The organism is Lutimonas saemankumensis, from assembly GCF_020171465.1.
Classification (GTDB): domain Bacteria; phylum Bacteroidota; class Bacteroidia; order Flavobacteriales; family Flavobacteriaceae; genus Lutimonas; species Lutimonas saemankumensis.
In genome coordinates this window covers 288358-346028 of record NZ_JAIUZR010000003.1, presented here as the reverse complement: position 1 = coordinate 346028, position 57671 = coordinate 288358, and the positions used below count along the sequence as shown (strand labels likewise).

Annotated in this window: 66 protein-coding genes (1 of these 66 running past the window's edge); 1 reads left to right on the top strand and 65 read right to left on the bottom strand. The window is 38.0% G+C overall.

The window, feature by feature from the left end; genetic code table 11:
• From LCM02_RS02980 to LCM02_RS02805, 36 genes are all read right to left on the bottom strand, one after another.
• Positions 1-323, bottom strand: the 5' portion of a protein-coding gene (locus LCM02_RS02980) for an aldo/keto reductase (RefSeq protein ID WP_394369932.1). It extends 481 nt beyond the left edge of the window; 323 of the gene's 804 nt are visible here — the first part of the coding sequence; the start codon lies at positions 321-323; its stop codon lies off the left edge, out of view.
• Positions 324-606: 283 nt separating this feature from the next.
• Complete coding sequence (locus tag LCM02_RS02975; RefSeq protein ID WP_224926837.1) at positions 607-1443, bottom strand: CPBP family intramembrane glutamic endopeptidase; 837 nt, start codon at positions 1441-1443, stop codon at positions 607-609.
• 85 nt (positions 1444-1528) lie between these two features.
• Positions 1529-2467, bottom strand: a complete 939-nt coding sequence (locus LCM02_RS02970; protein WP_224926836.1) for a helix-turn-helix domain-containing protein — start codon at positions 2465-2467, stop codon at positions 1529-1531.
• A 104-nt stretch (positions 2468-2571) separates the two neighbouring features.
• The gene (locus LCM02_RS02965; protein WP_224926835.1) at positions 2572-4005 is read right to left on the bottom strand and encodes an amidohydrolase family protein; all 1434 of its coding nucleotides are present in this window, start codon (positions 4003-4005) and stop codon (positions 2572-2574) included.
• A 36-nt stretch (positions 4006-4041) separates the two neighbouring features.
• On the bottom strand, positions 4042-4476 hold the full coding sequence (locus LCM02_RS02960; protein ID WP_224926834.1) for a cupin domain-containing protein: 435 nt from the start codon (positions 4474-4476) through the stop codon (positions 4042-4044).
• 70 nt (positions 4477-4546) lie between these two features.
• Entirely contained in the window at positions 4547-5518 is a 972-nt protein-coding gene (locus LCM02_RS02955; RefSeq protein WP_224926833.1) for an NAD(P)-dependent alcohol dehydrogenase, read from the bottom strand.
• On the bottom strand, positions 5515-6270 hold the full coding sequence (locus LCM02_RS02950) for a DUF1835 domain-containing protein (RefSeq protein WP_224926832.1): 756 nt from the start codon (positions 6268-6270) through the stop codon (positions 5515-5517). Before LCM02_RS02950 ends, LCM02_RS02955 begins: the two co-directional genes overlap by 4 nt.
• A gap of 46 nt (positions 6271-6316) precedes the next feature.
• Positions 6317-6853: a hypothetical protein gene (locus LCM02_RS02945; protein WP_224926831.1), complete on the bottom strand. Its 537-nt coding sequence runs from the start codon at positions 6851-6853 to the stop codon at positions 6317-6319.
• An 86-nt stretch (positions 6854-6939) separates the two neighbouring features.
• Positions 6940-7392: a GNAT family N-acetyltransferase gene (locus LCM02_RS02940; RefSeq protein ID WP_224926830.1), complete on the bottom strand. Its 453-nt coding sequence runs from the start codon at positions 7390-7392 to the stop codon at positions 6940-6942.
• A complete protein-coding gene (locus LCM02_RS02935) occupies positions 7389-8390 on the bottom strand; it encodes a TolB family protein (RefSeq protein WP_224926829.1) in 1002 nt (333 codons plus the stop codon). Before LCM02_RS02935 ends, LCM02_RS02940 begins: the two co-directional genes overlap by 4 nt.
• A gap of 172 nt (positions 8391-8562) precedes the next feature.
• Positions 8563-9144: an O-methyltransferase gene (locus LCM02_RS02930; protein ID WP_224926828.1), complete on the bottom strand. Its 582-nt coding sequence runs from the start codon at positions 9142-9144 to the stop codon at positions 8563-8565.
• A gap of 21 nt (positions 9145-9165) precedes the next feature.
• Positions 9166-10653, bottom strand: coding sequence for an alpha/beta hydrolase (locus LCM02_RS02925; protein WP_224926827.1), 1488 nt, complete (start codon positions 10651-10653; stop codon positions 9166-9168).
• 160 nt (positions 10654-10813) lie between these two features.
• A complete protein-coding gene (locus LCM02_RS02920; protein WP_224926826.1) occupies positions 10814-11359 on the bottom strand; it encodes a DinB family protein in 546 nt (181 codons plus the stop codon).
• A gap of 173 nt (positions 11360-11532) precedes the next feature.
• Positions 11533-12951 (bottom strand): S41 family peptidase, encoded by a 1419-nt coding sequence (locus LCM02_RS02915; protein ID WP_224926825.1) that lies wholly within the window; start codon positions 12949-12951, stop codon positions 11533-11535.
• A 99-nt stretch (positions 12952-13050) separates the two neighbouring features.
• The gene (locus LCM02_RS02910) at positions 13051-14025 is read right to left on the bottom strand and encodes a hypothetical protein (RefSeq protein WP_224926824.1); all 975 of its coding nucleotides are present in this window, start codon (positions 14023-14025) and stop codon (positions 13051-13053) included.
• 91 nt (positions 14026-14116) lie between these two features.
• Complete coding sequence (locus LCM02_RS02905) at positions 14117-15217, bottom strand: alpha/beta hydrolase (protein WP_224926823.1); 1101 nt, start codon at positions 15215-15217, stop codon at positions 14117-14119.
• Between the two features lie 4 nt (positions 15218-15221).
• Positions 15222-17024, bottom strand: coding sequence for a tetratricopeptide repeat protein (locus tag LCM02_RS02900; protein WP_224926822.1), 1803 nt, complete (start codon positions 17022-17024; stop codon positions 15222-15224).
• Between the two features lie 56 nt (positions 17025-17080).
• On the bottom strand, positions 17081-18670 hold the full coding sequence (locus tag LCM02_RS02895; RefSeq protein WP_224926821.1) for a GMC family oxidoreductase: 1590 nt from the start codon (positions 18668-18670) through the stop codon (positions 17081-17083).
• Positions 18671-18674: 4 nt separating this feature from the next.
• Entirely contained in the window at positions 18675-19241 is a 567-nt protein-coding gene (locus LCM02_RS02890; RefSeq protein ID WP_224926820.1) for a gluconate 2-dehydrogenase subunit 3 family protein, read from the bottom strand.
• A gap of 131 nt (positions 19242-19372) precedes the next feature.
• Complete coding sequence (locus LCM02_RS02885) at positions 19373-20422, bottom strand: MBL fold metallo-hydrolase (protein ID WP_224926819.1); 1050 nt, start codon at positions 20420-20422, stop codon at positions 19373-19375.
• Between the two features lie 63 nt (positions 20423-20485).
• A complete protein-coding gene (locus LCM02_RS02880) occupies positions 20486-21415 on the bottom strand; it encodes a TolB family protein (protein WP_224926818.1) in 930 nt (309 codons plus the stop codon).
• Between the two features lie 34 nt (positions 21416-21449).
• Positions 21450-22622, bottom strand: a complete 1173-nt coding sequence (locus LCM02_RS02875; protein WP_224926817.1) for an outer membrane protein assembly factor BamB family protein — start codon at positions 22620-22622, stop codon at positions 21450-21452.
• Positions 22623-22671: 49 nt separating this feature from the next.
• Positions 22672-23346 (bottom strand): hypothetical protein, encoded by a 675-nt coding sequence (locus LCM02_RS02870; RefSeq protein ID WP_224926816.1) that lies wholly within the window; start codon positions 23344-23346, stop codon positions 22672-22674.
• A gap of 78 nt (positions 23347-23424) precedes the next feature.
• Positions 23425-23586: a hypothetical protein gene (locus LCM02_RS02865; RefSeq protein ID WP_224926815.1), complete on the bottom strand. Its 162-nt coding sequence runs from the start codon at positions 23584-23586 to the stop codon at positions 23425-23427.
• A 44-nt stretch (positions 23587-23630) separates the two neighbouring features.
• Positions 23631-23789, bottom strand: a complete 159-nt coding sequence (locus LCM02_RS02860) for a VOC family protein (RefSeq protein WP_224926814.1) — start codon at positions 23787-23789, stop codon at positions 23631-23633.
• Between the two features lie 21 nt (positions 23790-23810).
• On the bottom strand, positions 23811-25346 hold the full coding sequence (locus LCM02_RS02855; RefSeq protein WP_224926813.1) for a serine hydrolase domain-containing protein: 1536 nt from the start codon (positions 25344-25346) through the stop codon (positions 23811-23813).
• 197 nt (positions 25347-25543) lie between these two features.
• A complete protein-coding gene (locus LCM02_RS02850; RefSeq protein ID WP_224926812.1) occupies positions 25544-26029 on the bottom strand; it encodes a GyrI-like domain-containing protein in 486 nt (161 codons plus the stop codon).
• Positions 26026-26982: a proline iminopeptidase-family hydrolase gene (locus LCM02_RS02845; protein WP_224926811.1), complete on the bottom strand. Its 957-nt coding sequence runs from the start codon at positions 26980-26982 to the stop codon at positions 26026-26028. Before LCM02_RS02845 ends, LCM02_RS02850 begins: the two co-directional genes overlap by 4 nt.
• Positions 26983-27071: 89 nt before the next feature.
• A complete protein-coding gene (locus LCM02_RS02840; RefSeq protein ID WP_224926810.1) occupies positions 27072-28301 on the bottom strand; it encodes a glycoside hydrolase family 5 protein in 1230 nt (409 codons plus the stop codon).
• Positions 28302-28371: 70 nt separating this feature from the next.
• Positions 28372-28896: a menaquinone-dependent protoporphyrinogen IX dehydrogenase gene (gene hemG / locus LCM02_RS02835; protein ID WP_224926809.1), complete on the bottom strand. Its 525-nt coding sequence runs from the start codon at positions 28894-28896 to the stop codon at positions 28372-28374.
• Entirely contained in the window at positions 28881-29249 is a 369-nt protein-coding gene (locus LCM02_RS02830) for a DUF2147 domain-containing protein (RefSeq protein ID WP_224926808.1), read from the bottom strand. The genes hemG and LCM02_RS02830 overlap by 16 nt, the downstream gene beginning before the upstream one ends.
• A gap of 17 nt (positions 29250-29266) precedes the next feature.
• On the bottom strand, positions 29267-30439 hold the full coding sequence (locus tag LCM02_RS02825) for an alpha/beta hydrolase-fold protein (RefSeq protein ID WP_224926807.1): 1173 nt from the start codon (positions 30437-30439) through the stop codon (positions 29267-29269).
• A 73-nt stretch (positions 30440-30512) separates the two neighbouring features.
• The gene (locus tag LCM02_RS02820) at positions 30513-30902 is read right to left on the bottom strand and encodes a hypothetical protein (RefSeq protein ID WP_224926806.1); all 390 of its coding nucleotides are present in this window, start codon (positions 30900-30902) and stop codon (positions 30513-30515) included.
• A 152-nt stretch (positions 30903-31054) separates the two neighbouring features.
• Positions 31055-32806 (bottom strand): sulfatase family protein, encoded by a 1752-nt coding sequence (locus LCM02_RS02815; protein WP_224926805.1) that lies wholly within the window; start codon positions 32804-32806, stop codon positions 31055-31057.
• Positions 32807-32831: 25 nt separating this feature from the next.
• The gene (locus tag LCM02_RS02810) at positions 32832-34571 is read right to left on the bottom strand and encodes an amidohydrolase family protein (RefSeq protein WP_224926804.1); all 1740 of its coding nucleotides are present in this window, start codon (positions 34569-34571) and stop codon (positions 32832-32834) included.
• Positions 34572-34643: 72 nt separating this feature from the next.
• Positions 34644-35201: a hypothetical protein gene (locus LCM02_RS02805; protein ID WP_224926803.1), complete on the bottom strand. Its 558-nt coding sequence runs from the start codon at positions 35199-35201 to the stop codon at positions 34644-34646.
• Between the two features lie 211 nt (positions 35202-35412).
• Between LCM02_RS02805 and LCM02_RS02800 the strand changes: the two genes are divergently transcribed.
• Positions 35413-36105 (top strand): CPBP family intramembrane glutamic endopeptidase, encoded by a 693-nt coding sequence (locus LCM02_RS02800; protein WP_224926802.1) that lies wholly within the window; start codon positions 35413-35415, stop codon positions 36103-36105.
• A 31-nt stretch (positions 36106-36136) separates the two neighbouring features.
• Here LCM02_RS02800 and LCM02_RS02795 read toward each other — a convergent pair whose 3' ends face one another.
• The 29 genes from LCM02_RS02795 to LCM02_RS02655 form a co-directional block, all read right to left on the bottom strand.
• The gene (locus LCM02_RS02795) at positions 36137-36667 is read right to left on the bottom strand and encodes a DUF6512 family protein (RefSeq protein WP_224926801.1); all 531 of its coding nucleotides are present in this window, start codon (positions 36665-36667) and stop codon (positions 36137-36139) included.
• 48 nt (positions 36668-36715) lie between these two features.
• On the bottom strand, positions 36716-38464 hold the full coding sequence (locus LCM02_RS02790; protein WP_224926800.1) for an amidohydrolase: 1749 nt from the start codon (positions 38462-38464) through the stop codon (positions 36716-36718).
• Positions 38465-38528: 64 nt separating this feature from the next.
• On the bottom strand, positions 38529-38930 hold the full coding sequence (locus tag LCM02_RS02785; protein WP_224926799.1) for a hypothetical protein: 402 nt from the start codon (positions 38928-38930) through the stop codon (positions 38529-38531).
• 29 nt (positions 38931-38959) lie between these two features.
• Positions 38960-40105: an ABC transporter substrate-binding protein gene (locus tag LCM02_RS02780; RefSeq protein WP_224926798.1), complete on the bottom strand. Its 1146-nt coding sequence runs from the start codon at positions 40103-40105 to the stop codon at positions 38960-38962.
• 46 nt (positions 40106-40151) lie between these two features.
• Positions 40152-40673, bottom strand: a complete 522-nt coding sequence (locus LCM02_RS02775; protein ID WP_224926797.1) for a flavodoxin family protein — start codon at positions 40671-40673, stop codon at positions 40152-40154.
• A 74-nt stretch (positions 40674-40747) separates the two neighbouring features.
• A complete protein-coding gene (locus LCM02_RS02770; protein WP_224926796.1) occupies positions 40748-41065 on the bottom strand; it encodes a winged helix-turn-helix transcriptional regulator in 318 nt (105 codons plus the stop codon).
• A gap of 27 nt (positions 41066-41092) precedes the next feature.
• Positions 41093-42148, bottom strand: a complete 1056-nt coding sequence (locus tag LCM02_RS02765) for a ThuA domain-containing protein (protein WP_224926795.1) — start codon at positions 42146-42148, stop codon at positions 41093-41095.
• Complete coding sequence (locus LCM02_RS02760; protein WP_224926794.1) at positions 42145-43851, bottom strand: GMC oxidoreductase; 1707 nt, start codon at positions 43849-43851, stop codon at positions 42145-42147. The genes LCM02_RS02765 and LCM02_RS02760 overlap by 4 nt, the downstream gene beginning before the upstream one ends.
• Positions 43848-44390 carry a gluconate 2-dehydrogenase subunit 3 family protein gene (locus LCM02_RS02755; RefSeq protein ID WP_224926793.1) on the bottom strand — a complete coding sequence of 181 codons (543 nt, stop codon included), beginning with the start codon at positions 44388-44390 and terminating at the stop codon, positions 43848-43850. The genes LCM02_RS02760 and LCM02_RS02755 overlap by 4 nt, the downstream gene beginning before the upstream one ends.
• Before the next feature lie 239 nt (positions 44391-44629).
• The gene (locus LCM02_RS02750; protein ID WP_224926792.1) at positions 44630-45106 is read right to left on the bottom strand and encodes a cupin domain-containing protein; all 477 of its coding nucleotides are present in this window, start codon (positions 45104-45106) and stop codon (positions 44630-44632) included.
• Between the two features lie 115 nt (positions 45107-45221).
• Positions 45222-45569 (bottom strand): VOC family protein, encoded by a 348-nt coding sequence (locus LCM02_RS02745; RefSeq protein WP_224926791.1) that lies wholly within the window; start codon positions 45567-45569, stop codon positions 45222-45224.
• 13 nt (positions 45570-45582) lie between these two features.
• Positions 45583-45882 (bottom strand): DUF1905 domain-containing protein, encoded by a 300-nt coding sequence (locus LCM02_RS02740; protein ID WP_224926790.1) that lies wholly within the window; start codon positions 45880-45882, stop codon positions 45583-45585.
• Positions 45883-45960: 78 nt separating this feature from the next.
• A complete protein-coding gene (locus tag LCM02_RS02735; RefSeq protein WP_224926789.1) occupies positions 45961-47193 on the bottom strand; it encodes an acetamidase/formamidase family protein in 1233 nt (410 codons plus the stop codon).
• 139 nt (positions 47194-47332) lie between these two features.
• Positions 47333-47731 (bottom strand): VOC family protein, encoded by a 399-nt coding sequence (locus LCM02_RS02730; protein WP_224926788.1) that lies wholly within the window; start codon positions 47729-47731, stop codon positions 47333-47335.
• Between the two features lie 39 nt (positions 47732-47770).
• On the bottom strand, positions 47771-48667 hold the full coding sequence (locus tag LCM02_RS02725; RefSeq protein ID WP_224926787.1) for a hypothetical protein: 897 nt from the start codon (positions 48665-48667) through the stop codon (positions 47771-47773).
• Positions 48668-48681: 14 nt separating this feature from the next.
• Entirely contained in the window at positions 48682-49329 is a 648-nt protein-coding gene (locus LCM02_RS02720) for a hypothetical protein (protein WP_224926786.1), read from the bottom strand.
• Positions 49322-49612, bottom strand: a complete 291-nt coding sequence (locus LCM02_RS02715; RefSeq protein WP_224926785.1) for a YdhR family protein — start codon at positions 49610-49612, stop codon at positions 49322-49324. Before LCM02_RS02715 ends, LCM02_RS02720 begins: the two co-directional genes overlap by 8 nt.
• A 9-nt stretch (positions 49613-49621) precedes the next feature.
• A complete protein-coding gene (locus LCM02_RS02710) occupies positions 49622-50149 on the bottom strand; it encodes a nuclear transport factor 2 family protein (RefSeq protein ID WP_224926784.1) in 528 nt (175 codons plus the stop codon).
• A 102-nt stretch (positions 50150-50251) separates the two neighbouring features.
• Positions 50252-50971, bottom strand: a complete 720-nt coding sequence (locus LCM02_RS02705) for a methyltransferase family protein (RefSeq protein ID WP_224926783.1) — start codon at positions 50969-50971, stop codon at positions 50252-50254.
• 23 nt (positions 50972-50994) lie between these two features.
• The gene (locus LCM02_RS02700) at positions 50995-51501 is read right to left on the bottom strand and encodes a tol-pal system YbgF family protein (protein WP_224926782.1); all 507 of its coding nucleotides are present in this window, start codon (positions 51499-51501) and stop codon (positions 50995-50997) included.
• Positions 51464-51808, bottom strand: coding sequence for a 5-carboxymethyl-2-hydroxymuconate Delta-isomerase (locus LCM02_RS02695; protein ID WP_224926781.1), 345 nt, complete (start codon positions 51806-51808; stop codon positions 51464-51466). The genes LCM02_RS02700 and LCM02_RS02695 overlap by 38 nt, the downstream gene beginning before the upstream one ends.
• A 171-nt stretch (positions 51809-51979) precedes the next feature.
• The gene (locus tag LCM02_RS02690; protein ID WP_224926780.1) at positions 51980-52534 is read right to left on the bottom strand and encodes a GNAT family N-acetyltransferase; all 555 of its coding nucleotides are present in this window, start codon (positions 52532-52534) and stop codon (positions 51980-51982) included.
• A 94-nt stretch (positions 52535-52628) separates the two neighbouring features.
• Positions 52629-53075 carry a DUF1572 family protein gene (locus LCM02_RS02685; RefSeq protein WP_224926779.1) on the bottom strand — a complete coding sequence of 149 codons (447 nt, stop codon included), beginning with the start codon at positions 53073-53075 and terminating at the stop codon, positions 52629-52631.
• A 136-nt stretch (positions 53076-53211) separates the two neighbouring features.
• A complete protein-coding gene (locus LCM02_RS02680) occupies positions 53212-54066 on the bottom strand; it encodes a type II CAAX endopeptidase family protein (RefSeq protein ID WP_224926778.1) in 855 nt (284 codons plus the stop codon).
• Between the two features lie 92 nt (positions 54067-54158).
• Positions 54159-54683 carry a GNAT family N-acetyltransferase gene (locus tag LCM02_RS02675; RefSeq protein ID WP_224926777.1) on the bottom strand — a complete coding sequence of 175 codons (525 nt, stop codon included), beginning with the start codon at positions 54681-54683 and terminating at the stop codon, positions 54159-54161.
• Between the two features lie 36 nt (positions 54684-54719).
• Positions 54720-55112: a VOC family protein gene (locus LCM02_RS02670; RefSeq protein WP_262902479.1), complete on the bottom strand. Its 393-nt coding sequence runs from the start codon at positions 55110-55112 to the stop codon at positions 54720-54722.
• Between the two features lie 160 nt (positions 55113-55272).
• Entirely contained in the window at positions 55273-55632 is a 360-nt protein-coding gene (locus LCM02_RS02665; protein ID WP_224926775.1) for a nuclear transport factor 2 family protein, read from the bottom strand.
• A gap of 225 nt (positions 55633-55857) precedes the next feature.
• Positions 55858-56685 carry a 3'(2'),5'-bisphosphate nucleotidase CysQ family protein gene (locus LCM02_RS02660; RefSeq protein ID WP_224926774.1) on the bottom strand — a complete coding sequence of 276 codons (828 nt, stop codon included), beginning with the start codon at positions 56683-56685 and terminating at the stop codon, positions 55858-55860.
• Between the two features lie 2 nt (positions 56686-56687).
• Positions 56688-57635, bottom strand: coding sequence for a phosphotransferase (locus tag LCM02_RS02655; protein WP_224926773.1), 948 nt, complete (start codon positions 57633-57635; stop codon positions 56688-56690).
• Positions 57636-57671: the final 36 nt, after the last annotated feature.

Here is a 57671-nt window from a genome sequence, read left to right as displayed (position 1 = left end):
GGTCGATGGATCAGATAAAGGTCCAAATAATCAAGATCCAACTTTTTTAATGAAGTTTCAAAGGCTTTCTTTGTGCTTTCATAACCTGAATCATACACCCAAAGTTTGGAGGTCACAAACAACTCTTTCCTGTCTATGCCGCTTTGCTTGATACCTTTTCCGACAGCTTCCTCATTACCGTAAATATGTGCAGTGTCTAATAGCCGATAACCTACTGAAATAGCTTCGGATACGCATCGAATTCCTAAAGACCCGTTTAGGACATTTGTACCAAATCCCAAAATGGGCATTTTAACCCCATTATTTAGAGTTACATTCGGAATTAGATTATTTTCCTTTTTATTAGGCAGAGCTCCGAATAATTCCGGGCTAGTTAAGCCAAATAATGCTGTAGCTGTGGCCGCCTTTGTCGTTTCCTTTAAAAACTTACGACGATTCAATCCTTTTTTACTAATGCTCATCTTTCGATATAAAAATTATAAATTCTCACATTTCTATGTAATCAGCTAACTGATACATTTCCACACCCAAAGTCCAAAGATTAAGTGTAGATCCAATGGAGTATAATTTACGATTTTTAAATCAAAATAGTTAGGATTGAGAAAACTATGGGATATCTGTATTTACCTCATTGAATTTTCCTTTGGTCACAACAAGAACCGCAACAATAAAGTAAACCAGGCATACCATAAGATAAGGTCCTCCATATTGGATTGGAAAAGACCAGTTTGTCAATAGTTCCGGTGATATTGGAACTTCACTTTCGGGAGGGAAAAAACTAACAATACTGAGGGATGCGTTTGATACCGCATGAAAACCAACAGCAAAAATCAAACTTCCTCCGGATCGGTTATAAAGCCAGTTAAAAATGAAAGTCCAGGAAAAAATAAAGGCAAGGACATAGACAAAAGGTACATTATGAATTCCCTGATCAAGCCAATAGGTTGGCAAATGCCAGCACAAATGAACCAATGCCAGAATCACGGAGGCTTTTATCGGAGAGTAATGCTTTTGTAATCTTGGTAAGGCAAATCCTCTCCATCCTAATTCCTCGCCAAAACCTGCAATTAAAAATGATGGAATTATTGCTCCCAGCCAATAGGATACATTCAAAATTGAAGGAGATATTTCGCCAATATAAAGGTATTGCCATAAGGATCGCCCGGCGAAATGAATAGAAGCCGGAAGCAATAATAAAAGAACCCACCAATACCATTTGATCTTAAAACGCTTAAAACGCCCCAGCAACTGAAGAAGTCCTTTTTTCTTGTAATAATATCCTGTTAGAAATAACGATGTTAATGACGGTGTCCAAACACCCAGTAAAATGAGTATTACAACATCTGTCTGACGACCGATAAAAAAAAGAGTCCATGACCATGCATAGGTCAGGATAAAAAAGATAAATAACTGCTTCTTTGTGTTTTTCTGTGTTGAATTCATGAATGATAGGTTTCCAACAAACATAGACTAGATCAGCCAAAAATTTGAATCTTCCTTTTGCTATATCATGAAATAGCATAAAATTCTATTGAATATGAAGTTTTTGAAACTCTTTTGGAGTCTGCCCGGTATGTTTTTTAAATAGATAATTAAATCTGCTGTTCGATTTAAAACCTGATTCCTGAGCAATTCCAAATATGGTCTTGTTCTTGTTTCCGGAATCAGTTAATCTTTTCTTCACTTCTTCCAAACGAAATCTAAAAATATATTCTGAAAAGCTCATTTCCAGCTTTTGATTAATCACCTGGGATACGAATTTAGGGCTTATATCAAGTGAACGAGACAATTTTTGCAGGGTCAGGTCTTCCTGAAGATACAATTTATCCTCTTCCATGGCCGCTTCAATTTTAGCTAAATATTGATTCGTTTTTTCCTCCGAAATTTGTGAACCATGATACTTTTTGGGGGTGATTCCCAATTCCCCTGCACTATTCATTTCTTTATAGGCCAGATAAAAAATAGGTATTACTAATAAGGAAGTGAAACTCTGTAGTACAGCGTCCGATAAAATCTTAATTCCCATAGATTCCAGTACATGCAAGCTAAAATTTACAACTATCAAAACGGCAAACACAATAATCGAAGGTAAAATCCAGTTGTAATACCTTTTTGCATTCGAATAATTTTCATAACAATATTTCAATGACAAAAACAAATAAATACTCATTTGTGTAAAGCCTATAAAGGGGACCGCAATTGAAAACCATTTCCAGTCAAAAAGTATATTAATAAGGGCTAAAAATAAAAAAGGAAAAGTATTGAAATAAATAAAACGTCTTTCGGGTTTTTTATCATTATAAATCACATACATATATAAGGCCGGACCTATAAACCACATTAAATTGTTTGAAATGTCCTGTAACAGCGTGTCTTGCAAAAATATACCTGCCACACTGAAATAGGTGTTTAACGAAATTACAGCAAATGTAAAGCACAAAAATGCAAGCAATCTGTTCAGAATCATTAGGCCCTTTGATTTGAAAATAAAATGCAAGCAAAGAAACAAGGCCTGAACGGTTATTATTAAATTAAGTATGGCAAGAATTTTTAAAGCCATTTTATTTTAAATCATTTTTCAATCATTAGATTTTCGGCATAACGCACAGCGCTAACCAGTATATTCTTTCTGTTTGCCGCTTTTTCTTCAAATGAGTCCAGCGTTTCGCGATTCAATTTCCTCCCTTTTATAAAAACTGTTGAAGGATTTTTCAGGGCCGTTAGATCTTCCAGAGGATTGCGGTCTAACAGAAGTAAATTAGCAGCTTTTCCCTCCTCAACAGAACCCATATTATTCATAATTGTATGGGTTTCCGAGGCATTTATGGTGGCGGTTTTAAGAACTTCGTAATTAGAAAGTCCGGCTTCTTTGTAAAATGCCAGCTCCTGATGGATGGAAAAACCCGGGGTAGTAATACCTATTCCGGCATCCGTGCTGCAAACAATGCGTACTCCAGCCTCATGCAGCCTTTTCAAAATATATAAATGAAAATCGTGCTGATCCTTTATCGATTTAACAATATTGGGGTCACTCAATTTTGTATTATACCATCTGTCAAACTGAGCCTTACTATCCACTTTCCTTATTAAAGGGTTCATATAATCAAGCTGTTCTGACTCTAAAACAGCATCATTGGTGAGCATGTTATAGATATTATAATAGCCCGTTAGTGTCGGGCTAAAAGAGCCTTTATTCAAACTCTCGAAGTTATGAATTACCTCTTCTAATTTTAGGGTATCCAGCTTGTAATTTAAGGGTTGCTGAATAATATCTTCAGTGTGCTCAATAGATTTTATTTGTGGGTTAAAGTGATATACATAAGGAACTTTTTGTGAGGGATGCGCAATAACATCTATATCTGATTTCATTGATTGCTCAACAACTGCATCAAAGATATCTGGTGTCAGACCATAATAGGTTTTAATAAAATCATATCCTCTATCTTTATAGGATAACACTTTATCTCTGGCCTCATCCGGGCTCGTTAAATTTAAATTGTCATCCCCAATAAATTCAGGTCCGGTAAGTTTTGGCCCGGTAGTATAAAACAGAGGAGAAACAATTTCATCATTGGCTACATCTTGCTTAATCCTCAAATGCATTGGCATTCCCCATAAATTCCGAACCGCCGTAACCCCATTGGATAAATACAAGCCAAGTTCATATCGATCCCATATATGCACATGCATGTCAATAAGACCAGGAGTCAGAAACCTGTTACCGGCATCAATAATTTCAACCCCTTCTAGTTCGATTTGATCTCCAATCTTTTGAATCACACCATCTTTTACATGTACCATTTTATCGGTCAGTACCGTATCCTGATTCATCGGAATGATATTTACATTTGTGATAAGGTAGGAATCATTGTCAGAAAATTCAATGTTCTTTACCTTCAAATAGCCTGTCCTGTAAGTATCAATTCCAATGGCTACCAACAATAACAACAGTATCGCTCCAACGAGTATCAAGAAGAATTTAAAAATTCGTTTTATTATTTTCATCTTTATCGTATCAGTCTATAATTAAGATTGAGTGTATTATTCTGTGTAGATGTCAAAATCCGCTGAAACTGATCTCATCAATTCTTGATCCGCAAATTCCTCATCTGTCATTCCAGACAATTTCTCAAGGTAGAGATCAAACTGTCCGTTTTTAAAAATCGTCAGCATCTTTCCTCCTTTTTCACAGCTTGCTGCATGCCAAACATTAGGTGGCACAGTTATGGTATCTCCTGCGGTAGCTGTAACAGTACCATCATCAAATATTAAATCTAATTCTCCCTCGAGAATATAAAATACCTCGGTCATTTTTTTATGGTGATGTCTCCCTAAATAAAAACCAGGTTTCAATGTATCTTCAACAAAACATAATTCTCCGTTCGTATTTCTCGAAGACAACTTTACAAAACAATGGTCTTGAGAATAGTTGTAGTTCTCCCCTTTTCCTCTGCGAATAACCTCTTTTTCTTTCATCTCGTCTTATTTTATGCCGTCAAATTTATGCGAAATTAATTTAACTCCCGCACCTCATATCTTCATCAACTTATTCCTCGTCAGCAATTTTAATAATGATATTCCCGGTTTTTTCTCCTGACAGGGCATATTCGTAAGCCTGGTCTATCTCATTCAGTTTGTAAACGCGATCAATTACCGGATTGAATATTTCCTTCTTCATGAGATTCAGGATGTAGGGCATGGTTCTCTTGACGGGAAATGGAATTGGAAAAATGACCTGCTTCCCTCCCAAAATTGGTGTCATTAAGGCAAAAACAAGGTTCTGTGCAAACGGTCCTAATTCTGAAGAAATATAAACACCTCCTTTATTCAAAATTGATTTACACTTACCAAATGTACTTTTCCCAACCGCATCAAATACAAAGTCATACTTTTCCAAATCTTTTGTGAAATCTTCTTTTGAATAATCAATTATTCTGTCTGCTCCTAAAGATCTGACGAGTTCAACATTCTTCGTGTTACAGGTTGCTGTGATAAAAACATCAAACTGTTTAACAAATTGTAAAAGAGCTGAACCTATGGCTCCGGTAGCTCCGTTGATAAGAATTTTGTTTCCGGCCTTAATCTTTGTTTTGTGAATGAAAGTATATGCGTAATGCGCTCCTTCAACACTCGCAACTGCTGTTGCATAATCTATATTCGGTGGAATTTTCAAGATATTTCCATCTTCAGGAATGGTCAAATATTCAGCTTGAGAGTCATAGCCCAAATCGTTAAATCCAAATAACCTATCCTTCAATTTAAATGTTTTTACCTCCTTTCCAACTCCTACTACTTCCCCGGCAAAATCAGTTCCCAAAATTACTTTTTTAGGTCTTAGAAAGCCCAGTATAAATCTCATTAATAAGGGTTTTGCGGTAAGATTAGCACAGTCGGTTCTATTAACCGTTGTGGCAAAAACCTTAACCAATACTTCATTAGAACCGTGACTCGGACTTTCAACATCAGTAACCTGAATAATTTCGGGGGGTCCATAAGATTTTCGAAGTGCTGCTTTCATTGTGGATTTGAGTTATTTTTTATTTTGTCAAACAGTCTTTTCACATGTAAATCGCCAAATCCATAAATGCTTTTACGTTTACAAAATTCTCTGAATACAATCCCAAAATCATCTGTCTTTAATTCACTCATTATGGTTTTAAGAGATCTGATAGGCCTTCCCTCATTATTATGATCAGGCAGTCGATCCAAATGCGCCTCTACTGCCTTGTCGATAAATGGATACAAATGACCCAACTTTTTCGCATTTAAGGCTAAGTTCTTTAGATCATTGTTTTGATAATGTATCCAAAGGTCTGCCAATATATCAAGATCCGTAATTACTGATCTGTTATTGTAAATCGAAACCAGTTCAGGCTCGGACAATCCTCCGAATCCATATTGGTCATGTGTTTCCGGCCTGATTAGATAAGCTTTAATCTTCTCTTTTTTTTTCGCCAATAGATACGAAATGAACCAGAAATTAACCTGACAAAACAAATCATCTTCAAACCAAAGATTGATCTCGGAATTGTCTTCAATTGCAACAATTCGGTTGAATTCAGTTACTGTATCATTGTAATAATCTTGTGGAGTGACCTGATAATGGTTACTGAGAAAATTTGCCCTTGTACTATAGAGATCATCCAAGTCGCTGCCATCCACATTACCGTCGACCAAACATTCTCTGGCAACAATAAGTTCTCCATGAATGCTTTTGGGAAAGCGATCCTTTAACGCATCACCATTCAGAATATGGTACTGTTTTTTCATTGGTTTCTATTAATCTTTCTGAGTTGATTCATGACAAATTGGAAGTTCAATTCCTTGTTGAAAACATTCTGTTGTATCCAAACTGGTTTTTCTCAACAGGCCTTCCAGTTTCAGCGTAAAATTTGAAGCCCTTGACAACCGACTTCACATATTTTGACATCGTGGGCAAAAAATAGAGATCCCTGATAAGACCCCTGATAAGCTTCGTATATTTCTTTAAGGCAATGTCCGGATAAGAATTGATTGTTATAGATAGCTCCGATATTTGATGATTAACTACAGTGATTTTCCAGAGAACCTTAGCTACTGCATAAGGATAAGTCTTCTTTCCGATAAGTAATTCATATCCTACGCCCTCATTCCATGAAGTAAATAACCTATTTAAAACCAGCCCATTATAATATTCAATTGTATCCTCTGCTCCAACCTGAGCCCAGGTGATCACCGTATTTTTCTTACAAAAAGGATGGCAATTATTAAGATTCCCCGAGGACGAAATGACTTCCCATAGCTCCTCTGAAGAGACATTTACGTTTCCCTTATATGAAATGACGGATGCAGTTAAATGAGAATCTATTTTCATAAGAGCATATCAAGTTGTAAAAATTGCTATCAAAGATATTCATCGTGATGCACTGAAACAAGTACCCTGAGATATTCCATCCTTATTTATCCCATTTTCAACTCAAATTTAATCTTTCTCACCCCGTGATCGGTGTCCCATTGATAAACTTCCTCAAAATCAAAACTCTGATATAAATTAGTTGCCGGGCCATTCCCCAGGCCTGTTTCCACAACAAACAAATTTGAATCATACATATTCAAAACAAATTGCAGGAGTTCTCTGGCTATTCCTTGACGAAAGTAATCCGGATGCACGACCAAACTATTAATATGTGTAAAATGAGGAGTATCATTGATTTCAACAACCCCGGCTAATTCTTCCCTTTTATAATAACCAAAAAAAGATGTTTGACAATTTATATAATCCTCTAGAGGTCTTTTTAAGGGAGGGAAATCTATTGCATTTAAAAGATTAGCCTCAACGGCATATGAAGCCTGAAAAACAGCATAAATACTTTTCGCAATTTGAGTATCCTGATTGAACAAGATTTTAATCATTCTCTTGTTTTGTATTGATCTAGTTTGAGGCTCATGATATAAAAATTTAGCGATCCGTTTTCACTGGAAGATATAATCGATTTGAAATTCTCATAGCTTTCAGCAGCTTTTTCCTTTATACCGCCTTGTTTTCTTCCTGATGTAAATATCAAATACATACCATCAGGTGTTACATATGGGCTTCCATCAATTTCATTGCTATTTACACCCTCACCCATATTAACAGGATCTGACCATTTCATATTATCTTCTCTGAAACTAATGTATAAATCACTCTTACCGTAACCATCAGGTTCATCGACACGAACAAAAATAATAAAAGATTCATCCACTGATATAAAGGCATCTGCTTCCATCTTATCTGTATTTATATTGTCAGGTAAACGAACAGGTTTCTGGTATTCACCGTTTTCAAACCTTGAAAAATATATATCTGAATTTCCTGATTTATCTGAAGAAAAGTAAATGCTTCTATTCTTGGTCATGACCGGGTAAAACTCATTGCCTGAAGATGTTATTGGTGATCCGAATGGAGTTGGATCCTGCCATGATCCATTCTTAAACTCTGAAACCCAGATATTGAAATTAAATCCGTCCGGCTTACCTTCGAAGTCTTTAAAAGTAGAAAAAAGCATCAGATTACCATCCGGTGAGATCTGAACATCAGACATCGGTGTATCAGCCCACACAAAAGGCACAAATTCGGGGCTCCCAAAATTCCCTTCTTCAAATTTTTGGTATGCAATTCCTGTAATTCCCAGTTTTTGAGACGTGGCGGTATAATAAATCGTTCTACCGTCCGGACTCATACTGGTATTAAATTTATCAATATTCGTAGAGATCATCTCGGGGTAAAACTTTACAGGTTTTTCAATAATTGAATCAATTCTATAAGGATGCGTAATGCGCACAGATGGTTCCGTTTTATTTGCTCTTTTGTTATTTAAACAGGCTGTGCTCAGTATTAGGATTAATAGTGAGATGATTTTAAATTTCATATATATTGCTTAAAATTTAGTTAGATTCCTTTAGGTATTCTTGAACACTATGAAATCCATTATTTGACTAAATCCAAATTTGCAACATTTCTGAAATGCTTAAATGAATTTTAACGACATTTAACAACTTTTTAAAATAGAATGAAATTCCTCATAATCCGGAAGTTTATACTTAAAACTTTTTAGATGCAATAATTATACCCGTTGACCAATTCATTTTTGTCAGGTTAAAATCCTCTCGTTTTTCAAGATATTCAATAAGGTGCTTTACATGCTCCTGATGACCTTCGGGCCAGTTAGGCTGCGTTATCATGTCGTCAATAATGTAAAGCCCACCAATTTTAACCAACTCAAGAACTTCTTCTATCTCACTGTATTTGCCCGGCCAGGCATCTGCAAATATCAGATCGAATTTTTCGCCATTATAATTTTTTATCCATTCTGAGCCATCCTCGCAAACTATATCAACCCTTTGGTCGTTTGCGAAGAATTTCTTAACTATTTCGGTTAATTTCGAATCATTATCAACCGAGATAATTCTGGACATGTCATCCATCCCGTCAACCATCCAGGATAAGGATAAACCTATTCCGGTCCCCAATTCAAGAAGATTGCACCCGGGTTTTGAACTTACTAATGTCTTCAAAAGAGATCCTGTATAAAGGTCTGAAGGCATGGTAAAGCCAATTTCAGAGCATTTCGCCTCTATTTCTGCATGGATTTCGGGTCTGTTCAATATATTTGAATCGTTCATTTTTCGAGTAACTAAGTCTGATTATTTTTCCTCAGAAGTTTGTTTCAAATTCGAAACTGAAGATAAGGAATCTCCCATATATACCGTGATATCCAGCTCTTCATATTTCGAACTTAATTCTCCCATATCCAACTCTCTATTCTTTAAGTGTTTATCAAAAAAATAAGTAACAACCATATTCGATATCTCAAGACCATAGAGAGGGTCAATATTACCAGCCTGACTCATGGAATTTAACGGAATCATCAATGGAATATCCATAAAATTACTATGGCCCGTTTGCGAGATTATACCTTCATAAAAAACAGAAGAACTCTTATTAATATAGGCATGTTGATTTAAATTCTCGTGTTCCACAGGCCAGTCTGCGGATAAGAACAGAAATGGTTTCTGAAAGGTTGTATCAACAATCTTACCCCACTGAACCCCATCCAGATTAATGCCTGCCTTTATTCTGCTTTCCATGAGCAGGGAATGACCAGCCGCTCCACCTCCTCTGGAATGACCAAAAACACCAACTTTTGAAACATCGAGGCTTCCTTTAAAAAATCCGGAGTTGTTCCAGTTATCCAGTTTTTTGTCCACATCAATTATATCCCTGGCCCATCGCTCCACCATGCCTTTGACAAAATAGTTCCTTAAACCTTTCTGTACAATGGTATGACGATCTTCAAATGAAAGATCACTTTTAAAGGATTCTATAACGGGCTCCATAATGTGCCAGGTATCTTTCTGAATCAAATCAGCATAAGCATAATCAAAATATGCTTCAGCTCCATCAGGGAAAGAAGTACCGGTACTTTCATAGGTATGATTAAGTGCAAATACAACATATCCCTGACTGGCAATTTCAGATAGCAAGGCATAGTACCCATTGGCTTTTGAATTGTATCCATGAGAAAATATCAAAACAGGAAAGGATCCGTCCGCAATAGGAACATTTCTAAAAACATGGGTATCGACCTTATCCAGATAATTTAGAAATGAAACCGGCAGGCCATATTTTTGCGCAAAGCCATTTCTTCCCGCTTTGTCCACATATGGATCCTTTTCAGCTCCATCTTCAGTTGATGGATACCAGGCTTTTATCATTAGGTTTCTCTTATCCGATGGGTCAACTGTAATTACCTCATCGCGATCCAGTTCAAGATGGATGTCCTTTGTTCCTACGATATAGGTCCCTGTTGGTTCCGGTAACTTAAAAACGGGCAACACAGAGGGAAGCATTACAGACAAGGCCAAAAGAATAAATAGACCAACGGTTTTAAGAACAAACACCAGGGTTGAAGGTGTTGCATCCGCCCTTCTTAAGGCTGTGATTAGAGCAATCAGCCAAATGAAATAGGCAGGTATCATTTGCCAGCGTGATCCCTCAAGTAAAACATGTACCAGTAGTATGATGATCAGCAAACCGACCACATAGGGTTTGCTCAGCCTTTTGTTGACAGGACGATTGAAAACGATGTAAAAAACGGATGCTAGAAGCATTAGTATTTCCAGATATTGCATGTGTTTTGATTTTTAAGTTGTTGATAACAAATTTCAATACAACAAAACAATTGCACAAGGTCATATCCCTATCAAAACCTGTAAAATACCCCTGAAAAATTGTATCATCTGCAAACCAATGTTAATTCTGAAGATCCTTCTTAATAAATTTACCAGATTTTTAGTTTGTTTTACGGATTGCTCTCTCAGCCTGAATGATATGTCTCAAATTATGGTAGATTACAACCCTAAAAGAATCGCCCAATCTGATTCTAATCCATTTAGAAACATAAATACCTGTCTTATTAGCTGTCAGGCTTACTCCATTAGCTTGTTCCAACAACTCAAGTAAAGAATTTTGTTGATTTCGAAACTCTTCAAGTACGGATTTATCCAGTTTGCTTTTGACCGGGTTCATCGATTTAAAGGTTTTGACTTTTTTCATTTTTTCATCAGGAAGCATGCTTTTGGCAAAAAAGTTTCCAAACCATCCACTTCTGAATTGAGTCTCCCCGGATCTTTTGGATTTCTGTATGGAGTTCCTGATCTCTGCGATATAGAATGCGCCACAAATATTCAAATGTTTCAGGCACTCCAAAGCACTCCATTTATCTTTATCCTGTTTAAAATTCAACGCTTCTTCCGAAAGATCCAAAAACTTTTCGGTACGCGTTAAAATGTCCTGGGTCATCTCAACCAAATCCGCCAGAAATACTTCTGATTTCATATTTTATGAATTGTTCTAAAAAGTTCCTCTTAAACCTGTCCTAACCCTATTATTTAAAAAGAAACAAATCAATAATTGACAGTTACTCTTTGTATTCGAAATTTTATTTATACTCTAATTTAAACAGCGTATCCTAACATTATTCTTGAAAGATTTAACAATAACGATCACATTTAAATCTTTGAAACAATTAAGGTCTCAGCCTTTTCATTACGAACATCCAGCGTAAATTTCAATTTTACTTCATCCTCAACATTTATCATTAGGTTACTGCTGCCAGGTACTCTGACCAAAGAAGTCTTCTTTCCGACTGAAACGTTTTGCTTTGAGGAATTTGCCCCAAAATCAAAATCCCAGCTCATGGGAGCAATTTTAAACTCATAGTTACCCTTCTGAAAAGTAGTTACCGTTTCAAAAACTCCGTTCCCTTTATAGGTAAATTCCGGGGTGTCATTCCATTTTTTACCCCAGTCGTTCATACTTCCAAACAAATACAGTTTCTCCCCTGAAAACGGTTCTACGTCCATCTCGTCCAGCTTCGCTTCTAATTTAGGAATAACATCTTCCAGTTTTTCTTCATTAATGATAGATAGGGCAAGATCCAAAGCGACGCGTTGATCGATTTGAATATCGGGCTTAACACCCTTCCCTTCAATTCGACCGATTCGGCTCGAATAATATTCGGCAATAGGAACTGATAATTGAAAACCATTGGGCAAATCATACATTTTTTGTGACAACATTTCCCCAGCCGATGTTTCACCGATGATGGTCACTTTCTTCTCCCTTGCCAATGCATCAACGGCAAACTCAGCAGCACTGGCTGTTTCCGTGCTAATTAATACATAAACGGGGCCTTCAAAGTGAGGATTCATCGGTCCAAACTTCACGCGAGTTAAAGGCTCCTGCTGAACGTCCTTCCAAAATGTTTTAATGGACCAGCCATGCCAGGAACTTAATCCCTCACCATCAGATAACTGTGGTGCCCGTGAGTTATTCTCCCACCACTTCCGGGATACGAATACACCGGCATCAACGGAATCGCTCAGAATATGCCCGATAAGGGGAACTCCTGCAAAGGTCCCTCCTTTGTTCTTTCTAAGATCTATGATTAGAGATTGGGCATTGTTCTTATCAATATCCCTGTAAGCCTGAAAAACACGTTCTTTTGTATCCACACCGGTCATGGTTGAGACCGTAAGAATAGCATTTTTGTCGATCCAATCCAGCGAAACACTCTGTTCCCCTACTCTGATGCTGTCGATAAAATCAGCCATCTCCTCGGCACTCCTCTCTGCCATACTCAACCTAACATGAGAAAACGGCCCCTCGCTCCAAACTGCGTTGAACCCGTTTACAAACTCTTGATTAGTCTTAGCAGATTTAGCCAGAGCCAGAACTTTTTCTTCCAGTTCAAAATATTGTTCTGTCTTCAACTCCTCTGGATTGTAATGGAACATGGACATTAATTGTGATATGCTGTCCGTAACACTGATCAGGTCTCGATTAAGTGCTTCATCCTTTTTATTAGATGAGGGATTTTGACAAGAATAAACAAGGATAGTAAGTAAAAGTAGAGTCAATTGCTTCATTTTCTAATTGAATTTTTCAATTTGACTCACCTCATCTTATTTTGTTACAAAATTTTGATCAATCAGACATCAAAACCATTTGTAACATATGTTCTTCAATTAGTCATTTAACACAATAAATGTTTTCAACATGTTTTTGGTTGAAGCATTGGGAACCTCTGAAATTAAAGCATAAGTCCCTGGTTCCAGGCTTGCCGTAAAATAGCCCTTATTTCCCTGTGGCATATCATTGACACCTCCCATGAACGTAAATCCTTGAGGAGCAGGTTCAATTAATCCCTTAGGATCCGCCCAGTTCATCCAATTTTCCAATACCTTCAGGTCAGAATTGCCATCGATCCGAACAAGATTTATATCATGCCCGACAAAATTTTCATGGACAATCTGATCTTTAAAGAAAACAGAAAAAGTATGCTCTCCCGGGCTAATTGAGTCATTAAAGACGATTCCCTCAGTACTGGAAACAGTGATATCAATATCAGCACTTAACTCCTTATGACCCGAATCATTCTTGGTTACCTCAATATCCTTTGTCATGCCCATAGAGGTATGGAAAACCCCATTGCTCATTTTGACATAGCACTCAACAATATATTTCCCGGGTTTTAAATGAAGCGTGGTTTCACCTACCTGATTTGGAGAGAGTAAACCCGAACCTCCCATAAAAACAACTTCACCAAACCATTCCGGGAGCTTCTCAAATTCAGCATAACCTTCTTCCGTTTTTCCCTCCATAATTAATTTCATGGCACTGTCAAACACGGGGCCCACCACTTTTTCAGCATCTTCCGATGTTTTGCCCTCAGGATACTTGTCGATAAGAAAAAAGTGTGTTTGCGGAGATAGGTTCTTGTAGCGAAACGTATTCCAGCCCGAAGAAATGGTATCTGACATTTGAAAATCCATGTTCTCGGTAATAATTTCTACTACCGACTCCTTTTCTGATTCAACCATCTCAGGTTCAGTAGTTTTCTGATCCTTTTTACATGATTGAATTATCAAAATTCCTGGTAAAAATAGGATAATCAATTTGTTAAAATGTTTAGTTTGCATTAAGAATTTAAATTTTTTCATAATAGTAAGGTTTAGTTGATATTCATTGAATATAGGATTCACAAGTAACGACCATTTTAAAATCTTCTTGTAAATCCATAGCGTTTCTTCTTTAATTTTTTATCAATTTCATCCATTCCTTATCGGCCGCTCCACTGTTTTTAAGATGCCTATTAGAAAAAACAAGTACCAGACGACACATTCTTTTATAGGCATCTACGATCTTCTTATCCATTGGATCCGAAGCCAGTGCCGGAATAATACCGAGCTGTGATGGAAAATGCTGATGAGCAAACTCTTTGATAACCAATGAATGTTTGTTGACGGAGGGTATGGAATCATAAAATTCAGAACTTCTTTCCACCTTGTACGTTTCGGGTTGATCACCCGTCAGATGTAAATAAGGAATTTGAAAATTAGCGTAATTAAAATAAGGTGATTCCTTAAGCATATTTACACCGTAAACCCTGCCGAGGCCGGAATCAAGACTGATAAACATATCAATATTCGAATTTTTCATGCTATATATTCCCTGTGACACCCCTCCGACGCTCCAGGCTATCAAACCTGTTTTATCAATATTGACCTGGCTCATATTCTGTTTAAGATGATTGATAACCAGAGACATATCATCGATCTGCAGGTTCAATCCAACCTGATTAAATGGCCATTTTTGAGAACTTGTATTTCCGAGCGATGGGAAACTGGCCACAATATACCCGTGACTGGCAAGATACTCGCAGATAACGGAATGCAATTGACTCGAAGTATTACCCCCGGGAGCGAATAGCAGTAAAGGAAACTGTCCTGCCACAACCGGGGCCTCAATCTGAGCTATTGTCTTTAGCATTTTATATTTAGATAGCTCCACGGGAAGATTATTTACTTCGTTAAGTTTCTTTACTTCCATTGGCACCAGACTATCTATTCTCTTACTCATCGAACCCGACTCTGACCATTTACCTGCTGGATCATTGAAACCAAAATATTGTTCATATTGAATTGCTTTTTGAGATCGATCTTGTGTCGGGTACCATAGAAATAGTTGTACAGATCTGTAATCCTGTTCGAATGATCTTGAAAAATCCGTAATTCTTTCGTTTTTAAATCCTACTCCGAATTCACCCAGCTGAAAATCATTCATTATTTCTATTTGTCCAAAACATACCGAACCGAACAAGAGTATCAACAAAGCTGTTATTTTGATTTTCATTTATCTATTTTTTCTCTATTTCTATGATCTCATTTAATTCTACCAGCCCAGTTGCACCCGGAAATCTAACCTTTAACCTATTCACCGATTCGCGTCCAGACCTGGGATCAATATGACTTGCAATCACATTTTTAGGATTGATTATTTCCTTCACATTTTTTTTCGAGGATTCATTGTTCAACATCCAGATCGGAAGTAGGGCTACATCAATATTCAATTCCTTCAAATTCAGTTGATCCAATGCGTCTGCAGCCATCTCCCAATCAGCATCTCCAACGTGCAAAATTTTGTATCCGTTTATATCGACCAGATGGGCGATATTTTGAACTCCCTTATGCTTTGCCTGATACGTATGATTACAATCGATTGAATTTACGACGATCCCCAGAAACTCGTATGTCCTTACTCGATGATCGGAAGGTGTTACTTTGACCCGGGCCAGAGTTTCTTTGTTACTTCCCTTCAAAACAGCGATTTCCTTCTTTGCTTGCTCAGGCCCTATGGTTAGGGAGGAATTATTCTCACTCATGAAACGCAAGGTTAGATCAGGGTCAAAATGGTCCTGGTGATAGTGAGAAACCAAATTAAGTTCAATCGAGGTAAATCCCGGATATTTTGCATGAAGCAAGGAATCAATCATACCATTTGTGGGAAAGGCATAAGCAGGTTTGTACCTCTTGTGAAGTCCGTCAATTAAAACCGTTTTGTTGTCATGCTCTATTAAAACCCCCATATTCCCTACGTAGAGCAGCCTCAAATTTTCGTTCTCATTGAGATCTTTACCTGAAATCATTCGGATCCTTTCTGTTGACTCAACAACCCCAATGGAATAATCATTATTCTTGCTTAAGTTTTGAGCTTTGGTATAATAATTCATAGCCTTGTCTGGATTGCCCTTATCTTGATAAAGATCGCCCATTTGAATATTCGGATATACCTGATAACGAACAAACCCTATTTCTTCTGCCAATTCTGCTGACCTGGTATACATATCCAGGGCTTCATCATTTTTACCCATTTTCATATAAACGTCTCCCAGTGATGAGTACGAAGGAGGAAGAAAGGGCTTAAAACCGATCTCCAGCCGTAGGTCGAGTGAGATTCTAAACAAACGTAAAGCCTCTGAAAAATCAAGTGTCTGTCTTCTGTGAATTTGTGCTAAATGCCTTGTATTATAGGCCAATGCATACTTACTGTAACGTCTACTGTACTCAATCTCCTCCTCATAACGTGGTATTAATTCAATTATCTCCTGCTTTTTTCCCGCTTCAAGCAACTTACTATGCAGTCTCGAAATAATACCCGCCCTTATTCTTGCAATCTTCTCAAAGTCATTGATCCCATTAAAAATTAAGATCGCCTTTTCTTCATATACCGAAGCGGAATCCAATAATCCTATAGCGTTGTAATTTTGTGAAAGACTGAGAAAATACTTACCCTTAGTGTTCTGATGTAGAACCTCGTTTGAATAGGGAGACAATTCTTTTAATCTTTTCAGGTTCTCCAAATAGTTTGTTGATCTTGCATTCAACCTGTTCATAAATTCGTTCACTCTTATTTCCTGAATGGTGAGCTGCATTTTATGCAGAGGCCCATACCCTTCCATATTCTCAAAATTAGAAGCATCGACAAACCTCTCAGCTTCCTTAAATTTTCCGGCGTAAATCGAGGTTTCTGAATTTGACACTGCTTGAGAGACCAAACTGTCAATGTTGACTGAATCCGTTGTCCGGGCCAAAACAGATCCGGAAATAAAGGATGCAATTATCCCAAATAAATAGATCAATCTATGTGAATTTATTTTCATTTTTATGGCCTCTTATTTACTTGAATTATTTTAAAAAATCAATTTAAAGTAACTTTTCAACCCCATTTTTGCCTGCTTTCCCAGATTTTATCTGCAGCTCTCAAAGCCAGTGCCATGATCGTTGATGTTGGGTTTACACCCGCTCCCGTAGTGAAAGAACTGCCATCCACTATAAATAAATTATCAACACCATGTACCTGGTTATTGGCGTTAACCACGGAATTCTTTTCATGTGTTCCCATACGTGCCGTCCCCATTAAATGCGCCAAATTACTCGGAGGTGGAACAATAACTTTTTTTGCTCCGGCAGATTCAAGTGCTTCAGTTGCCTTTTCAGCAGCATGAGCGAGCATCTTCTTCGAATTTTCTGAAAGGGAATAGGTTACTTTTGCCGCAGAAATCCCATTCGAATCCGTCTTGCTGTCATCTAAAGTTACCCTGTTCGATTCCTCAGGGAGATCATCGACCACAACTGTCAATCCGGCCTGATGGGGAAATATTTTAGAGAATTCTTCATGATGCTTTTCTCCCCATGGGATTGATTGTGATTGGAACAGCGGTCCAAAGGTCCGTTCTCCAATCAGCATATAGCCCCTTTTAAATCCTCTTTTATCATTGGTTTCATAAAATTCCTGGCTAAACAATGGACTTCCCATTGGGCCAATATGGCTGTCCAAAACATCGTCAAAAACACCATTGATAAAATGTGTGGGATGTACCATAAAGTATTTACCGACCACGCCATTTGAATTGCCTAATCCATCTGGAAAAAGTTTTGATTTGGAATTCAGTAATAATCGAGGGGTCCCTACCCCATTACAGCACACTACTACTACTTTTGCCTTGACCTCATGTATTTTGTTTTCTCTATCAAAATAAATGGCTCCTTTGGCCCTTCCAAATTTATCCACAGTAATTTCTTTCACCCTGGACCAGGTTCTAACTTCTGCTCCTTTGGCGATGGCCAGTGGCCAATACGTCCTGTCGGTGGAAACCTTGGCTCCCATGGGGCATCCAAACATACATTTGCCATGCAGCATGCATTGCGACCTGTCATTAAATGGTTTTGAATTGATGGCCTGGTCCGACACCCACCAGTGCCAGTTCAATTTATCAAACCCATTGGCAAGAGTTTTACCCATTACACCTATGGGAAGCGGAGGCATTTGCCTGGCTGATCGAGGAGGGTTAGCCGGATCACCTGCCAGTCCGGAAACTCCAATCATACTATCGTTCAGGTTATAATAAGGTTCAAGTTCCCAATAATCAATGGGCCAGTCATCAGCTACACCATCGAGCGTTTTCACCTTAAAATCTGAAGGATGAAACCTTGGGAATATACCTTGCCAGTGAATCGTTGATCCACCCACTGCATTGAACATCATTATAAAGGGAGGGTCTTCACCTGCGGTTGTTACCGGATAATCCTCTGGTCGATTTCTAAGATTTGGGCTTAAATTAAAATCCCCCTCACGAGTGAGGTGCGTCTCATAATTGTTCTTCATGGAAGGAAAGGTAGATGGGTCTATCCAACCACCTTGTTCCAGGCAAACAACTTTAACACCTTTTGAAGATAAACGCCATGTTAAAGCCGCCCCGGCAGCTCCTGCTCCAATAACCAAAACGTCTATATCCTCACTACTCATAGAATTAAATATTAGTATACCTTGGTGGCATTCCTTTTACCTTTTTGAGTAAATTCTCATCAAATGCATCCATTTTAGGACCGGATGATCCTGTTGGATAGGGCTCATATCCAATCAAATTATAAACCTTTTCATTTGTGTAATAACTTTCATATGTAAAGTCCTTTAATACACCGAATAATTCAGGCTTATTCTCCTCGATAGAGGTTAAAACTCGAACGCGGTCTTCTTTGGCAGACGAAGGAAAATTATGATGGCTTAAAAGATCTATTTCATGAATCAAGGCCACAAATAAAGGTTTCAATTCAGGAAGTTCTTCAAGAATATTTAAAATATAATGAATCCCTTTAACCTCTGAAGCCGAGGGCATGGATTCACTTGCCGGAATAATTTCATCCATGGCATACTTTAAAGTTTCCTGATCCGAAACATCAAGTCCTGCAATCATCTCCAAATTTTTGGCTTTATCACAGGATATTGGAATTGAAAAAGCTCCCGAGGCCATAAAAATCTGAGCAGAGACTATTGCCTTGCTGAATCTTCTTCTTGACCACTGATCCTGATTTTTCATATAACGATAACTGGTATCTCACTGCTGTATGTGAAATCCTGAACAACTAAATATAGTAAATTTTCAGATTAGCAGTTATCAACCTAATCCTTATACTTGAAATCAGAGCAGTCAAATATTAATTTTAAATACTATTTTATAACAAACATGTCACCGTCATTGGCAAAGTGTATTGGGCCATCATACCCTTTTAATTCCCTTTTGTAAAGATTTTTGATGATCCTGAAATCCGGAGCAGGTACAAAGTGATAAAGAACGAGTTTTTTAACATTCGCCCTGTTAGCCAGTTCTGCTACCTCAGAAGGGCTGGTATGGTAGTTTTGAATATCATTTACAATGATCGAATTTCGAATCATCCCCCTTTCTTTAAGTATTGTTGCCTGTTTTCCCAATAGTGACATCAGCATTACATCATGGAGCAATAAATCGGCATCCTTAGCCATTTCTAAAAGCAAATCATTTTTTTTGGTGTCACCACTTATGACAATTTTTTTATCCCGATATTCTATCACATAACCTACGGCGGGCTCAATCGGATCATGATCAACGTCAAACGCTGTTATGGTAATTCCATCCTTATTATAAACTATTGCCTTCTCCCCTTGTGAAATATTAAATTCATTGGTATTGGCTTTTGCCTTTGAAATATCCATGATCTCTTCTCCATGATGATCAACTCTATATTGATTTTCAATATGCAAGAACTGATCTATAGCATTCATAATGGTATCAAGCCCCTGAGGACCGTAGACATTGAGATCAATTTCCCGGCCCAATACCCAGGACCTGTTGATCAAATTAGGTAGGTCCATAAAATGATCGGAATGCCAGTGTGTAATAAAAACACCATCGAGTTGATTAAGCGGTAGTCCAATATTTTCGGCCTTTTGCACCACTCCTGCTCCAACATCAAACATAAAAAAATGTCCGTTAAGCAGCACAGCTATTCCGGTTTGAACTCGCTCTCCTGGCATTGGGGAACCGGTACCAACGGTAAAAACGGTAATGCTTTCATTGTCTTCCAAAAATTCAGGAGTCTGCCCCAATCGATCTATTTGCCAATTGATTATATACGGAACCATTTTCTCCGGGAAAAAAGTAAAACCCAGCCATCCAGCTGCTATTATTAGCGTGATAATAGCCAGCATTGAAACAATTTGTTTTTTAAACTTTAATTTCATCGGGTTTATTTTTAATTATAATTCCATATTCAACAATTAAAATATAATTGAAATCCAATCCTTCTAATCAATTTTTAATTTCGTCATATAAATTTTGCTTAGGCCATTGTTGGTTTCAATTACATATTTTTGAAACTCCGAAACGCTTTGAAATTCTTGCGGGATTATATCATTTCTTTTGCTGGTAAAATACAATATCCCACGCTTATCATCATAAAAGGGGCAGTATTCCATATATTTCGTATTGATAGGTAATCCTATATTCTCAGCCTTTTCCCACTTTCCATTACCATCCTTTTTCGATATATAAAGATCACCACTGCCGTGCCCCCCTTTTGCATTGTATTTTGAAAAAATGAGATAATCTTCGTTTCTGGAGATATAAGCATTAAATTCATAACCATCACTATTGATATTTTCATCCAGGAGTACCGGACTTGCATAGTTTCCATTGTCCCAGCGACAAAAATAGATATCGTCTTTACCAAGTCCGGCAGGTGATTCCAATGTAAAATATAGGTTATTGTTATCACTCAGAGTTGGATAAAATTCATTTAATTCTGAATTTACCGGCTTTCCCAAATTTATGGGCTCAGACCAATGGTCAAATAGACTCTTTCTTTCAACATACCAGATATCAAAGTCTTTCTTTTCCTGAATCGAATCATTCAAGGGTCTGTCAGAGGCAAAATACAGGCGTTTATCGTCCTTTGATAAGAATGGTTCCATATACACATAAGAATCCGAAAAAGGAAGCAACTCTGGTTCCGTCCATTCACCATTGACTTTTTTCACGGAAACTATCTGAGAAATCTCCTGAAAAGGACTTTGAATCGTGAAAAATGCCTCATTCCCATCTTTCGAAAGACAAAAATCACGTACACTTAAAAACTGATTTAAAGAAGAATGGAACTGGTCAATTTCTATGTCACCTTGGGCAAATAAAAAGCCAGATGAAATGATCAGGGTTATAAATAGTTTAAATCTTAGCATAGTTAATTTTTCAATCGAAAGTCTTATCGATAAATTAGGGCTGCAACTCCAAGCCGTAAATAGCTCCATCATTACTTCCAAAAATAACCATTTCAGTCTTGGTTAAAACAGGTGAAGAAAAAACACTGGATGAAGTTTCAAAATGAGTAACAAGTTCCCCGTTGGAGCGCTTTAGTATGACGAGTTCACCTGTATCCTTTGGATCATAAGAATTCCCACCTCCATAGATCACAAAATCTTCAGTTACTACAGCCTTTCCATAAATATTTTTTGCTCTCTTGGTTTTCCAAATGATTTTTCCATCATCAGGATTGAATGCAAGCATGGAGAAATTGTCAGAACCACCCATATATAGGGTGTCGTTAAATAGTACAGGATCCCCAATGATCCAGCCTCCGGTCGGATCATTATAGGTCCATACTTTTTGACCGTCGGATACGCTCAACACATTAAGGGCGGGGTTTCTGGCTCCAAAAAAAAGTTTTCCCTTGTAGGGTTTAAATTCCGTCGCAATACCACCAAAGGTAGCATAGGGTTTTTCGCGATATGTATTCTTTGTCCAAACGAACTTTTTCCCCTTTAGATCATAACAGTAAACTACTCCGTTCCAGTCTCCAAAATAAATTTGATCATCCAATACCAACGGGCTTGATCGAATTGGTGAGTCATCCTTGGCTGAAATTGAGAATTCTAAATTCCCGGTTTTGGAATTCAAACCAATTACCTTTCCATTAGAGCACCCAATATAGATTATGCCGTGATACAAAAAGCCTGAAGATCGTTTATCGTCAAAAGGGTCCAGTTTGTATAAATGCTCATTTCCCGAAGCATCTTTAAATTTCTCAGCAGGAAAATCCAATCGATAACGCCAAACTTCTTTGCCGGTTTTCTGTTTGAGAGCATAAAAGACATTGGCTGACTCAAAAAAAACCAAATTATCATAAAGTAACGCTGCCGCTTGGATATTCCCCTTTGTTTCAAATTTCCAGGCGATAGCTCCGTTATCAAGTTGGATTGCCATAAATGTACCTTTTTCATTCCCAACAAAGGTTAATTCATCGTTTGCAACAGGGCCTGCAAGTATTTTTCCTGAAGTCTCCACCTTCCATTTCAAATCGAGAGTCTGGGCCTGGAAATCGTGAATAGAATAAATAATGAATAAAAAATAGATAAGATTTTGTGGAACTTTGAATTTTCTGATTTTCATGGAATTTGGTTAAAGATGTTTAATATCGGGTACTAAACTGAGTATAATTTTACTTGGATTCGCTATTCGATTTTTCAATGACCCCTTCCATTCCTTTTTCTGCCTTTAAAATGATTTTCCCGTCTTTATGAGAATCGCTAATTTTTGCAATACTCAGATCCTTATCTGTTTCGTGCCATAGAACGATTCTATCTCGTATCCCATTTTTCTCCTGCAGATCGGCATTGATCGTCATAAAGGCAATGTTTGGAGCCGCATAAAGATAAATGGCCTCTCCACCATGCTCTCCTCCATAGTCCATTCCAAGTCCAATACTGTTATCACTATCGCTAAATCCATATCCTGACCTTTCTTCCCCCTTACTGTCATTAAAGAATAAGGACCATCCTTCATTATTACTTCTTCCATAATATTTCCCTCCCAAAAAGAGCTTTCCGTGGCGGCCCAAATGTATTCGATCCATTCCATTTTCATCCATAAAAACCAAACCTGATAAAGTATCATTCCTTTTTCTGCCACTGTTATCAACAGGAAATCCTATGGCCATTCTTGAATTACCTTCATTATCATGAATAACGATACCTCTGGCATGAATGATATCTTGCATTTCATCTGCATTTTTATTCTGATTTGTGTACATTACAACCACTGCAATAAGTAACGCCAGAATAAAAATGTTCTGAATCTTCTGTTTCCTTTTGAGTTTGTCAATCTGTTTCTGCATAGATATTTTTTTAATCATTATTTTAAATCAAACATTTTGAATATTCCATCGTATCCGCCTTTTAACAATTCACCTTCCTTAGCAAATTGCTCCGGTACCACAGTTAAGCCAATTCCTTCTACAAAGCGATTCATAAAACTCCAGGTGCAGGTCAATTAAAGGTCTTTCGATTCCGGTGTTGAATTTTGCAAAGGCATGAATTACTTTGTCCTGATCCCCTATTGATTTAATAAATGGCATGAGGTATATAGTTTATGGTTTAAAAATTGAATGTTTAAAGTTAGCTAATTTGCATCATTAATTTCAATCCTGTAACCATAAGGGTCCTGAATAAAAGTCTGTCTTACCCCATCGGGTCTTTTCTGAATGAAATTTTTCTTTGCTCCACCCAAACTATAATGATCCATACCTTTTGATGCCAAAAGCGTTAAATACCCATCCACATCTTGATAAATGATACGTTCTCAATTGGTCTCAACGGGTATAAAATTAGGCTCGATCAAGTCTTTAATGTGATTTGCCACATTGCTTCCGGCCATTGACCCGTAGTTACTCAATACAATGACATAAATGTCCTGTTCAGGATAATAGGCAAATCGACTTCCTATACCCAGGTCAACACCATCATGTCCAATTGTATTCGCCTTTCCACTGCGGTTTATGGCAAAACCATAGCCATATTGAGAATCCGTATCGAGGTCCTCACTTGAATATGGCGTTGCGTGAACTGAAAACATTAATTCTTTGGTTTTGCCGTTAATGAGTACTTCCTCGTTTATAGATTTAAAGTACCTGTAAAGATCCGAAACACTGGAATGAATACCTCCTGCACCTCCTACCATTGAATATCTCGCAGGGTCAGCCTCAAATCTTTTCCCTAACCGAAAGTTGTGATCCTCATCATAATAGCTATATCCTTTTGCCTTGTTAGCACTTTTATTGATGAGATCTATATCGGCAAATGAGTTAACCATGCCTGCCGGTTCAAAGATGTATTTTTCAATATATCGGGCATATGAAAGTCCGGAAACCTTTTCGATCACCGCACCTAACAGATCGAATCCGTCATTAGTGTAGTCATACTCATTTAATACCTTAAAATTAGACCGTCTCCCTTCGTTCATATGATCCATAAATTCCAATTGGACATTGATAAGTTCGTTAAAACTTTTTGCTTTTTTTGTAGCCTCATTAAAAGGTTCATAATCATCAAATTCGATACCTGAAGTATGGGTAAGTAAATGATGAATCGTTACCTGATCTGCAATATCCTTAGGATATGAAGGAATAAATTTACTTATGGGGTCCGAAAATTTTAGCTTTCCAGTTTCAGCCAGTTGCGCAATGGCGATTGCCGTAAAGGTTTTGGTGGTTGACGCAATCCCAAAAGAAGTTTCAAGATCATTTCTTTGGTTCAGGGTTTTATCTCTCAATCCATAAGCCCCCTGAAACAGTATCTCATTTCCTTGTGCCACCAATACATTGCCGGAGAACAGATCTTTTTGAACAATAGCATCCATATATTCCTTTAAATATTGGTTCAATTTTTCTACCGGCATTGGGGAATATGGAGGAAGAGGGCCCACCGGACGAATTCCTCTTACTACCGGATTCAGAGTGATCTGATCTATGGAATCATTCATTACAATGATAAGTTGAACCCAGTTCTTTGAATCTTTTCCCCGAAACCATATTCCCGGAGAATCTTCAATCAAATTTTTATCGGCTACTTTAAAAGGTTCCAGCGCACCGAACTCAGAGTAAACCTTGGCCCAGTGTTTTATCTTTTTCTGAACACTTTCTTCTGGATAGTATTTACGTACAAATCCTTCAAGTTTTTCTAAATCGTACTCGTCATAAACTTTAATGAGTTCTTTAAATACCTTCACCGACCTATGTTGCGGCCATTCAAAATCATAAGCCTTTTGAGGCATTGTAAAAGACATTAGAACAAAAGTCAGATAAATCACGATTTTTGATATCGAAAATATTGTTGTCATAAAATTTGGAATAATAAGGTTAAAAATTTAGTGATTAAAATAATGCCCCTAGAAGACGAGAATAGTTATGCTATGTTGCAATGGCATTAAATTGAAAGGAAAAATATAACAGTGAAGATCTTTCGTAATTGAATTTTATTACGTTTAAGTTGATTAAAAAAACTTTTAAGGCTGATAGCGGGGATTATAGTTTTGGCCTATTTCGGTTTTTTTTCTTTTATTGGTATCCAGATTTCTTCCTCCGATTCCGGATCGTTATTTTTATAGTTCAACCCCAATACTTCAAAATGAGGCCTGTCATCAACCACATAACCTGAGCTGGGAATCCATTTTGAGAAAATATATTCAAAAACGGAATGATCAGAACTTGAACCCTTATAATCAAAAACAGCGTAAAGTCCTTCCTCAAGAATAAATGATTTCAATCCTGTGGGAACAACTTCAAGATCCTTTACCTCCACTGCTGCCCATTTTTCAAACTCCCGGGCTGGATTGAATTGGTCATAATAGAAAGGAGGATAGATCTGCATAGAGAGCTTATCTTCAGAAACTCTATTTTGAATTTCCTTAATCCTTGGCCCAAACTGGCCCCAAAGCTGTCCGGTCTTATTGGCAATGAGACTCATCTTCAAATTTGCACCAATTAACCTTTTCGTCTCTAGTTTTTCTATTCTTGGATTCATTTTTTTTCTATAGTCTTTATGAATTGCTGAATTGCTGCAAGAACTGCAGGGCCATTATCATTAAGCGTCGAATGGCCTGACTCGGGTATTAAAACAAATTTGGCGTTGGGAACCATTTCAGCAAAATTCATTACCGTTTCAGGCCGGGCTTCATCATATTCCCCGGTTGTCATCAATGTAGGTACTGTGATCTTTTTGAGGCTTTGGTGATTATCAAAATTTCTGAGTGTGCCTGTTGCCGTGAATTCACTGGGCCCCCACATATAGTTGTAAATAAAATTATTCCTGTTTGAAGGTACTGTGTCATAAGGATGCTTTACAGGTACTTTTCTTTTTCCATGTTTACTTGCAAAATAAGAATTGGCAGCAATATAGGATTCCGTATCAAAAACACTATCTCTTTCTGCCAAATGAATTGCGGATTGGATCGAATCAGGAAGTTGCGCCACAAGCTTGGCAGCATCATCGGTCCAGATCGATGTACTAAAATAAGGGCTGTTAAACACAATTCCTTTTATACCCTCCGGATAGGTCGTGTAATATTCAAGAGCTAAAGCAGCTCCCCATGAACTGCCCACCAGGAAGAATTCATTCAAATTAAGTTCATCTTTGATCGCCTTGACCTGTTCCACAAAAAGTTCAGGTTTTAGCAAGGTTGTATCCTGATGATAGCCCGAACGCCCTGTTCCCAATTGGTCAAACATGATTACGGGTCGTTCTTTTGCAATTTCAGACAATTTATAGTAGATCTTGCTCGTTCCGCCCGGCCCGCCATGTAAACACAATAAGGGGACATTATCTCCTTCTCCCATGATTCCATACCAGATTTTTCCTCCCTTAACCTCAACAAACCCTTCCCCCTGAAGGAGCATCGGGTTTGCATTCTTTTTAGCAGAAGTACAGCTAAAAATCATGAAACCAAGGAGAAAATAACAGTAATGAATTCTTTTCATAATAAAGATAAAAGAGATGCCTATAATCCTTCTTTTTATTTGTGGTACTTTCTTTTAATTTGATATGAAATTAAATTATTTTTTTGATATCAGAATTCGAACCCCAATGCCTCCAGATAACCATCGTTCGGATAGCAATTCTCAAACTTACTGTTTTCTACATATTGATTCAATATGGCCTCTACCTCATCCTTTCTAATTCCCTGAATACTATCTTTCAATTCCCTTATCTTGGCAAAGGTACTCCTGTCAGCATCGGCATATTCTATAAATTGATCATAGCCTTCAGGTTTATCAAAGTTCATTGGGCCTCGTGTATTGTCCATTTTTTTATAAGGCCAAAAGGTCCAGTGAATCCGATTCTCATCTAATAATTCTCTAAAATCTTTAACCCACTCATCTTCATTTTCACCGCTCTCACCCATTAAGATGGGCACCTTGTGTTTTTCCCTAAAGTCAATGAATTGTTGTATTTCTTTTTGTTCAGGTGGCATCCAGTATTTATGAAAAGTATAGGCTAACTTATCATCAAATGGGGCTGAGAATACGGTAAAATCAGTTTCCCAGACGGCCCCGCCAATAAATACAATATGATTTTTATCCACTTCTCGAATGGACCGGGTTATCCTTTTATATAAGGGCTCCAAATAAGGTTTTAAACTGTCCTTTTCAAAATAATGAGCAATAGGTTCATTCAACAGATTGTAGCCTATTACAGTCGTGTTGTCTGCATATCTCTGAGCTATCTCTCGCCAGATTTCAGTTGTTTTTTCCTTCATTCCTTCATCAACCATTAACCACGGATAGCCGTCACTATTGTCAATATTGTCACCTGTTTGACCGCCGGGTGCACCATGCATATCCAGTAATACGTATATATTGTATTTTTCACACCAGTTCACAGCATTATCGATATACTTATATCCATGTTTGTCTCTGCCAAGAAAATCATCATTTGTTAACAGACGATAGTCAAACGGTAGTCTTATGATATTCACCCCGGCTTCAGACAACCACTTAATGTCAGCTTCGGTAATGTAACTCTCAAGAAAGGAATCCCAAAACTTTGTAGTGGCACTATTACCCATCAATTCACGGATGGCCTGATCTATTTTTCGCGGGGAATTGCTGTTACGAAGTTTAAACATATACCCTTCAGGCAGTAGCCAATTACCCAAATTCACTCCCTTTAGATGCAGTAATTCTCCTTGTTCAGAATAAATATTTTTACCATTGACATAAACATATTTTTTTTCCGTTTTTTGGCAGGATAAAATCATTACGAACAAAAGCGTATAAAACCAGAGTTTCCATTTCATAATTGTGATTTTGTTTAATAAAAAAAATTATAAGATTTCATTTTCAAAGAGCTCTTTCCTTCTAATTCAACTACAATTCCTTTAATCGATGACCAAACTCTGTTACCCTGTCCCAATTCGTATATTCAATATCGGCATCGGAGTTGGTTGGGCCTTTAGTCATCCACATAATAAATTGAATCATTATTCGATCAAAAAACGGATATTTCTTGTAATCAAGCCTTCCTGCAAAAACTTCTACCATCGTGGGCGTCCAATCGATAGATTTAAAAAATTTGATGACATACGGATTTGTATCAGCTTTGTTCTTCTCCGATTTTCTTGCAACCAGATTTACAGAGAAGAAAGCTGTTTTAATAGCATCAAGTTGCTCTTTATTTGAATTAATGAAGTCTATCACTTTTTTGTCATGAACCCCATATCTGATACTAGCTCCGAGGATCAAACGGTCATAGCCGCTTATTTCTTCATTAAAATCTTCAATTGAGAAAAGGGATATATCTTGGTTGTCCTTCTCAAATACTTCTTTAAGTCTGTTGCAAATTTTTAAAGTCTGACCATCAACAGACGCATATATCATTACTGTTTTTTCCATTCTAACGATTTACTCATAAAACCAATATCGATTTTCAATTTAAGAAGGTTGTTTTTAGGAGTTATTTCAACATCATACCATTCCTTCCTCTTAGCGGCATATATTTTACCTCTCCAAAGAGCCCCATGCTTTATTAATTCTTTCAATGTGATTTTTCCTATTTCTGCCTTTTCATTATCCGATGATTTTATTTTTCCTTTAATCTCACCATTCGATTCTGAAATTTCTATTACTGTATTGTCCTTTCCAGTGTTCCAAAGACCATTTAGGTCAGATTGAGAAAATAAACTTGGTGAACAAAAAACTAAGAAGATGAAAATCGCCCTCTTTGATTTAACTTTCAATTTGATCATATTGGTTTATTTATTTTTTATTCGTTTTTGTTTAAACTTTGCAGCCTTGATCTTGCATTTTCATTATTTGGATTAAGCAGCAATGACTTTTTATAGCTTTCTATGGCTTCCTCCTTCCTTCCTAATACCTCATAAGCTTCCCCAAGGCTATCGTAGGCATTAAATGAATCCGGGAAGTTTTCAGTATTTAACATAAACATTTCCAGGGCCTTGGGCCTGTTACTCTTGTTTCTGCTTCGAAGTATCCTGTAACCTACTCTATTCACAAGATTCTCAGGTGGTTCAAACTCCCAGGATAGCCTGTGGGATATTTCTGCAAAATGTTCAATAAGCTGATCTTTGCTTTCAACCTCACGGTACGAAATTCCATAACCTTCAAAAATGGCATTGATTCCATTGTAAAATGCCAAAAGAGGGACCGAGCCATGGTTTTCATTTTCAAAGTATTCCAGTTGTCCGGGAAATTCCCTTGGACACTTACTCTTTAAGGACTCATAAAATCTCACATGCCTATCTCTGTTTCTGAGGTTTCGTTTACCCCAGTTCGCAGTGGCTATATAAAGGTATCTTTCAAATGAGTTCTCCTTGACCCTATCTAACTTTGTATCCATGGTTTGGGCATCCCATGTGCCAAAACTTGGATCAACCGCAATGTAGGCATTGAAAAGTGACTCCTCCTGCATATAAGAATGAGCCGCCAATAAACCACCAAGGGAATGTCCAAAAAATATTCGATATCCGTCCATCCTGTACTTTTTATCCAATTCAGGAATAAGTTCTTCCTCCAAAAAGCTCAAAAACCTTTTCCCACCACCTGAATCATTTTGTCTTTTTGTAATTATTTTATCGGGTGTGAAATCTCTGCGTCGGTTCACATTTTGAATGGCAACGACGATCATCTCCGGAATTCTTCTGTTTCCATTGTATCCAGAACTCATATAATTAACCATACCCGTTACGGATCTGAAATGTAAGTTACCGTCAAGTAAGATGAGTAACGGATAATTCTTATAGGAAGAACTTTCCTGTTGATAAGATTCGGGAAGGTTGATCCAATATTCCCTGTCCTCATTCAAAATATCTGAACGAAATACGTGTTTCGAACCAATTGAAATAGTTTCCAAATTCTGGGCAGTCACCTGAATTATCGTGATCAGAAAAAAAAACAATAAGACATTTTTTTTACTCATTTTTCTGATTTATTCTTGATTGTAAGGGTGTTTTGAATTATTAATTAGCATTATGAAATAAAGGATGTTCCACTCATTCTTTTTCTCCGGTCCAGGGAGCCGTAAATTCTCGATCGGGACAATAAGTAATTCCATAAACCTTTCCATTCTCTATGTAACCTGAATGATAATATTCATTACTCTGATCGGAAGTTGAAAAGGCAAAATAAATCTTGGGCCAGTAATCATTGATCAACGAATCTTTTATTTCACTACCGTAAAACGTCCCCGTAAACGAACTTTCATTAATACTTGAAACAACAAAATTTTGAAAATAAGCCTCTGCATCGGGAGTAGGCCTTAAATCTATTTTCCAGTTTCCAATGAGTTCATTTTTTGATTCATTTGAATTCGTTTCTTCCTGGGCAATGAGTAAAAAAGGCAGCACCAGCAGTAATACGCAAACTATTATATTCCTTTTCATAAGGCTTTAAAGGTGAAAAAATTATACATAAGGCACAGCTTAGATTTAGTTCTATAAAACATATTAGCTCTCAACTGTCAGATCAAGCCACGTAAATATACAACAAACTAAGATTATCTGATCGATAAGGCCCGCTGGGATACATGAACAAACTAAATTATTTTCTCAATGATCTCACTGGGTTTAAACCCTATTCTGTGTGCCTGAACAACCAATTTACTGCCTTTAGGGAGAATTAGCGGGTTCTGATAGACCTTCCACGCCTTTGGTATTTTACCATTTTTTTTAATAATCTTATACCCCAATGACGCACCTTTGGTAGAACAACCAATCACAATTTTTCCTTCTGATAATGTAATTAAGGGCTTATTTGTAACAGGTTGTGTGGCTTCATCTTGCCAAAGTTGACTGATCAATTCCCTTTCCGGTAAATTAGGCTGATCTCCAATGTCTTGGATCCAACGGTCCATCTCAGCCCGTAATTCCTCGAGTTTTTCTTTGTAAGCCGGATCATCAACCAGGTTATTCAACTCATGCGGATCCGATTCACAATCATATAATTCCTCGGGAGACTTATTTTCTCTAAACCATAGCCTTTGGATGCTATCCAGCTTTCCTTCATCTCTTAATCGAATCATTTCCTTCATGGTTGGAATTCGTTCCCTGTACTGAAGCGGCAGGTAGTACCCCTGCTCGGGCCTGAAATTTCGAATATACTTGAACCGTTCGTCCCGAACAGCACGAATCACATCAGTGAGTTCGTCAAAACGATCAGCTGCTGCATGAATGTATTTTCTTTTTTCCTTTGCTTGATAGGCTCCCAAAAAGGCTTGCCCATGGAGATGTTCCGGAGGATTGATCCCAACCAGGGAAAGCAACGTGGGTGCAAAGTCGACAAAGCTGGTCAATTGTTTTTCTATGGCCCCTGATTTTTGTTTATTCGGAAATCGAATAATCAATGGGGTGTGAAGACCTGAATCATAGACCAATCGCTTTTGCCTGGGCATTGGCCCTCCGTGATCTCCATAAAAAAAGATGATCGTATTATCCAACAGACCGTCATCCTCCAGCTGTTTCAGCACTGCTCCAACTTGCCTGTCCATCTCAGCTATATTGTTATACATTTTCCAGAGATCCCTTCTTACAACTTCATTATCCGGTAAATATGGAGGGACAGGAAACTTAGTATCCTTTGGCACATGTACCGTTGTTTCCTTTTCTGATGTCAGTTCATTCCATCCAAAATCAGAAACATTAGAGTCTCCAGCCGAGTAGTGCCTGAATTCTCTCTTTTTAAATCCATAGGGTTCAAACAATCCAGATTCATGGGTCTGTGTAAAATTGAATACCGCAAAAAAAGGTTGGCCTTCCTGACGATTTCTCCAATGTGCAAAATGACCATTTTCATCCCATGCCGTCATCGGTTCCTTGAACTGGTAATCAGTTTTGTTATTATTTGTACAGTAATAGCCATTACTTCTTAGTATTTCACTGATCATTCTGACTTCCGGTGGTGGTATGGCCTCATATGCAGGAAGACCTGTATTTTCCATATTCGTTCCTGTTCGCATATGATTTGCACCGATACTGGAGGGATACATCCCCGTTGCAATTGCCGCTCGGCTTGGGGCGCAGACACCTGAAGGAGAATACATATTGGTATAGATCACCCCCTCCGATGCCAAACGGCTCAAATGAGGGGTTGGCGCAGTAGAGTCTCCAAAAGGAGCAATATAAGGCCCCATATCTTCAGTGACCAACCATAAAATATTAGGCTGTTGGGGTTCATTGAACACAGGACTTTCTTCACTGTGCTTGTTTTTATCCGAATGGCAGGCCATCAGCATAAGGCATAGCCACCAAAAAATCTTATATGTGGGTTTTAGATTCAATTCCTCTTTCATTGAGTTAGTCAATAGAAATCTGTATTTATTGGATAAAGTAAACCTTCTTGATCTTGTTTTCTTCTATATGATAAATAGCTACAGCCTCAAGGATCCTGTCCCGAAATTGGACACGCTCCTTATCTATAACAATATTACCCTGAACAATTCTTTCCTTTAACTCACAATGCAGATTAGGCGTAGAGGCAAACATACCGGCATATCGTTCCCTCATTATATCTTTACCTTTATAGAGCAGTTTATCAGGATAGGAATAGACTTCAACATCCTCGGCATAAGGCTCTAAAAAAGCTTCTATGTCTCTAAAATTATAGGCATTCAGCTGTCTCTGAGCCAAATCAGTAGGTTGGTCTTCCAGTAATTCCCTTGGATCAATAAGCATTCCCCGATTTATGACAAGGTTAATTTTTGTAATGTTTTCAATGGCCTCAACAGGGTTGTCGTCCAATAAAATGAGATTCGCTTTTTTACCCTGGCTGATACTGCCAAATTCAACTTCTTTATCAAGAATTTTTGCCCCGTTAAGTGTAGATGCTGTCAAAATCTGCCAGTTGCTCATTCCACTTTTCTGCATGGCCTGTACTTCTTTCAAATAAGACGAGGCGTGCAGTGTACCAATGTTCCCGGCATCCGTTCCTGTCGCAATAATTACTCCTGCGTCCGACAACAGTTTTAGATTGGCCATCATGGTAGCCCTTCTTTGGCTCAGACGATCTTGTCCTGATTTAGAGTTGGCTCCTTTTTTATAAGCATTGATGAGTAAGGTATCAGATAAATGTTTTCCATCCAACAAAGATCCGAGCTGATAAGGATCAGCCTGGTAGAGTTCGTGCCTGCTCATTTCCAAATTCTGGCCAAAAGTATCATGGTAGCCCTCATGCACCACCAAGGTAGGGCAAAGAATCGTTTTTTGGGCCTTCATTAATTCCACAAATTCTTCACTTAGAATTTCATCATCAACGCTATGGACTAAAAAATCAGCACCATTTTCTACAGCCAGTTTTGCCGTAAATTCTTGAGTTGCATGTACTGCAACCTTTAAATCGTTTTTATGGGCCTCATCAATGATGGCCTTAACGATAGGAAGATTTTTTTGAGCACTCTCCTCAATGCTTAAACCATCAGCTCCGGCTATATACCAGATTTTGATAAAATCTGGATCATAGGCTAACTGTTCCTGAACCCCTTGTATCCCTTCTTCAACCGACTTTGTAAGGGTGAAAGGCTTATCCTTTCCCAGTTCTTTATAAACTTCCGGTTCATAGGTTGTAAGAAGAGGCCCTGTCATAAAAACTGTAGGTGAAAACTTTTTATCAATGAAATTCTTTCTCTGCTCAAGGAAATTATAGGTTGCTCCCACATCAATTACCGTGGTAATCCCATTGTTAAGATAACGCCTCAATTTGGTTTCCATATCAAATTTGGTCAAGGCTATTTCCTTTTCATAGCTCTTATACTTTCTTAAGTCAATGGCATCCGGTCTTGTGTAAATACCTCCGTTTTGAAAAAAATGAATGTGCGCATCCACCAAGCCTGGGATCAGATATTTCCCTGACCCGTCAATTACAGTTGCATTCTCAGGAAATCTTTTCTTAGTGCTCTTATAGATTTCTAAAATTCGACCATCTTCAATCACAACGGTTTGATTCTTGACCAATTTTTGCTTCTCTACGTCAGCCAGCGTAACATGGGTAATGAATGTTTGTCCGTGAAGTGAAATGGATAAAATCAGAAAAGCAATAAGTGAAAGATAGTTTTTTGACATGTAATACGTATTTATTTGGTTTAGTATTTATTTGGTGTAGTTCGTATTTGTTTTGCCTTCGAAAAGAATTTTTCAATCTATTCTTCTCAGTTCCACTCTTTGAACATTCGAAAAAGAATAATTCTTGACTCCTTGTGTTTCACCTTCTTCTTTTCCCGATGTGACCTCAAAGACCAGCCGGTCATCAAACAGTTCAGTGCTTGACGTCAGATAGATATCGTTCACTTTGAACAGGCTGTACAATTTATTGTTAATGTTGTAAAGCCTCAACTTCACTCCGTCTCCCTCGTCGAGAAGATACCGGCCCTTGACAGGGTCATCCACAACCAGTTTATAATCCTTAACCATGGGTCTTGTAGGAGACAGGTATTCTGTTTTCCAAACAAAATTACCCTTGATATCAGTTTTGGCAGCCGTGAACTTTACTTTTACACTGTCCCGCAGGGAACCCTGGCTGAAGATATACATCATTCCCTCCCATACCCCGAGGCATTTTTCAGGAAAAATTATGGATTCAGAAAGCCCAGTAAGACCTTGTTGTGAATCTGAAGGGGAATCCGTTTTGTCTTGCTCCTGAGCATCACTTAGAAAGGGATATAAAACAAATAAAATAATAAACAAGTTCCTCATATGGTGTAAATTCAAAATTTATTGACTGTCCTGGAGAACTAATCATCTTAACAAATAGCTAAAAAAAATAATATCATAAAGATCTCAATTGCTGTTCGATAAAGTGTCAAACTAGTTTTCGTCAAGGTACAAAAAAGTTCAATCCGTTAATAGATTCAATGATTTCATTTATTACAATTATATTTGGCTGGGTTTTAAAACATCCAGCTATATGTTAGGAGTATTTGTAGTTTTTATTCTGTCCTGGTTGGTTCTTTGGATTGTTTTCAGGGAGCATATAACTTCTTTAGGCATTCTGCCCAATTTAAGGCGCTTGAGAGAGTTTTCAATTGGTTTACTTATAATGGCAGTGTTCTGCGCAATCAACTTATTGGGTCAATCCTATCTTAAAGAAGTCAGTTATATTCGAAATCCTGAATATGGATTTTTGGAAAGCCTCAATGGGATTTGGTGGACTTTAAAAGCTGCCTTATTTGAAGAATTAATTTTTCGTGGAGCCCTCTTATATATTTTAATAAAAAAATTTGGCATCATACGAGCCTGTATGGTTAGTGCCGTTGTTTTTGGAATCTATCACTGGTTTAGCTATGATATGTTTGGTCGTGGTCTTGTTCCCATGATTTATGTTTTTTTGGTAACCGGAGTCGGTGGCTGGATGTTTGCCTACGCCTTTGCCAGAACACAATCTTTATATGCCCCTTTAGGTTTACATTTTGGCTGGATTGTGGTGAGCATTGTTGTTTTTTCTGCCGGACCCCTTGGCAATTCGCTTTACATAATCCAAGAAACTGATTCAGAATTAAACGGTTGGGAGCAGCTAATGTTTTTTCTTTGGCAAGCTCTGGTCATACCAGGTTTGATAACCTTCTACTTAAACAAAAGATATTCAAAACCTCAAACATAGGCCATTAAATCAACACTTTAGACACTTTTTTTTATTCCATAGGAATTAATTGCTGATCCCTAAACAAGCCTGTTTCCGGTGGATAAAATGAAAAGAAAGCAAATAGAAGAACTGATGCAGCCAATACAATCATGCCAATTCGGTTGAGAATTTTTGAATTTTCCCATTGATAAATTTTATAGCAAGCCAATTGGCATAGAAAGACACCAAGTATGTAGGAAGAAATATCCAACAGAATTATATTTCTTTTGAGAAATGCGGTGTACGTGTAATAAACAGCAAGAACCGTAAAACAGATAACGAGTACCCCAAATGCCTTGGCAAAAAAATAATTATTTACCGACTCACGAATTACAAGATATTCAATTACAGAAAATGATATTACTGCCCAAAGGCCCAGTTTAAGGTGCTCCCAAACGCTTTCATTAACAGGAGCCATCAGGCCAATAAGAGTTGCTTCATTTGTCCAATGGAAAAGGTCATGGTACAAAAATCCCAGGGTAACAATAGCAAAAAACCCTATGATGCTCCAAACTTTTGATTTATTGGCACCTTTGCTCATATCAATTTCATGGATAAAAGTGATTCTTTTGAATGAATCGTCCTAAAATCAATTTTTGTTCTTAAACGTATAATTCCCGTCCATAATTGTGGAAATGATTTTTATATCCTTTATTCTCAAAGGATCCACGTCAAAAGGATTTTTCTCCAAAATAACCAGATCAGCATATTTTCCGACTTCAATGGAACCTACTTTGTCTTCCATACGCAGTTGCCAGGCAGCGTCAATGGTAACGGCTCTAATGGCTTCCTCGAGTGTCATTGGAGTTCTGTTTTCAGGAAATGCTTTGGCCTCTGGATCAGAAGCATCCTTTCCGGTTACTGCGCATTGAACTACAAACAAGGGCCCCTGCATTCCTGACGGCGTACTGGGCACATCAGCAGATATACTAACCGGAACTCCGTTTCTTGCAAAATGAGGATAACGCCCCAGCGAGCTGTTGACCTGCTCCTCCCCTCTTATTCTGAGGTTGTCCTGATCCCCTCCACCGAAGGTATTGTAGAAATTCGGAGTGGCATTCACCGGTATCCTGTTTTCAATGACTCGTATCTGATCCTCAGGATGCACATAAATGGCATGATGTAGCGCACTTCGGTTATCAGGATGATTTTGCCTTGCAGCCAAAATAGCATCGATTGCGGCGCGAGAAGAACGATCCCCATCCGTGTGAATCATGACATCCAGATCCGCATCCGCGGCTTTGGTGACAATCGCCATTGTTACTTCAGGCTCTACGTTAAAAGAGCCATAATTATCTGTTGTCCCTTGATAAGGAGAGAGATGCGGGGCGGTCCCGGCAACAGTGTTTCCTTCAGGATGGATTTTCAAACTATTTACTAACAGTTGGTCAGAATTGTAACGGTCCTTCATTTTGGCCCCAAAATCGACAAATTTTTGCGGATCGCCTGTTGCGCTTTTAAACATAGGCGCCGCTACAGTGCGCATTTTCAAAATACCTTTTTTTTCCCACTCTCTCAACATATCCATGGCTACCATAAAATCGTTTTCCATACCATCATGAACATCCTTGATATTTGGGGTTACTATACCTGGGCATAGAAATGTTGTGGTCCCGTTAGAAGCTGCAAGGGTGTAAAGATCTTCCGCGCTTTCTCGAATCATCAATTCAGGATCCCAGGCAATTTTCCCGAAAGCCCCAAACCATTGTATCTCAATGGCGATTCCTGTGGGATTACCTTTCTCATCACGGACCCAATAGGTTACACCAGGTACCAAATCAGGAGTTTCCTTGGTTATGTTTGCCGCTTTTAAAGCTGCAGTATTCAACCATCCGTCATGAATCGTATTATCCAGAATAAAGGCCGGTCTGTCAGGAACTACGGCATCCAGATCTTTGGCGGTAGGCAAACCCTTTAACATGTTCTTATCCCATCCAATGCCCTGAATTACTTTCCGATCAGGATTGGCTTCCGCATAATCTTTGATCATCTTCAAAGCTTCTTCCTTATCTTTGGCATTGTATATCTGCACTCCGGCAGATGTCCAGGCTGAAGCAATTAAATGATCATGTGCGCTCACAAAACCTGGTAAAATGGTTTTACCATCTAAATCCAACAATTCGGTTTTTTCACCTATAAAAGATTCTGCTTCTTTTGTTGACCCAACAAAAACAATCTTATTATCTGATATGGCGACCGACTCTGCCCATGGATCATCTTGGTTAAGCGTGTAAATCTTACCATTTAAAAATACCTTGTCCGCCGTATTATTGACCTCTTTTTGAGAACACGACACTAAAAGAATCAAAATTGCTAAAAATCTTGCATAACTATTCATCTCTCCATTGTTTTAACCCTAAGGTAGCAATGAATTCAGTTTTATGCAACTTTTTGCACAGTCTTCATTGTTGAGAATGAACTGGTTTTGAAGGATTGGTTCTGAAAACATAGCCAAAACCGATTGCCAGGAGTGAATATACAACGGTAAGTAAAATAAAAACTGTGGAATGTGTTGGCAAGGAAGAGAGCACTTTAACCAGACTTAAGGCCCCAACCCCAAAATGCATAAGATTTCCGATTGCAATAGGCCTGTTATAAATTCCTCCAATCAATGTTCCATTTGCCATCCAGTTAAGAATCGCAAAGCCCAGGTATAAGGCACCCATTAATTTCATGAAAGTTATTGTGATAACATTTTGTTCCACACCAAGGTATTGTGCAATTTCATCCGGCAAAAAAGATAACACCACTCCCATGACACCTAAAAACAATGCACTAATCCTCATTAATACTTTTGTATTCATTTTTTCTATTTAGTAAAAATCAAAAGTAATTACTTTTCCGACAAAACTGATGATGGTTTGAAAAACAAATCTTCAAAAGAAATTTGACCCTTGATCAGACCCTGTTCAAAAGCATATCTGCATATCGTCTCAAGGACATTTCTATTATTCTCATAACCATAAGAGTAAAAATTTTTCCCCATGACACTCTTTGTTTCTTCAAACTCTTGTCCGTACCAGGGCAAGGTATCATAGGCCCAACCCAATTTCATCATATGTTGATAATCCATCTTTTTCGCCTTAGCATAAGCATCAAAAATTGATTTGGCCAACCAAGGATTATTATTTAAGAGTTCTGATTTTACTGCCACAGCATGCATGATAGGAAAGATTCCTGTTTTCAAAAAATATTCTTGTTCTGATTTTTTGGAATTCTTGAATAATCTGACAATTTTAGGATTGCCCATTATAAATTCTTTAGGCTGGGCCGCGTGAAACAAGGCATCAACCTCCCCGGATAACAGAAGGTCTGATTCATCTTTACCCGGAGTCCCGTTTCGAATTGAAATTTCCTTGGGAAAAACCTGTTCTTGTGCTGATCGTTTTCCTGAAACATCTGCAGAAGAATCTTTATTAGCAATGACCCATTGAACATCGTTGGGGCTTATGCCGTATTCGTCCTGAAGCATACCTCTTATCCATGTAAGTGAAGATGAAGAATATCCAGGGGTTCCTATCCTTTTTCCCTTTAAATCTTCAGGCCTTTTAATGGGACCATCCGCATGAATAAATATACTCTTATGACGAAACATTCTTAATGGAAAAATCGGGAGCAACTTATAATCCCGGAATTCATCATTTACATAGGCTATTATGAAAGGGAGGATTCCAATTTCAGTAACATCAAAGGTCTGAGGGCCATTAAAAACATTGGTGTTCATATCTCCAATTCCTCCAGATTTGACCATTTCAAATGTACAATCCTTTATCCCGACTTTCTGGTCAAAGAAGGGTTTTACCCTTTGATAGTCGTAGCCAGTCATTTTTAGATGAAGCCCTCCCAAATTTTCCACTTTCTTCACTTGAGTTTCCGCCAACAAATCAAAAGAACTTAAGGACCCGATCATGGCCGACCCCAGGGCTGTTTTTTTTATAAATTTTCTTCTTGAATTTTGAGAATTATGGTTTTTGTTCATCAGTATTTCGTTTACATAATTTTTTCGTGACAATAGATAGTAAGTTTTATTCAGAGGTCATCATTTGATTCTCTAGAAAAATACTCAATTCTGTCTTTAAAGAATCAGGAATTAAATCGTTCTCCAACCATGTATGAAAATTTCCCAGATAATTCATACCCAAATAATTTGCACTTTCTACAAATGGCATCTCAAATCCTTTTTTTAATTCAGCATCTGATCCACAACTCACCATACCCATATTTTTTCCTCTCAGCATTCGTCCAAGTTCCTTTTCAGTTTTCAGGCAATCCGATATTCTGTCAAAAAAGTTTTTCATGATCCCACTCATTGAATACCAGTACACTGGAGTAGCAAAAATTAGAGTGTCATAATTATAAACGATTTCCTTCATCAAGGGAAGAAAATCGTCCCCCTCATTCTCAAAATTATAATCAAATGCACCTATTTTTTTTGACTTTAAATCTATACTCTCAAAACCAGTTCTTTCCTGAATGAAAGAAACAATTTTACCTGTATTCCCGTTACTTCTTGAGCTGCCCTGTATGATCACTCCTTTTATTTTCATCATATATGTTTTAGTTATTCGACAAAACTATGAGGTTCTTACGGCATATCAAATAAGGGGTAAATTTTGCCCCATTATAATTTGTCTCCAAATTTTGAAAGTTCTTCAAAAACAGAGGAAAGTTGAATTCCCAGTTCAGTAATTGAATATTCCGTTTTTTTCGGGTATTCATTATAGTCCCTTTTTTTAATAAGTCCGTCTTCGATCATTTCTCCCAGCTGTTGGGTCAAGGCTCTTTTTGAAGCCTCCGGCAGGCCTCTTTCAATATCACGAAGCCTTAGATTATTTCTCAGAAGCTCACTTAAAATGGCTGGTTTCCATTTACCGGAAATAACGTTTAACGTTTTTTCTATGGAGCAATCATTCTTTAGAGGTGTTTTTCTTTGGTACAAAATTTTTTGTCTTAAAGGTTTCTTTCATTATTCTTTCGCTTTCCAAATTCTGGATTTTGATTTTTTATCAGACGGAAAGTCATCCGGAACCTTTTGTGTCACTCCTCCCGTAGCAGACCATTCAGCACCTCGTTGAAAGGTAGACATAAAGCCGACGCATTCCATGGAATAATCAAAATGGCCTAAAGTAGTATGAAAAATTCTGCCTTTACCATATTCTATAACCATCAGCATGGGTACGTTCCATCCGGATCCGTCCAAAACGGGTTCCCAGGTTTGTTTATTTTTTTCAGGGTCTGCATATGCCGTGGCAAGAATTGTTGCATTTTCAAAAGGGCCTCGCATACGATCATACAACTCATCCTGAGCGTGGAGCCAATTCTTTGGCAATCCTTTCATGATGGGATGTTCCGGCTCTCTGGTTGTAATCAAAAATTCATATTGAGCTCCATGAGAACCCGCAAACCCTTCCGTTGAATCAATTTCAACCTCATTATGGTCATTATAATAAGCATAAGGTCCTGCAGAACTGTCCCTGCCACCCCAGGCGCCCAGCCCAATCATTTTATTGAATTCAACCCATTGACCCCATGAGTTATTGGCGGCATGTACCACAACAAGCCCTCCGCCTCCATACATATATTTTTCAAATTTCCTTTTTACGCTTTCCGGAAACTCTCCTGCCTGAAACCCAAAATTCGAGACAATTAAGTCGTATTTCTCAAAGTCAATCTGAACATCCGCTGTTTTTAAGGGTTCAGCAGAAATGAAACGATCCATTGAATCCAATGGATACTCCTGAATGTATTTATCTAGAGTCCCCGGCCTTGATTGATCATACTTTATACCCAGCCAAATAGAATCGGTCCGATAAATTTCTACCTCAAACAGATCTGTTTCTTCAAGATAGTGCTTCATGATCTGAGTTGATTTTGGCCAGATGTAATGATTGTTCTGACCGTCCATGATCAATGCCTTGAGTTTTTGGGTTTCTGAGGATATCTCTCGGGATGTTTCCCTACAGCTCGATATCATAATTAAAACTAACAATATCCAGATTGCTCCAACTTTTCTCAATCTCATAATTTTCCTGCTTTAATTTGCTTATCAGCATAATCCACGGCTCGCGCAGTTAATGCCATGTAGGTAATACTTGGATTTTGGGTTCCGGAACTCGTCATGCAGGCACCGTCCGTAACAAAAACATTGGGTACTTCATGCATTTGATTCCACTTGTTTAGCACACTTGTTTTTGGGTCATTTCCCATGCGTGCCGTTCCCATTTCATGAATACATGCACCTGGTGCCGTAACACTGTTAAAAGAGCCAATATTCTTGCAACCGGCGGCTTCCAGCATTTCAACCGCACATTTTACCGCATCTTTTCGCATTTCAATCTCATTCTCCCTTAATTCTGCATCAAAAGTGATCGTAGGGATACCATATTTATCCTTTTTCTGAAAATTAAGAAACATCCTGTTGTCATGATTGGGTAATATCTCTCCAAAAGCCGACATGAACAATCGGTACGGTCCTGGTTTAAGTATCGCATCCTTGAGTTCTTTTCCATAAACTTCAGAAGGATTGTTTCTTGACCTGGATATTTGGCCCTGGTAGCCAAAGCCCCTCAAGTAGGATTCTTTTTTTGTTTTTTCATTGAGGTTCGTAAATCTTGGAATATAAAACCCAACAGGTTTTCTTCCTTTATAGTAGGTATCTTCGAATCCAGGCATTTCCCCATAAACACCCATGCCGTAATGATGGTCCATGATGTTGTGCCCCAACTCTCCGCTTCCGTTGCCCAAACCATCTGGAAAACTTTCAGAACGACTGTTCAGTAAAATTGCCGTTGTTCCTACCGTGCTGGCATTGCAAAAAATGATCTTTGAAGAAAATTCTATTTCTTCTTTTGATTCTGCATCGATAATCTTTACACCAGAAGCTTTTTTCGAATTCTTATCATATAAGATTTCAGCAACGATGCTATTGGACCTGAGCGTCAGGTTACCGGTCTCTTCTGCCACCGGCAACGTTGCGGTAACACTGCTGAAATAGGCACCATAAGGACACCCTCTACCGCATCTGCTCCTGCTCTGACATTGTCCGCGAAGTCCTTTATGTACCTCCGGATTGTATTCCGAAAGATTCGCAACCCTTCCTGGAGTGACCACCCTTTCCGGATAGACCTTGGCCACCTCTTCTCTAAAATATTGTTCAGCACAATTCAGAGGGAAAGGTTTTAGGAATTTACCATCCGGAATCTGTGACAATCCTTCGGCCTGGCCACTCACACCGACAAAAGTTTCAACCCTGTCGTACCAGGGTTCAATATCCTTATATCGAATCGGCCAGTCTATCCCTAAGCCTTCTTTTTTGTTTGCCTCAAAGTCCAGATCACTCCAACGATAACAATGCCTTCCCCACATAATGGAACGTCCGCCAACATGATGGCCCCGAATCCAGTCAAATCGTTTTACCTCATCATAAGAATACTCACTGTCTTTATTGATCCAATGTTTATTATCCTCATGCACCCACCAGTTTAATCGGTTTTGCTGGAAGTAATGTTTCTCCTTTTCTTCATGAGGAACCACATTTTGGTTTGGCAAATCCCAAATATCCTTGTCTGCTGTTGGATACTCCCCGTGCTTTACCATCCTTCCTCTTTCAAGTACCAGTGTTTTGTACCCTTTTAAACAAAGTTCCATAGCTGCATAGCCTCCACTGATCCCGGATCCTATAACTATCGCATCGAAAGTTTTTTTATCTGATTCGTTCATACTCATAATGCCCAGCCTTTTCCTCCAACTGATTCCAAAGAAATACAAGCCTCATACGCTCCGGGAACAGGTAAGTAATTCAAGTAATTAGTAGCAACTTCCTTGGTTGTCAGGTAGTAAGCAACGGCTTGTTGTTTTAAATCCATAAGGGCATTTTTCGCCATTTTATCATTTTCCGCGTCGGACATTATCAATTCCTGAATGACAACCGACATATTTTTGTCGCTCATGTATTTTTTCAGGGCAGTAAATTTAGTATTGAAAGCTTCCTGCTGATCCGGACTATAAACTGTTCCTATCATGGTATCGATGATCTGATCCACACCCACTTTATTCGCCGAGGGACTATCAGTTTTAGGTAGTATAATATCCAATAGATCCTGGACAAATAAAAACTCCTGTTCATTAAAAAAACGAGGCGTGAATACAGAATTTTTGACAGGATCCACTTTTTTACAAGCTATAAGCAGCGAGTTAGATAACGGAATACACAGAACCCCGCCAGTACCCAGGGTTATCATTTTTACAAGTTCTCTTCTTTTCATGTATATATTCTATTCGATTTGGTTAAGATGCGTTTAGATACGCCAAATGTATCACTTGTCAAGATACTACATATTTTCAAATTCTTAATCTTTGAATAAATGGACTTCTTATGTGATAAGTACTTTAAAAACACTCAATAGGAATTACTCAAGCATTCGAGCCAGGCTCGAATGCTTGTGCAATTATCAGTCTTATTGTTGAAAGTGCTAGCTTTTTAATGTATTGATTTCAGATTGCCCTATTCTTTTTTGGTTGGCACAGCATCAAAAGGATCGACCATGGCCACAAATAATACACATGGGCCATTATCGAGGCATTTTGCTTTATGCGGCTTTCCTGCGGGTCCGTAAGCATATGATCCTGCTTTTAAAACCACAGGTTCTTCCCCTTCGTATTGAACCTCCAGATCTCCGGATATCAAAATCATTCGTTCTGGTGAATTATGGGTATGACTCACCACTTTGGTATTCGGTTCTATTTTAAAGAAAAAATCCAAATTAGGTTTCGCTATATCTCCATGTAAAATTGTGAAGGAACATCCCGGAAAGAAATCCGGGGCAGGTAACCATTCCAAATTTTCATTATCAATGGTTGTAGCGATTGAATTTTCTGTTTCTGACATTCCATGACTCTGCGCATTCATTCCTATTGTGAATAAAACAAATGCAAATGAAACCATGATTTTTTGGTAGGGTTTGATTTTAAAGGTTTTCATTGTGTTGATTTTTAGATCTTTAAGTTAAGAATTTTTTTGATATAAATAAAACCAATCGGAATCCACTCTCCGTAGAATTGTTCTTCCCTGAATTAAGCATCAGGATTCAAATTAATTACCTGTCAGACCAAACGGCCAATTCATTACCTGAAGGGTCCATAAAATGAAACCTGCGGCCTCCTGGAAATGAGAATATTTCTTTTGAAATTATTCCTCCATTCCTAAGGATCGTTTCTTTGATACTTTCAAGATCTGAATGGTACAGGACCACCAGGGCGCCATTTACAGCTAGATTTTCAGATCTTTCAAAACCACCCGCAATCCCACTGTTCGAAAAAGAAGTATAATCTGGCCCATAATCCTTAAATCTCCATTGAAAGCATTCTTGGTAAAATGATTTTACTTCTTCCAGATTACCGGCCTTAAACTCAATATACGTAATATTATTATTTGATTCTTCCATAATTTTCCACTTATTAAATTAAGACGCTAACATGAAGCAGGTCATCCTCTTTAAGGGATAATTTACTTCTTATTTCCGATTTTACCGGTAGAATATAAGTATCCATTTTAGTATCAAACCAAATTGAAGTTTTCCATTTCACATTCTTGATGACGGACTGAGCCTTCATCCTGCCCCAGCCTTCTTCCTGCCATTGCAGATTACTTCTTATTTCCTTTGAGATCCCTTTAGGAAGGCTTAGGAAGTACCACCCTCCTTCGGAACTATGCCTCCAAAGCTTAGCTGAGAACTCATATTTGATCTTAGCTTCCATTTCGCCTAATTGATTTTTTAGATTTTCTTGCTTAAAAAATTGATCTTTCCGGTAATACCCTGAGAGAATATCAAATTTCTAATCGTTTTGCTCAAATATATCAAGAGGTAATACAGCAGTAACTCCTACGTTTGGTACATCCACAAGCTGGCCTATCTTCAAATCAACAGCCACTGATGCAATGATATATGCCTGAAGTTTGGAATACCCATAAGTCTCCGAAATATATTCAATCATCTCTAAAAGTGCATTTCGAGCCGCCAGATAAATATCGTTGGAAAGGTTCTCAAGACCGCTTATTTTTTCAGAACTGAGATATTCCAGGTGAGGAGGAATTGCAGCTTTGTCTTTTATCGGAAATCCGGTTGTAGCATAAAATTTTGTAGAAGGAATATCCAGCAATTTTGAAGGTCCCTCATAATGAGGGCCTCTTGATAAATCAGGACCATTATTGATAATTTCTGTCGTAACTGTAATGACAGCATCCATTTCCAAAGCAGTACCAGAGACTTCTCCGTCACCTTGAATATAATGAGGATCCCCTATCGATAATCCCGCTCCTTCAACAAAACAAGGCAGATAAATTGAAGAACCGGCCTGTAGGTATCTGATATCCAAATTTCCTCCATGCTCCCTGGGAGGAATGGTCCTTAGGCATTCATCTTCATATTTACCTCCCTCTCCGCAGATGGATTCAGGAAGAGCGAATTTAGATCCTGGTATGAGTACATCTCCTCCTGCATCATGCAATTCCTGTTCCCGTTTCAGCATTTCAGCATGCTTTTCCACACTCGGCAAAACCGAGACGACTCCAGGAAAACTCCGATTCGGTAATTTAATACCTGGAAGATCTTCTGAGGTGGCAAACTCTTTTCCCAACTTCCATTTGACCATCAAAAAACCTTCAACTTCATCAGAAACGATTCCAGATGTAATTGTCCAGGCCCATGGACCAGGGTCGACGGAAATAATATTTACTTTTAATACATCCCCGGGCATAGCTCCGTTAATACGAACAGGGCCGGTCAGGGGATGTACCCAACCTATCTGAGGGTCATCCTCTCTTTCGATTTCAGGAGCATTCGGGTCAAGGATCCTGTCGTCGGCATTTCTGGAATTAAAAACAATTGTATCCCCGGGGTTTGCTTGTTTTAACATGGGTATGGCAGGATGAATTCGGTTGATACAATCCGGATCATCTTTACACAGAACTGAATTATCTCCTACTTCAATCTTTTGGGCAAAAAGAGCTGGAAAAATAAGAAAAGACAGAATCAATGATAAGGTCAATGTATAACTGGAAATTTTCATTTTTAATATTGGATAAGGAGGTTTCTTCTATTGATCCCTAGATTTAAATGCGAGATAGTTAAAGCTCAGGCGATTTTCGATTCAGTACCAAGTTACTAAAAAGTAGTTTAGCTTCTTGAAATTTTACAAAATATCCTTTTTAAAAAGGACTTTCCGCATTGGCAAGAACAACCCTGTATCCGTCTAGATCTTCAAAGGTTTGACCCCCACCTTCCCAATAGGGGTTGAAAGATTTAACTTTCTTGAATCCGGAGTTGGAAATTCTTTCGATCGCTTTTGCGTACTCATCATCATCAGGAAGATAAAAAACGAGTAAATTTTCCAGGGTAGGTGCGCGACCCGCTTTTTCTTGGCAATGAGTCGTAAATTCAAGGTGAAAGTGGTGTTTGGGATGTCCTACCATTCTACCGCTAAAATCGCCGTGATTATCAAATCCACCAATTATTTCAAAACCTAATCCTTCTGTATACATTTTGGTAATTTCTTCTAAATGATCTGTTGGCCTCCCAACTCTCATTACTATATTTCTGCTTATCATTTCTAATTTGTTTTATCTAAACTAAAATCACAAAGTTTCCTACATTTCTATTCTATTATAATTTTTGAGTGTTTTCAAGGTCCATAAGGTTTGTATACCGGCCCATTCCAGCTTCATTCCTTCACTGAGTCCATACCAGGTGTCCCATCTGCCATCCTCCTTTTGACGCTTGATTAATTCATCCAAGTCTGAATCAATCATCTCCTGAGAAAATATTGGGTTTAAAATACTCTCAGGTGCAGGGGCATAACACAAACTATGAGGCTTTCCATAAAGTCCCCATCCCACATCTGATTTGTCATTACATAATACACCCTCTGTCAGGATCCATTTTTTCAGATCCTTTAGTGCCCTTTCGGCCTTGTTTTTACTTTTGGTGTGGCTCAAAAACTGCAATCTCCTTGGCACGCACAAATGGCAAAAAACATGCTTCTCCTTAATTCGTTCAATCTCCTGCCACACAAACTCTTCTGCTTTTTTCATCCATGGAATTTCAATATTATATTTTTCGAGAATGCCTAACAAAGGTGCCGTTGTGCTCAAAGCGGCCCATTCTTTTACAGTTTTAAAATGATCCTCGCAGGGATAATCCCCCAGCGGACGAAACATCCATGGAATACCTCCCTTATCAGTTGTTATACTTTCAAAATAGGGCATAAAATCATCCAGGATCCTGTCTTTGGTTAAAAGGCCCGCTTCGTCAAGGGTTTCCAATGCCATAATACTAAAAAGAGGCTGACTTTCAGGAGATGCGGTATCCGGTTCCATCCCGTGACCAAAACCGCCATCAGAATTTCGGTAAGCATAAACAGCATGAAAAACACCATCGGGGCCATGATTCTCAAAATGAAATTGAAACAACCGTCTCTCGATCATCCTGGCGTTTGTTAAAATAAAGTCCCTTGCTTTTTTATAATTGTTCTTTGATAGTTTCATTCATCAATTTATGTTTATTTTAGAATACTTCCACATTCAATTTCAGTTCCATTAATTGTGTATATAATCTTCTGACCCTTTAATGAAAATCCGGCTCGAACCACTCCGTCAACTCTTTTGTCAAATAGGGCTACCACATAAAACAAATACGAATCATTTGGATCAATCATATGCTGTATCCCGCTCTTTTGATTAAAACCTGCGTCTAAAACTGATTTTAAATCTGACAAACCATATAAGAATAAGTGCTCCTTGTCAAGTGTCATTCTATTTGAAGGTATAAATAATTTAAAGCGTGTGTCAAAAGATTGTATAAGCTGATAGGTATCCGAAGAAAAACTGATTTCAATTTCTTTGGATGAATCACTTTGATTCGTGATTCGAGTCCAAAATACAACATACGCATATTCACTTCCCTCAGGATCAGAATATTTTAAACCTCCTTTTGGAAGACTATTTTGAATAATAACATTTTTGCCTGATGAATCAGGGTACTTGAATTCCGTATCAAACGTCTGTCCTTTGGCCAAAAAGCAAAAAAGAAGTATCGAGCAAAAAACTGAAATTCTCATAATTCTATTTATGTTGAAACTATGCCATTCAGAATGTTCTTCCCAGACCTCATGAGCCTGAGTAGTTATACCCACCAATTTCCTATTCATTTCTCAATTGAAACATAATGTCCATAATTTCAACATTTGGAGCTTCAACAATTTCATAGGCCTCTGGAATACTTTTTGCCAAATCAGAATTTCGAAATGACTGAAGGGATTCAGGAGAATCCCATACATAAATCCCACCGTATAATCCGGGCTCCTTGGTTTTTACATAGTATTTCTGAATAAGCCCGGGAATGGCCTTAAACTGAGGTTCTCTTTCTCTTGCTTTACCTAAGAGTTCTTCTTCGGGAAGATTAGATTTCAATTTGATTATCTGTAAAATCATGCTAACGTTTTATTTATCATGTTTGTCATTTGCAGGGCTAAAAGCTTCCGCAACCTCTGCACAGTTCAACCAGGATTCATGACTTTGTACAATCGTCCATTCATTTTTTTGTTTTTGTACGGTAGCTGTCCAGACAAGTTGCCCTTCAAATTCAGGTATTCCGGTTAATTTCAATTTTAAGTTTACAGGAAGCACAAAGTTCACTACATCTTTTGAGATTACCTGTGCATTCCAGCTTTGTATGGTATTATGCAATCGTTCAACCGAGGGGCCAATTTCACGATATTGCTGTTTAAGGTCATCTAATGAATGAAGTACTCCGTCAGTGATATAATAGGAATCTGGTGCTCCGGAATAATGATCCAACCCCTTCACAAAATTCAGGTTATTGGAATGGTCAAAAACCTTCTTTACCACCTCTGAGGCTGTAGCAATGATCTCTTGCTTTTGATATTGTGTCAGTTGGTTTTCTGAACCTTGACATGACAGCATTAAAAAGGTTAAAATATTAACTGCAATTAGGCTAGTTTTTTTCATATATAAGTGTTGATTATTTCTATTCCATGGTTAAATCCTTATTACTGTTTAATAACCTGGTCAGAAATCTAAATATAAATAAAATCACTGAACTGCCTCCATTTAAAAGATTTTTGGAATCAACCTGTAGCGAACTTGTGAAGCATAATCTCTATATCCCGGCAATTCTTCTTGCAAAGTTTTATCTTCCAGGATGGTCCGAACCACGGCAATGATCAGTGCCGCTATCACCGGAATGATTGTCCAAAGAGAGCCCAAAGCCAATACAATACCCGGTAGTGCCAGAATATTTCCTGTATAACCTGGATGCCTTACAAACTTATACGGACCACTGTCACATACCGTGTGTCCGCGATCCGTCTGGATACGCACTACGCTTGAGAAGAAACGGTTCTCTATCAAAGCCCATCCCGCAAAAGAGTATCCAAGCACAATCAAGATGAAGCCCAGGATATTAAGCCATGCTGGAAATTCAGGTGACCATCCAAAGCGGTGATCCAGTCCTGCCACAACAAATAACGGGAAAGTCATACTCACTGCCATTAAGGGAGAAAGTATTTTATCCCATGATTTGACCTCTTTAGCTTTACCAAATTTACCTCGTTCCTCAAGCAATCCCGGATGCCTTTTTTCTGCCCATATACGCGGACATATACTCGCTACCGCCAACAGCACTGCATAAAGCCAACCCTGCCACCATCCCAGGTCCCATCCGCTTATTAAAACAACCAATAGAATAAGGAGATGGGTTATTGTTAACCCAACCCAATATTTTGGGCCTGCGATTTTTACAGGATTTTGATCAACGGGTTTAGGTACCATACTTATTCCTCATGGTTAAACAATTAATTCGCCATACTCTTGGCTTTACTCAATCCCTGTTTCATTTCTCCTTCAAAGCTGCTATTCGGATATTTTGAGAGTCCTGTGTTAAAGTGTTTAATGGCGTTATTGTAGTCCTTATGCGCCAAATAAAATTGTCCAAATCGATTTTGCCAATAGGCTGAGTCATATCTTTTTGTTGACAATACATCTTCAAATTCAGTCATAAAAAAACTGAAATACTCAAAATTGTTCCTGTTCCATGCCAACCAAATTAAACCGTTTTTTGTTTTATCATCTATGCTGCCATCCCCTCCAAATCGCTGAGAGCGTTCTTCGAAATATGAGTTCAAATAATCCAGTCCGCCTAAATCAATGTATTGCTGTATATTTTCAAAAATAGGCGAATCATAATTATGATAATAATACTTAATCCCTTTGTACATTGCTAAATGCGGCAATGATTGATGTACCTCCTCATTAAAAAGTCCTCTATACCATGGATCTGTTACAGTAAGTTGCTTTTTCAAAATCTCTGATATTGATTGAAATAATCGGAACTTCAGGAAACATTAATTTCAATTCAGCGATGATTTTTTCGGATAGATTCCTTTTTTCAGAAACAGACCGACCTTCCATTATATTCGCAAATATATGGATAAAGTCATCTTTGGTATTTCCGATAGTATACAGTTCAAAAGGATTGATTCTTACTTTGATATCTCCTTTGTCAAAAAGTTCAGTTGACTCTGCTGTATCGTAAACTTTTTGAATGATTTCTTTTGGAGATTTCATCTTTATGATATTTTCAGAGCAATCAATGACAAAGTGTGGCATAATTTATTTTTTAAAATATTGATTTCTGTGATGGGCAACGTTTTTTTGAAAGGATCAATGACATAAAATCAGCTATAACTTTAGCGTAGCGAAGATAGGAAATTTCATAGCCTTAATGGATTTAGATAAAGATCCGAATCCTGATGAGCCCATCTTATCACTGATGTCCTATTATTTCTTATTCCATTCATCTTTTAGAATGCTGTAATATAGCGTATCACGTCTTCGGTTGTTTGTCATTAAAGTATGACTTCGTAGAATTCCTTCTTTTGTGAGACCAGCTTTTTCCATTGCCTTTCTCGCAGGAATATTTAATACGTCCGTCTTAAATTCAATTCTTAATGTATCAGTTTCTTTAAAAAGGTAGTCAAACAATAACTTTTTTACGTGCCCGTTTATACCAGTTCTCTGGTATTTTTTAGCGATCCAGGTCCATCCGATTTCAACACGTTTATGGATCCTGGAAATATTTCCTATGCGAGTGGCTCCAATGATTTCCCCATTGTGGGGGCTAATGATTGTAAAAGGGAGTGATTCTTTTCTATGAAGTTCATTCACGGCATTTTCAATCCATTTTTTGAGAATCGTTGAATCAGACAGGTCGGCAGTAAAATAGTACCACATTGCTGAATCTGTCGTATGATTCACCATTCCTTCAAAATCGGTCAGTTGCATTGGTCTTAAGAATACCCTCTCAGATTGTATATTTTTTTTGAAATCTATCATTTTGAACTTTAGTACTTATAGGTTACAGCGATACAGGCTCTGATAATTTGATGATTGTAATTTTGACAGCCTGTTTGTCTTGCTAAACGTTTCATTATTCATCTACAAGGCGTCTGTGATAATTTATTTGACCAAGATGATAATTCAAATGTTTTGTCAAATGAACCAGTAAGTATTCATTTGTCTCTATTTTAGAAAACTTTAAAATTGGATAATCTTTTTTCAATTCTTCTTCTGTAAGAGCATTGAGTGCTTTATTTATCATTTGAATTGTCTCGTTTATACTCCTAATCAAGTCCGCTCTTGGGACATTTTTTTGAGAAAATTCAAGTTCTCTATTCCTTACATAATTTGTTTTACCAATTTCTTTACCAATAAATGTGTGTAAATTCCCTATTAAATGTAGCGTTAAATTTCCTGCTGAATTAGAGATGTTTTTTTCAACTCGCCAAATGTTTTCCTCATTCTTATAAAGTTCCATTTCAGTGATCAACTTGTTCAGGTCACTTTCAAAAAAGGCTATTAATTCATTTTTATTCATTTGTTAAATTCTGGTTTTTTAATATATATTTTTATTCGCAATTGCCACAAAAAAGCCCTAAAGTCTAATGTTGGCAGTTCATTTAGACGAAATTCCGCTCATTTAATGAGATACTTGATCGGGCTGTATTTTTTGTTTATAATTTCTCATTAATTGCTTTTCTCCAAAAGTAAATCCCAAAGATACTAGTGACTATTGCAAACATAATTCCGTATTCACCAAGCCAATGTTCGGTTCCTTCGTTATTAACGGTTAATTCTGGCAAGATTTTTTGAATATAGACATTACTTACTGCATGAAAAATTACAGCGGGCCAAAGGCTTTTAGATTTAAATGTGTAATAGGTCATCATAAATGACATGGCAATTATCACAACATAAAAAGTTGTTAATTCTAAGATTACATTTTCTCCATAATATACAATGACCGGCCAGTGCCAGGTTGCCCAGATAATTCCGCTAAAAAATGAGACCCCTGTAAATGAAAGAACCTTTCTTAATTCGAAAATAAAGAAACCACGCCAACCTATTTCTTCACCTAAAGTTGTTGCCGACGACCTCATCACTTCAACAGTTCCTGATAAAATTATCGCTATTATAACTATCCAGGTTGGATTTAATGTTCCTATCCCTGTTAAACCAAGTTCTTTCCCCCAGTCTGTAATGACTTCCTTATCCGCTAAACTTCCAAATCCTAAAATCCAGATAAGTATATAAGTGATTATTCCGTATAAAGCGGGAATAAAATAGGAAAGTCGAATATACTTCCAATTTCCCCAGTTCCAAGGTAGCGAAGAAACAGGTCTTTTTTTCAATTTCAACGTAATTATTGCGGCTATGGCAGGACACCACATCAGGCCTCCAATGTATATTCTTGAAGGATATAAATTAACGATTGCATAATGAAAGAACGAACTCAAAACTGTAACTAAAGCCAGAAAAATCAGGATCGTATTCCAGGTTTCTCTTTTTTCTGATATACTGTTCTGCATTTTAAATTGTAGTTTGGATTTATACAGGACGATTTAGGGACTTTATTGTTACATGAAATCCTAACGATTTGAGCATGTTGTCGTATTTTAACTCATTGATTAAACGCCTCAGGATATTCAACTATTCCGCTCAATCCATTCAAACCATTTTCGACAAGTTCGATCACCATACAATTTTCTTTCGGCACTTTAAAGGGTAATTCTATTTCATATTTATCCGCTCGCTGGTAACCAAATTTTGGATAATAACTTGCGTGACCCAGAAGAACGATGGATTTATGCCCTAACTCTTTTGCCCTTTTGTGAGATTCAGCTATTAGTTTCCCACCAATCCCAATTCCCTGAAATTCAGGTAAAACAGAAACAGGGGCAAGAGCCAGTGAGTCAAATGAATCCACCGGATTTTTAATTTTCAGTTTTGTAAGCAAAATATGTCCCACTATTTTACCGTCAACTTCTGCTACCAATGAAAGTTCAGGAATAAAAGCATCCGACTTTCTTAATCGCTCCACTAAAAACTGTTCCTTATGGTCGCTGTGCTGTTCAGAACGAAACGCTTTTTCGATGAGGTTAAAAACATCTTTATAATCCGCAGGAGTTTCTTGTCTGATCGTCATTTAACCCTTAGTTATGGAAATAAAGTTAATTAATTTTCATAATTCGTTCGCTGTCCAGGGGTCGTATGATCCAAAGTTCCAAATATACTGTTCAGTATCCTGGCATGTATAGCCTCGTCCGCCGTATTCTTCATCTTTAATGTCTATTAAAATCTTTGCACCGGCAGCAACGGCCCTCTCATAATGCTCATCTATTTTCTCAACAAGAATATAAGGTGCCTGAGTGTTAGTTCCCTTCACGCTTTCTGGGGTTTTTACAAGATTATCATATGCGCTCCCATTGTCAGCACCTAGCATAATCATAGAATTACCATAGACCAGTTGCGCATGGGTAATAGTTTTGTTCTCACCTTCAACGATCAAGTGTTTTTCAAATCCGAAAGCCTTGCACAACCAGTCAATTGCCTTTTGTGGATTTTTGTATCGCAAAGTCGGGATAATGACAGCTTTATTTTCTTTCATCTTTAATCATTTTGTTTCTTTAATTTTCTAAACTACCATAGCGTCTATATCTCTAATCCTACGAGGGTATTTCCATACGAAAATCCACCCGTATTCAAGAAAGCCGATATTCGCACTGGAACATTTTTCATTCTCTCGGAATCGGGAGTTTATGCATCCTTAAAAAAGACAATTTGTCCCAATATCCTCTTTGAAATATGATCTTGCCATTGTCAATTTTAAAAAACCCACATCCACGAAGTCCTAAAGGGTCCTTCCATTCTAATATTCCCCAATCTTTATCCTCAAATATATTTTCAATAATACAAGTCATTTCCGCTTGATTAAATTCATGTTCAAACATTTCCCGAATCGCTTTTTTCCCTACAACAGGCTTATTGGAGACTTGATGATTGATGGCATCATGGTGGTAAAAATCAGAAATCTTATCTGCATTTCCCTCATTAAAAGTTTCAACCCACTTTTTAATTAATTCTTTAGGTTTCATCTTGTCAGTTTATGTATATCAATTTGAAAAGAAGTAGTTCCTGCACGAGTAATGGCGCTAAACCTTTTTGCTCTTAAACAAAAATACGAATTAAGTACATACATAATGTTCACCCTTAATGAACCACTACCTATTATTATTCTTGCCTGCGTTCAAATATTGAATCGTATAATTGTAAATTCCTTTACATCAGGTAGGAATATCGTTAAGGATGAATATCCCTCTTTATCTTTGAATTAAATTGGAATAAAAGACGCCTTCTTTATTCATAAAAGTTCCATCCTTTCTGTTCAGGTCCAGTCTTCCTCCTTGAAAATTTGTAGCGGGTAAGCCCATTTCCTGATAGATACAGGCTGTTGCGGCGAAGTCCCATAAGCTCCCTCCACCGTTTTCCTTTTTCGGAAGCTTGATCATACAGGCCGGGCCATTTTCCAACACAAGGATGCCATTCAATACAGAACCCGCTCCGGCTATTTCGATTACACCATTCAAACGCAACTTTTTTACGTGTTCTTCAAGCAAACCTTCTATTTCGATGGAACGAGGCGTATCTTTCAGTTTTCGATCAGTCACGTAGGTCAAATGGTCATTAAGATGCTTAATTTTCCAAGGATTGCCATTCTTAAAGGCCCCATTTCCCTTGACTGCATGGTACAAGGTATCCGTACTGGGATCATACACAACCCCAATATACGGCGTACCGTCTTTTGCGATTAAAGCAATAGATACAGAAAAACCAGGATGTTTATTAATAAAAGCAAGCGTTCCGTCCATGGGGTCAATGCACCAGAAAAGATCTTCTTCGAATCGACTTCCATCATCTTCGGTCTCTTCCGATAAAAGGGCCAGTCCAAACTCTTCACAGGTAGGAAGCAGATGAGAAAGAATTACTTTTTCGCATTCTATGTCTACTGCTGTCACGACTTGTGAGGAATAGCTCTCCCCTCCTTTCTTTTTCTTCACTTCAACCTGCGCATTCATATACTTCTGAATGACTTTCCCGGCTGAAAGGGACGCCGTGATGGCTATTTTGCTCAATTGTAAGAGATCCATTTTTAAAGGTTTTTGATCACTTCTGCTGTGATACGTTCACTATAACTGTTAATCTTCCAGTGACCGGGGCTCCACCCTTTTATAAAGCGATGAAAATCCGCCCAGGCCACTCTGTATAAAGACCGCCATTCAGTTTCCAGCCCTTTGTTTCTTTCATTCAATTCACCCTGTAAATGCTCAAAATAGGTATCCAGGATTTGTACTTCCAATCGTTCGCACTCATCTTCATTCAGACAACTTCCAATAAAATAAGCCACATCTTTCATTCCGCAACCCCCACCTACATACTGAAAATCCAATCCACCAACCTGTCCGCTTTCAGTAAAACAAAAGTTTGCCAGTTTAGCATCGCCGTGGACAAACGTTTTGTACTTACATGAATTGAGTTTTTCATCAATGATTGGGGCTGCCTCTTTCAGCTTTTGATCATTCAATACAGCTAACTCCTGTGGCCTTGTCTTTAAATGCCAATAGGTTCCCACTTCCCAGAGTCCGTCCGGCTTTTTACCCAGGTAACTCGCATGAAACTGTGCCAGCCATGCCAAACACTGAGCTATTTCTTCCCATGTTACAAAGCTCTTGCGTAAGTGATAACCGGCTGCATCCAGATCTTCCATCACCATCAGTACCTCGTCACCTTTTGCCTCAATGGCCAGACATTCAGGTAAACGTGCAGCGCTGTTTTTACTGTATCGTTCATACCAGTTAGTTTCTACCTTGTATGATTTCACTTTTCGTTGATGACCAATATCCGTGTTCCAACCTCTAGGATGATTCTTATTTACGGGCATCTGAACGTGCTTGATAACCACGCTATCCACGGAAGCATTCTCCAATCCAACCCTAATGATTTTCCCATAGCCACTCCACAATTGCTGGATCACCTCTTTAACAAATAAAGAAGAAGCTCCGGTAACCTGAAGAACCAGGGATCTTAAATAATCATTCATAAGGCCCCAAATATAACAAAATGTGAGAGCTTGTAA

Bases quoted from the DNA above. Each gene is read 5' to 3' on its own strand.
- LCM02_RS02790 (WP_224926800.1), bottom strand. From the start codon at position 38,464: ATGAATAGTTATGCAAGATTTTTAGCAATTTTGATTCTTTTAGTGTCG.
- LCM02_RS02765 (WP_224926795.1), bottom strand. From the start codon at position 42,148: ATGAGATTGAGAAAAGTTGGAGCAATCTGGATATTGTTAGTTTTAATT.
- LCM02_RS02895 (WP_224926821.1), bottom strand. From the start codon at position 18,670: ATGAGTAGTGAGGATATAGACGTTTTGGTTATTGGAGCAGGAGCTGCC.
- LCM02_RS02870 (WP_224926816.1), bottom strand. From the start codon at position 23,346: ATGCAGAAACAGATTGACAAACTCAAAAGGAAACAGAAGATTCAGAAC.
- LCM02_RS02745 (WP_224926791.1), bottom strand. From the start codon at position 45,569: ATGGAAGAATCAAATAATAATATTACGTATATTGAGTTTAAGGCCGGT.
- LCM02_RS02905 (WP_224926823.1), bottom strand. From the start codon at position 15,217: ATGAAAATCAAAATAACAGCTTTGTTGATACTCTTGTTCGGTTCGGTA.
- LCM02_RS02760 (WP_224926794.1), bottom strand. From the start codon at position 43,851: ATGAGTATGAACGAATCAGATAAAAAAACTTTCGATGCGATAGTTATA.
- LCM02_RS02885 (WP_224926819.1), bottom strand. From the start codon at position 20,422: ATGAAATTAAAGTTTAAAAAACAAATTGTTTCAATGCTGGCTATTATC.
- LCM02_RS02945 (WP_224926831.1), bottom strand. From the start codon at position 6,853: ATGAAAATAGATTCTCATTTAACTGCATCCGTCATTTCATATAAGGGA.
- LCM02_RS02660 (WP_224926774.1), bottom strand. From the start codon at position 56,685: ATGGATCTCTTACAATTGAGCAAAATAGCCATCACGGCGTCCCTTTCA.
- LCM02_RS02975 (WP_224926837.1), bottom strand. From the start codon at position 1,443: ATGAATTCAACACAGAAAAACACAAAGAAGCAGTTATTTATCTTTTTT.
- LCM02_RS02810 (WP_224926804.1), bottom strand. From the start codon at position 34,571: ATGTCAAAAAACTATCTTTCACTTATTGCTTTTCTGATTTTATCCATT.
- LCM02_RS02855 (WP_224926813.1), bottom strand. From the start codon at position 25,346: ATGACAACAATATTTTCGATATCAAAAATCGTGATTTATCTGACTTTT.
- LCM02_RS02900 (WP_224926822.1), bottom strand. From the start codon at position 17,024: ATGAAAATAAATTCACATAGATTGATCTATTTATTTGGGATAATTGCA.
- LCM02_RS02725 (WP_224926787.1), bottom strand. From the start codon at position 48,667: ATGAAACTATCAAAGAACAATTATAAAAAAGCAAGGGACTTTATTTTA.
- LCM02_RS02685 (WP_224926779.1), bottom strand. From the start codon at position 53,075: ATGAATAAAAATGAATTAATAGCCTTTTTTGAAAGTGACCTGAACAAG.
- LCM02_RS02960 (WP_224926834.1), bottom strand. From the start codon at position 4,476: ATGAAAGAAAAAGAGGTTATTCGCAGAGGAAAAGGGGAGAACTACAAC.
- LCM02_RS02710 (WP_224926784.1), bottom strand. From the start codon at position 50,149: ATGAAAAAAACTAGCCTAATTGCAGTTAATATTTTAACCTTTTTAATG.
- LCM02_RS02950 (WP_224926832.1), bottom strand. From the start codon at position 6,270: ATGAAAAAACAGTACCATATTCTGAATGGTGATGCGTTAAAGGATCGC.
- LCM02_RS02730 (WP_224926788.1), bottom strand. From the start codon at position 47,731: ATGATAAGCAGAAATATAGTAATGAGAGTTGGGAGGCCAACAGATCAT.
- LCM02_RS02655 (WP_224926773.1), bottom strand. From the start codon at position 57,635: ATGAATGATTATTTAAGATCCCTGGTTCTTCAGGTTACCGGAGCTTCT.
- LCM02_RS02865 (WP_224926815.1), bottom strand. From the start codon at position 23,586: ATGCCATTTATTAAATCAATAGGGGATCAGGACAAAGTAATTCATGCC.
- LCM02_RS02875 (WP_224926817.1), bottom strand. From the start codon at position 22,622: ATGAAAATCAGAAAATTCAAAGTTCCACAAAATCTTATCTATTTTTTA.
- LCM02_RS02890 (WP_224926820.1), bottom strand. From the start codon at position 19,241: ATGAAAAATCAGGATCAGTGGTCAAGAAGAAGATTCAGCAAGGCAATA.
- LCM02_RS02965 (WP_224926835.1), bottom strand. From the start codon at position 4,005: ATGAAAATAATAAAACGAATTTTTAAATTCTTCTTGATACTCGTTGGA.
- LCM02_RS02675 (WP_224926777.1), bottom strand. From the start codon at position 54,683: ATGACGATCAGACAAGAAACTCCTGCGGATTATAAAGATGTTTTTAAC.
- LCM02_RS02740 (WP_224926790.1), bottom strand. From the start codon at position 45,882: ATGGAAGCTAAGATCAAATATGAGTTCTCAGCTAAGCTTTGGAGGCAT.
- LCM02_RS02955 (WP_224926833.1), bottom strand. From the start codon at position 5,518: ATGAAAGCAGCACTTCGAAAATCTTATGGACCCCCCGAAATTATTCAG.
- LCM02_RS02705 (WP_224926783.1), bottom strand. From the start codon at position 50,971: ATGGTACCTAAACCCGTTGATCAAAATCCTGTAAAAATCGCAGGCCCA.
- LCM02_RS02695 (WP_224926781.1), bottom strand. From the start codon at position 51,808: ATGCCACACTTTGTCATTGATTGCTCTGAAAATATCATAAAGATGAAA.
- LCM02_RS02780 (WP_224926798.1), bottom strand. From the start codon at position 40,105: ATGAACAAAAACCATAATTCTCAAAATTCAAGAAGAAAATTTATAAAA.
- LCM02_RS02925 (WP_224926827.1), bottom strand. From the start codon at position 10,653: ATGCAATATCTGGAAATACTAATGCTTCTAGCATCCGTTTTTTACATC.
- LCM02_RS02795 (WP_224926801.1), bottom strand. From the start codon at position 36,667: ATGAGCAAAGGTGCCAATAAATCAAAAGTTTGGAGCATCATAGGGTTT.
- LCM02_RS02665 (WP_224926775.1), bottom strand. From the start codon at position 55,632: ATGAAACCTAAAGAATTAATTAAAAAGTGGGTTGAAACTTTTAATGAG.
- LCM02_RS02940 (WP_224926830.1), bottom strand. From the start codon at position 7,392: ATGATTAAAATCTTGTTCAATCAGGATACTCAAATTGCGAAAAGTATT.
- LCM02_RS02825 (WP_224926807.1), bottom strand. From the start codon at position 30,439: ATGAGTAAAAAAAATGTCTTATTGTTTTTTTTTCTGATCACGATAATT.
- LCM02_RS02910 (WP_224926824.1), bottom strand. From the start codon at position 14,025: ATGAAAAAATTTAAATTCTTAATGCAAACTAAACATTTTAACAAATTG.
- LCM02_RS02680 (WP_224926778.1), bottom strand. From the start codon at position 54,066: ATGCAGAACAGTATATCAGAAAAAAGAGAAACCTGGAATACGATCCTG.
- LCM02_RS02930 (WP_224926828.1), bottom strand. From the start codon at position 9,144: ATGAACGATTCAAATATATTGAACAGACCCGAAATCCATGCAGAAATA.
- LCM02_RS02880 (WP_224926818.1), bottom strand. From the start codon at position 21,415: ATGCTAAGATTTAAACTATTTATAACCCTGATCATTTCATCTGGCTTT.
- LCM02_RS02735 (WP_224926789.1), bottom strand. From the start codon at position 47,193: ATGAAAATTTCCAGTTATACATTGACCTTATCATTGATTCTGTCTTTT.
- LCM02_RS02755 (WP_224926793.1), bottom strand. From the start codon at position 44,390: ATGAAAAGAAGAGAACTTGTAAAAATGATAACCCTGGGTACTGGCGGG.
- LCM02_RS02830 (WP_224926808.1), bottom strand. From the start codon at position 29,249: ATGATCAAATTGAAAGTTAAATCAAAGAGGGCGATTTTCATCTTCTTA.
- LCM02_RS02840 (WP_224926810.1), bottom strand. From the start codon at position 28,301: ATGAAATGGAAACTCTGGTTTTATACGCTTTTGTTCGTAATGATTTTA.
- LCM02_RS02775 (WP_224926797.1), bottom strand. From the start codon at position 40,673: ATGAAAATAAAAGGAGTGATCATACAGGGCAGCTCAAGAAGTAACGGG.
- LCM02_RS02785 (WP_224926799.1), bottom strand. From the start codon at position 38,930: ATGAATACAAAAGTATTAATGAGGATTAGTGCATTGTTTTTAGGTGTC.
- LCM02_RS02935 (WP_224926829.1), bottom strand. From the start codon at position 8,390: ATGAAATTTAAAATCATCTCACTATTAATCCTAATACTGAGCACAGCC.
- LCM02_RS02915 (WP_224926825.1), bottom strand. From the start codon at position 12,951: ATGAAGCAATTGACTCTACTTTTACTTACTATCCTTGTTTATTCTTGT.
- LCM02_RS02920 (WP_224926826.1), bottom strand. From the start codon at position 11,359: ATGAAATCAGAAGTATTTCTGGCGGATTTGGTTGAGATGACCCAGGAC.
- LCM02_RS02720 (WP_224926786.1), bottom strand. From the start codon at position 49,329: ATGAATAGGAAATTGGTGGGTATAACTACTCAGGCTCATGAGGTCTGG.
- LCM02_RS02970 (WP_224926836.1), bottom strand. From the start codon at position 2,467: ATGATTCTGAACAGATTGCTTGCATTTTTGTGCTTTACATTTGCTGTA.
- LCM02_RS02750 (WP_224926792.1), bottom strand. From the start codon at position 45,106: ATGAAAACCTTTAAAATCAAACCCTACCAAAAAATCATGGTTTCATTT.
- LCM02_RS02805 (WP_224926803.1), bottom strand. From the start codon at position 35,201: ATGAGGAACTTGTTTATTATTTTATTTGTTTTATATCCCTTTCTAAGT.
- LCM02_RS02850 (WP_224926812.1), bottom strand. From the start codon at position 26,029: ATGAATCCAAGAATAGAAAAACTAGAGACGAAAAGGTTAATTGGTGCA.
- hemG (WP_224926809.1), bottom strand. From the start codon at position 28,896: ATGGAAAAAACAGTAATGATATATGCGTCTGTTGATGGTCAGACTTTA.
- LCM02_RS02845 (WP_224926811.1), bottom strand. From the start codon at position 26,982: ATGAAAAGAATTCATTACTGTTATTTTCTCCTTGGTTTCATGATTTTT.
- LCM02_RS02820 (WP_224926806.1), bottom strand. From the start codon at position 30,902: ATGAAAAGGAATATAATAGTTTGCGTATTACTGCTGGTGCTGCCTTTT.
- LCM02_RS02690 (WP_224926780.1), bottom strand. From the start codon at position 52,534: ATGATAGATTTCAAAAAAAATATACAATCTGAGAGGGTATTCTTAAGA.
- LCM02_RS02800 (WP_224926802.1), top strand. From the start codon at position 35,413: ATGTTAGGAGTATTTGTAGTTTTTATTCTGTCCTGGTTGGTTCTTTGG.
- LCM02_RS02815 (WP_224926805.1), bottom strand. From the start codon at position 32,806: ATGAAAGAGGAATTGAATCTAAAACCCACATATAAGATTTTTTGGTGG.
- LCM02_RS02715 (WP_224926785.1), bottom strand. From the start codon at position 49,612: ATGATTTTACAGATAATCAAATTGAAATCTAATCTTCCCGAAGAAGAA.